General features: G+C 62.3%; 54 protein-coding genes and 1 pseudogene (1 of these 55 only partly in view). 25 read left to right on the top strand and 30 right to left on the bottom strand.

What is annotated here, in order from left to right; all coding sequences use genetic code 11:
• Window positions 1-95: 95 nt before the first annotated feature.
• On the bottom strand, window positions 96-1,280 hold the full coding sequence (locus ASE60_RS07560; protein WP_057249138.1) for a CaiB/BaiF CoA-transferase family protein: 1,185 nt from the start codon (window positions 1,278-1,280) through the stop codon (window positions 96-98).
• Between the two features lie 11 nt (window positions 1,281-1,291).
• Window positions 1,292-2,479 carry an acyl-CoA dehydrogenase gene (locus tag ASE60_RS07565; RefSeq protein ID WP_057249139.1) on the bottom strand — a complete coding sequence of 396 codons (1,188 nt, stop codon included), beginning with the start codon at window positions 2,477-2,479 and terminating at the stop codon, window positions 1,292-1,294.
• A 228-nt stretch (window positions 2,480-2,707) separates the two neighbouring features.
• Here ASE60_RS07565 and ASE60_RS07570 point away from each other — a divergent pair, with 228 nt between their 5' ends.
• Together ASE60_RS07570 and ASE60_RS07575 are read left to right on the top strand one after the other, a co-directional pair.
• Window positions 2,708-3,661, top strand: coding sequence for a LysR family transcriptional regulator (locus ASE60_RS07570; protein ID WP_057249140.1), 954 nt, complete (start codon window positions 2,708-2,710; stop codon window positions 3,659-3,661).
• Between the two features lie 95 nt (window positions 3,662-3,756).
• A complete protein-coding gene (locus ASE60_RS07575; protein WP_057249141.1) occupies window positions 3,757-4,884 on the top strand; it encodes an FAD-binding oxidoreductase in 1,128 nt (375 codons plus the stop codon).
• A 69-nt stretch (window positions 4,885-4,953) separates the two neighbouring features.
• Here ASE60_RS07575 and ASE60_RS07580 read toward each other — a convergent pair whose 3' ends face one another.
• Window positions 4,954-5,685: a GntR family transcriptional regulator gene (locus ASE60_RS07580; protein WP_057249142.1), complete on the bottom strand. Its 732-nt coding sequence runs from the start codon at window positions 5,683-5,685 to the stop codon at window positions 4,954-4,956.
• 239 nt (window positions 5,686-5,924) lie between these two features.
• Between ASE60_RS07580 and ASE60_RS07585 the strand changes: the two genes are divergently transcribed.
• Together ASE60_RS07585 and ASE60_RS07590 are read left to right on the top strand one after the other, a co-directional pair.
• The gene (locus tag ASE60_RS07585) at window positions 5,925-6,938 is read left to right on the top strand and encodes an SIS domain-containing protein (RefSeq protein WP_057249143.1); all 1,014 of its coding nucleotides are present in this window, start codon (window positions 5,925-5,927) and stop codon (window positions 6,936-6,938) included.
• 84 nt (window positions 6,939-7,022) lie between these two features.
• Window positions 7,023-7,835, top strand: a complete 813-nt coding sequence (locus ASE60_RS07590) for a PfkB family carbohydrate kinase (protein ID WP_057249144.1) — start codon at window positions 7,023-7,025, stop codon at window positions 7,833-7,835.
• Between the two features lie 101 nt (window positions 7,836-7,936).
• On the opposite strand, the gene ASE60_RS07595 is transcribed toward ASE60_RS07590, so the two are convergent.
• The 3 genes from ASE60_RS07595 to ASE60_RS07605 all read right to left on the bottom strand — a co-directional run bounded on the left by ASE60_RS07595 (window position 7,937) and on the right by ASE60_RS07605 (window position 11,106).
• Window positions 7,937-8,908: an amino acid ABC transporter permease gene (locus tag ASE60_RS07595; RefSeq protein WP_057249268.1), complete on the bottom strand. Its 972-nt coding sequence runs from the start codon at window positions 8,906-8,908 to the stop codon at window positions 7,937-7,939.
• Window positions 8,909-8,925: 17 nt separating this feature from the next.
• The gene (locus ASE60_RS07600) at window positions 8,926-10,206 is read right to left on the bottom strand and encodes an FAD-binding oxidoreductase (protein WP_057249145.1); all 1,281 of its coding nucleotides are present in this window, start codon (window positions 10,204-10,206) and stop codon (window positions 8,926-8,928) included.
• 72 nt (window positions 10,207-10,278) lie between these two features.
• A complete protein-coding gene (locus tag ASE60_RS07605) occupies window positions 10,279-11,106 on the bottom strand; it encodes a transporter substrate-binding domain-containing protein (protein WP_057249146.1) in 828 nt (275 codons plus the stop codon).
• Between the two features lie 423 nt (window positions 11,107-11,529).
• On the opposite strand from ASE60_RS07605, the gene ASE60_RS07610 reads away from it, so the two are divergent.
• From ASE60_RS07610 to ASE60_RS07670, 13 genes are all read left to right on the top strand, one after another.
• Window positions 11,530-11,907, top strand: coding sequence for a YciI family protein (locus ASE60_RS07610; protein ID WP_057249147.1), 378 nt, complete (start codon window positions 11,530-11,532; stop codon window positions 11,905-11,907).
• Between the two features lie 262 nt (window positions 11,908-12,169).
• Window positions 12,170-13,012, top strand: a complete 843-nt coding sequence (gene phnC / locus ASE60_RS07615) for a phosphonate ABC transporter ATP-binding protein (RefSeq protein WP_057249148.1) — start codon at window positions 12,170-12,172, stop codon at window positions 13,010-13,012.
• An 86-nt stretch (window positions 13,013-13,098) separates the two neighbouring features.
• Entirely contained in the window at window positions 13,099-14,004 is a 906-nt protein-coding gene (phnD, locus tag ASE60_RS07620) for a phosphonate ABC transporter substrate-binding protein (RefSeq protein ID WP_057249149.1), read from the top strand.
• 184 nt (window positions 14,005-14,188) lie between these two features.
• Window positions 14,189-15,151: a phosphonate ABC transporter, permease protein PhnE gene (phnE, locus tag ASE60_RS07625; protein WP_057249150.1), complete on the top strand. Its 963-nt coding sequence runs from the start codon at window positions 14,189-14,191 to the stop codon at window positions 15,149-15,151.
• A gap of 9 nt (window positions 15,152-15,160) precedes the next feature.
• The gene (phnE, locus tag ASE60_RS07630; RefSeq protein ID WP_057249151.1) at window positions 15,161-16,678 is read left to right on the top strand and encodes a phosphonate ABC transporter, permease protein PhnE; all 1,518 of its coding nucleotides are present in this window, start codon (window positions 15,161-15,163) and stop codon (window positions 16,676-16,678) included.
• Between the two features lie 127 nt (window positions 16,679-16,805).
• A complete protein-coding gene (locus tag ASE60_RS07635; RefSeq protein WP_057249269.1) occupies window positions 16,806-17,513 on the top strand; it encodes a DUF1045 domain-containing protein in 708 nt (235 codons plus the stop codon).
• 1 nt (window position 17,514) lies between these two features.
• Entirely contained in the window at window positions 17,515-18,654 is a 1,140-nt protein-coding gene (locus ASE60_RS07640; protein WP_057249152.1) for an alpha-D-ribose 1-methylphosphonate 5-triphosphate diphosphatase, read from the top strand.
• Complete coding sequence (gene phnN / locus ASE60_RS07645) at window positions 18,651-19,235, top strand: phosphonate metabolism protein/1,5-bisphosphokinase (PRPP-forming) PhnN (RefSeq protein WP_057249153.1); 585 nt, start codon at window positions 18,651-18,653, stop codon at window positions 19,233-19,235. Before ASE60_RS07640 ends, phnN begins: the two co-directional genes overlap by 4 nt.
• Before the next feature lie 319 nt (window positions 19,236-19,554).
• Window positions 19,555-20,799 carry an imidazolonepropionase gene (gene hutI / locus ASE60_RS07650; protein WP_057249154.1) on the top strand — a complete coding sequence of 415 codons (1,245 nt, stop codon included), beginning with the start codon at window positions 19,555-19,557 and terminating at the stop codon, window positions 20,797-20,799.
• The gene (gene hutH / locus ASE60_RS07655) at window positions 20,796-22,331 is read left to right on the top strand and encodes a histidine ammonia-lyase (RefSeq protein ID WP_057249155.1); all 1,536 of its coding nucleotides are present in this window, start codon (window positions 20,796-20,798) and stop codon (window positions 22,329-22,331) included. The genes hutI and hutH overlap by 4 nt, the downstream gene beginning before the upstream one ends.
• A gap of 1 nt (window position 22,332) precedes the next feature.
• On the top strand, window positions 22,333-23,151 hold the full coding sequence (hutG, locus tag ASE60_RS07660; protein WP_057249156.1) for an N-formylglutamate deformylase: 819 nt from the start codon (window positions 22,333-22,335) through the stop codon (window positions 23,149-23,151).
• A gap of 2 nt (window positions 23,152-23,153) precedes the next feature.
• Window positions 23,154-24,827, top strand: coding sequence for a urocanate hydratase (gene hutU, locus ASE60_RS07665; RefSeq protein ID WP_057249270.1), 1,674 nt, complete (start codon window positions 23,154-23,156; stop codon window positions 24,825-24,827).
• Between the two features lie 269 nt (window positions 24,828-25,096).
• On the top strand, window positions 25,097-25,735 hold the full coding sequence (locus tag ASE60_RS07670) for a hypothetical protein (RefSeq protein WP_057249157.1): 639 nt from the start codon (window positions 25,097-25,099) through the stop codon (window positions 25,733-25,735).
• On the opposite strand, the gene ASE60_RS07675 is transcribed toward ASE60_RS07670, so the two are convergent.
• From ASE60_RS07675 to ASE60_RS07700, 6 genes are all read right to left on the bottom strand, one after another.
• Window positions 25,732-26,958, bottom strand: a complete 1,227-nt coding sequence (locus ASE60_RS07675; RefSeq protein ID WP_057249158.1) for an MFS transporter — start codon at window positions 26,956-26,958, stop codon at window positions 25,732-25,734. The genes ASE60_RS07670 and ASE60_RS07675 overlap by 4 nt on opposite strands.
• Window positions 26,959-27,142: 184 nt before the next feature.
• Complete coding sequence (locus tag ASE60_RS07680) at window positions 27,143-28,585, bottom strand: M81 family metallopeptidase (RefSeq protein ID WP_057249159.1); 1,443 nt, start codon at window positions 28,583-28,585, stop codon at window positions 27,143-27,145.
• Window positions 28,586-28,596: 11 nt separating this feature from the next.
• The gene (locus tag ASE60_RS07685; RefSeq protein ID WP_057249160.1) at window positions 28,597-30,516 is read right to left on the bottom strand and encodes a beta-N-acetylhexosaminidase; all 1,920 of its coding nucleotides are present in this window, start codon (window positions 30,514-30,516) and stop codon (window positions 28,597-28,599) included.
• A 21-nt stretch (window positions 30,517-30,537) separates the two neighbouring features.
• Window positions 30,538-31,314, bottom strand: coding sequence for an SDR family oxidoreductase (locus ASE60_RS07690; protein ID WP_057249161.1), 777 nt, complete (start codon window positions 31,312-31,314; stop codon window positions 30,538-30,540).
• Window positions 31,315-31,335: 21 nt separating this feature from the next.
• Complete coding sequence (locus tag ASE60_RS07695) at window positions 31,336-32,199, bottom strand: MurR/RpiR family transcriptional regulator (protein WP_057249162.1); 864 nt, start codon at window positions 32,197-32,199, stop codon at window positions 31,336-31,338.
• An 87-nt stretch (window positions 32,200-32,286) separates the two neighbouring features.
• Window positions 32,287-32,676, bottom strand: coding sequence for a RidA family protein (locus tag ASE60_RS07700; protein WP_057249271.1), 390 nt, complete (start codon window positions 32,674-32,676; stop codon window positions 32,287-32,289).
• Between the two features lie 114 nt (window positions 32,677-32,790).
• Between ASE60_RS07700 and ASE60_RS07705 the strand changes: the two genes are divergently transcribed.
• Both ASE60_RS07705 and ASE60_RS07710 read left to right on the top strand, forming a co-directional pair.
• Window positions 32,791-33,282 carry a hypothetical protein gene (locus ASE60_RS07705; RefSeq protein ID WP_057249272.1) on the top strand — a complete coding sequence of 164 codons (492 nt, stop codon included), beginning with the start codon at window positions 32,791-32,793 and terminating at the stop codon, window positions 33,280-33,282.
• Between the two features lie 26 nt (window positions 33,283-33,308).
• Window positions 33,309-34,790 carry a M81 family metallopeptidase gene (locus ASE60_RS07710; RefSeq protein WP_057249163.1) on the top strand — a complete coding sequence of 494 codons (1,482 nt, stop codon included), beginning with the start codon at window positions 33,309-33,311 and terminating at the stop codon, window positions 34,788-34,790.
• 108 nt (window positions 34,791-34,898) lie between these two features.
• Here the strand turns inward: ASE60_RS07710 and ugpC are convergent, their stop codons facing one another.
• The 10 genes and pseudogenes from ugpC to ASE60_RS07760 form a co-directional block, all read right to left on the bottom strand.
• Entirely contained in the window at window positions 34,899-36,032 is a 1,134-nt protein-coding gene (ugpC, locus tag ASE60_RS07715; protein WP_057249164.1) for a sn-glycerol-3-phosphate ABC transporter ATP-binding protein UgpC, read from the bottom strand.
• 95 nt (window positions 36,033-36,127) lie between these two features.
• Window positions 36,128-37,357 carry an ABC transporter substrate-binding protein gene (locus ASE60_RS07720; protein ID WP_057249165.1) on the bottom strand — a complete coding sequence of 410 codons (1,230 nt, stop codon included), beginning with the start codon at window positions 37,355-37,357 and terminating at the stop codon, window positions 36,128-36,130.
• Between the two features lie 37 nt (window positions 37,358-37,394).
• The gene (locus ASE60_RS07725; protein ID WP_057249166.1) at window positions 37,395-38,252 is read right to left on the bottom strand and encodes a carbohydrate ABC transporter permease; all 858 of its coding nucleotides are present in this window, start codon (window positions 38,250-38,252) and stop codon (window positions 37,395-37,397) included.
• Window positions 38,249-39,133, bottom strand: a complete 885-nt coding sequence (locus tag ASE60_RS07730; protein WP_057249167.1) for a sugar ABC transporter permease — start codon at window positions 39,131-39,133, stop codon at window positions 38,249-38,251. The genes ASE60_RS07725 and ASE60_RS07730 overlap by 4 nt, the downstream gene beginning before the upstream one ends.
• 12 nt (window positions 39,134-39,145) lie before the next feature.
• Window positions 39,146-40,303: a Gfo/Idh/MocA family oxidoreductase gene (locus ASE60_RS07735; RefSeq protein WP_057249168.1), complete on the bottom strand. Its 1,158-nt coding sequence runs from the start codon at window positions 40,301-40,303 to the stop codon at window positions 39,146-39,148.
• 310 nt (window positions 40,304-40,613) lie between these two features.
• Window positions 40,614-41,272: pseudogene (locus ASE60_RS07740) on the bottom strand (pirin family protein); the annotation flags it as partial.
• A 78-nt stretch (window positions 41,273-41,350) separates the two neighbouring features.
• Complete coding sequence (locus ASE60_RS07745) at window positions 41,351-42,088, bottom strand: ABC transporter permease (protein WP_057249169.1); 738 nt, start codon at window positions 42,086-42,088, stop codon at window positions 41,351-41,353.
• On the bottom strand, window positions 42,088-43,026 hold the full coding sequence (locus tag ASE60_RS07750; protein WP_057249170.1) for an ABC transporter ATP-binding protein: 939 nt from the start codon (window positions 43,024-43,026) through the stop codon (window positions 42,088-42,090). The genes ASE60_RS07745 and ASE60_RS07750 overlap by 1 nt, the downstream gene beginning before the upstream one ends.
• Window positions 43,023-44,192, bottom strand: coding sequence for an ABC transporter permease (locus ASE60_RS07755; RefSeq protein WP_057249171.1), 1,170 nt, complete (start codon window positions 44,190-44,192; stop codon window positions 43,023-43,025). Before ASE60_RS07755 ends, ASE60_RS07750 begins: the two co-directional genes overlap by 4 nt.
• Window positions 44,193-44,289: 97 nt before the next feature.
• A complete protein-coding gene (locus ASE60_RS07760; RefSeq protein ID WP_057249172.1) occupies window positions 44,290-45,201 on the bottom strand; it encodes an ABC transporter substrate-binding protein in 912 nt (303 codons plus the stop codon).
• A 335-nt stretch (window positions 45,202-45,536) separates the two neighbouring features.
• Between ASE60_RS07760 and ASE60_RS07765 the strand changes: the two genes are divergently transcribed.
• Together ASE60_RS07765 and ASE60_RS07770 are read left to right on the top strand one after the other, a co-directional pair.
• Complete coding sequence (locus tag ASE60_RS07765) at window positions 45,537-46,004, top strand: hypothetical protein (RefSeq protein WP_057249173.1); 468 nt, start codon at window positions 45,537-45,539, stop codon at window positions 46,002-46,004.
• Window positions 46,001-47,377: an FAD-containing oxidoreductase gene (locus ASE60_RS07770; RefSeq protein WP_057249174.1), complete on the top strand. Its 1,377-nt coding sequence runs from the start codon at window positions 46,001-46,003 to the stop codon at window positions 47,375-47,377. Before ASE60_RS07765 ends, ASE60_RS07770 begins: the two co-directional genes overlap by 4 nt.
• 26 nt (window positions 47,378-47,403) lie before the next feature.
• Here the strand turns inward: ASE60_RS07770 and ASE60_RS07775 are convergent, their stop codons facing one another.
• The 8 genes from ASE60_RS07775 to ASE60_RS07810 form a co-directional block, all read right to left on the bottom strand.
• The gene (locus ASE60_RS07775; RefSeq protein WP_057249175.1) at window positions 47,404-48,555 is read right to left on the bottom strand and encodes a M20 aminoacylase family protein; all 1,152 of its coding nucleotides are present in this window, start codon (window positions 48,553-48,555) and stop codon (window positions 47,404-47,406) included.
• 10 nt (window positions 48,556-48,565) lie between these two features.
• Window positions 48,566-49,330, bottom strand: coding sequence for an ATP-binding cassette domain-containing protein (locus ASE60_RS07780; RefSeq protein ID WP_057249176.1), 765 nt, complete (start codon window positions 49,328-49,330; stop codon window positions 48,566-48,568).
• Window positions 49,331-49,367: 37 nt separating this feature from the next.
• The gene (locus tag ASE60_RS07785) at window positions 49,368-50,069 is read right to left on the bottom strand and encodes an ABC transporter permease subunit (protein WP_057249177.1); all 702 of its coding nucleotides are present in this window, start codon (window positions 50,067-50,069) and stop codon (window positions 49,368-49,370) included.
• Window positions 50,069-50,782 carry an ABC transporter permease subunit gene (locus ASE60_RS07790; protein ID WP_057249178.1) on the bottom strand — a complete coding sequence of 238 codons (714 nt, stop codon included), beginning with the start codon at window positions 50,780-50,782 and terminating at the stop codon, window positions 50,069-50,071. The genes ASE60_RS07785 and ASE60_RS07790 overlap by 1 nt, the downstream gene beginning before the upstream one ends.
• Before the next feature lie 160 nt (window positions 50,783-50,942).
• Window positions 50,943-51,743, bottom strand: coding sequence for a transporter substrate-binding domain-containing protein (locus tag ASE60_RS07795; RefSeq protein ID WP_057249179.1), 801 nt, complete (start codon window positions 51,741-51,743; stop codon window positions 50,943-50,945).
• 29 nt (window positions 51,744-51,772) lie between these two features.
• Window positions 51,773-52,576: an arginine deiminase family protein gene (locus tag ASE60_RS07800; RefSeq protein WP_057249180.1), complete on the bottom strand. Its 804-nt coding sequence runs from the start codon at window positions 52,574-52,576 to the stop codon at window positions 51,773-51,775.
• 31 nt (window positions 52,577-52,607) lie between these two features.
• Complete coding sequence (locus tag ASE60_RS07805; RefSeq protein ID WP_057249181.1) at window positions 52,608-53,579, bottom strand: arginine deiminase-related protein; 972 nt, start codon at window positions 53,577-53,579, stop codon at window positions 52,608-52,610.
• 1 nt (window position 53,580) lies between these two features.
• Window positions 53,581-54,663 carry an ornithine cyclodeaminase gene (locus ASE60_RS07810; RefSeq protein WP_057249182.1) on the bottom strand — a complete coding sequence of 361 codons (1,083 nt, stop codon included), beginning with the start codon at window positions 54,661-54,663 and terminating at the stop codon, window positions 53,581-53,583.
• A 92-nt stretch (window positions 54,664-54,755) separates the two neighbouring features.
• Between ASE60_RS07810 and ASE60_RS07815 the strand changes: the two genes are divergently transcribed.
• From ASE60_RS07815 to ASE60_RS07830, 4 genes are all read left to right on the top strand, one after another.
• Window positions 54,756-55,181 (top strand): Lrp/AsnC family transcriptional regulator, encoded by a 426-nt coding sequence (locus tag ASE60_RS07815; protein ID WP_057249183.1) that lies wholly within the window; start codon window positions 54,756-54,758, stop codon window positions 55,179-55,181.
• 54 nt (window positions 55,182-55,235) lie between these two features.
• Entirely contained in the window at window positions 55,236-55,757 is a 522-nt protein-coding gene (locus ASE60_RS07820; RefSeq protein WP_057249184.1) for a hypothetical protein, read from the top strand.
• Between the two features lie 99 nt (window positions 55,758-55,856).
• Window positions 55,857-56,252, top strand: coding sequence for a MarR family transcriptional regulator (locus ASE60_RS07825; protein WP_057249273.1), 396 nt, complete (start codon window positions 55,857-55,859; stop codon window positions 56,250-56,252).
• Window positions 56,253-56,377: 125 nt separating this feature from the next.
• Window positions 56,378-57,402: the 5' portion of an MFS transporter gene (locus ASE60_RS07830; RefSeq protein WP_057249274.1), read on the top strand. The gene runs 271 nt beyond the window's last position; the window shows 1,025 of its 1,296 coding nt (coding positions 1-1,025); the start codon lies at window positions 56,378-56,380; its stop codon lies beyond the right edge, outside the window.

Below are 57,402 nucleotides of genomic sequence, written 5' to 3' on the forward strand. Positions count from 1 at the left end.
ACATGATTGGCAAGCTCGTCCATCTCGTCGCGCCAAAAGAATGCAGAAACTACTTCAACTCATGCGGATACGATCCAGCATGAAAGGGAAATGCTCTAGCCCGCCTTCGGGACCTGCATCCCGATCTCTGCCAACACCTCCTCGGTGTGCTCTCCAAGCCGCGGTACGCCGCGGTCCAGCGCAAGCTCGGCCGCCGAAAAGCGGATCGGTGTCCTGACACCCGGCGAGGTGCCGGCGGCAGCGCCCGGATGCGGCGTGTCCACCCGCATCTGCCGATGCTCGATCTGCGGATCGGCGAAAACATCGGCAACGGTATTGATCGGCCCGCCGGGCACGCCGGCATCTTCCAGCAACTTCAAGAGCGTGTCGCGCTCGATTTTCGCGGTTTCGGCTGCCAGTTCAGACGTCAGCATGTCGCGGTTCTGCACCCGCAGCGCGTTGGTCCGATAACGTTCGTCGGTCGCGAGATCGGCGCGGTCGAGCAACGCGCAGAACTTCACGAACTGCCGATCATTGCCGACCGCAACGATCAGATGACCGTCGGAGGTCGGGAAGACCTGATAGGGCGCTATGTTCGGATGCGCATTGCCGAGCCGGCGCGGCGCCTTGCCGGAGACCAGGAAGTTCAGCGCCTGGTTGGCAAGAACGCCGGTCATGCAGTCGAGCAGCGCCATGTCGATCTGCTGCCCCTCGCCGGTGCGCTCGCGCTGGGCAAGCGCCGCCTGGACGGCGATGACGCCATAGAGACCGGTGAAGATATCGGCGAAGGCAACGCCGATCTTCTGCGGCTCGCGATCGGGCTCACCGGTCAGGTCCATGATGCCGCTCATGCCCTGTACGATGTAGTCGTAGCCGGCGCGGTGGGCATAGGGACCGTCCTGGCCAAAGCCCGTGACCGAGCAATAGATCAGCTTCGGATTGATCTTCTTCAGGCTCTCGTAGTCGAGACCATACTTGGTGAGCCCGCCGACCTTGAAGTTTTCGAGCAGGACATCCGACTGGGCGGCAAGGCGGCGCACGGCCTCCTGCCCCTCCTCCGTGGTGAAATCCAGCACCACGGAGCGCTTGCCGCGGTTGCAGGCGTGGAAGTAGGCGGCGTCGAGCGTCTCGCCATCTTCGCCCGCGACGAAGGGCGGGCCCCAGGTGCGGGTGTCGTCGCCGGCCGGGCTTTCCACCTTGATGACGTCGGCACCGAGATCGGCCAGCGTCTGGCCGATCCAGGGGCCCGCGAGAATGCGGGCCAGTTCCAGGACACGAATGCCCTTCAGCGGCGCTTCCATGATCGTGCCGCTCAGAAGAAGGCCTGGAGGCCGGTCTGGGCGCGGCCGAGGATCAGCGCATGGACGTCATGCGTACCCTCGTAGGTGTTGACGGTCTCGAGGTTCACCATGTGGCGCATGACCTGGTATTCCTCGGAGATGCCGTTGCCGCCATGCATGTCGCGGGCCATTCGGGCGATATCGAGCGCCTTGCCGCAATTGTTGCGCTTGACGATGGAGATCATTTCCGGGGCCATGCGGCCCTCGTCCATCAGGCGGCCGACACGCAGCGAGCCCTGCAGGCCGAGCGTGATCTCCGTCTGCATGTCGGCAAGCTTCTTCTGGAAGAGCTGCGTCTGTGCCAGCGGACGGTTGAACTGCTTGCGGTCGAGGCCATACTGGCGCGCGGCATGCCAGCAGAACTCGGCGGCACCGAGCGCACCCCAGGAAATGCCGTAGCGGGCGCGGTTGAGGCAGCCGAACGGACCCTTCAGGCCCTCGACGTTTGGCAGAAGCGCGTCTTCGCCGACCTCGACATTGTCCATGACGATTTCGCCGGTGATCGAGGCCCGCAGCGACAGCTTGCCGGCAATCTTCGGCGCCGAAAGACCCTTCATGCCCTTTTCGAGCACGAAGCCGCGGATAGCGCCGCCATGGGCTTCCGACTTCGCCCAGACGACGAAAACATCGGCGAGCGGCGCGTTGGAGATCCACATCTTCGAGCCGACGAGGCGGTAGCCGCTCTCGGTCTTGATGGCGCGGGTCTTCATGCCGGCCGGGTCCGAGCCGGCATCCGGCTCGGTCAGGCCGAAGCAGCCGATCCACTCGCCGCTGATGAGCTTCGGGAGATACTTCTGCTTCTGCTCTTCAGAGCCATAGGCATAGATCGGGTAGATCACCAGCGAAGACTGCACGCTCATCATCGAGCGGTAGCCGCTGTCGACGCGCTCGACTTCGCGGGCGACAAGGCCGTAGGCGACGTAAGAAGCGCCGACGCCGCCATAGGTATCGGAGACCGTCACGCCGAGCAGGCCGAGCTCGCCCATCTCGCGGAAGATCTCCGGATCGGTCGATTCTTCGCGATAGGCGTCAATGACGCGCGGCTGCAGCCGGTCTTGCGCATAGGCCCGCGCGGTGTCGCGGATCATACGTTCGTCCTCGGTCAACTGATCTTCGAGGAGGAACGGATCATCCCATTGAAATTGCGTCTTGCCGGCCATGTTTCTCTCCCATCGGATTATTCGGCTCATGTTATCGCAAGGGGTGCATGCCGTTTCAAACGAAATTGAGGCACCGCCTCATGCGTTCAGGGAATGGCCCCGCGTCCGACCGGGAGCACCCCGTGTTGCAAAATCGCTGAAATATGACGACAAGAACTCAAGTCCTTCGGGCCACCACCGTGGAGCGAATGGCCAGTGCAACGCCAGAGATCAAAGCAAGCCACGACCATGGCCAATGACCGCCTCGAACGCTTCGCCCACAATCTCGACTGGAATCTGCTGCGCACCTTCGTCGTGCTGGTCGAGGAAGGCAGCATCACGGCCGCCGCAAACCGTCTGCTCCTGCAGCAGCCGGCTGTCAGCATGGCGTTGAAGCGATTGGAGCAGACCGTTGGCCAGAAGCTCATCGACCGCCGCCCCGGGCGCTTCAACCTGACGGATGCCGGCGCCCGCCTGCATGCCCAATGCCGCGATATCTTCGCCGCCGTGATCCGGCTGCCGAACGTTCTGGAGATTGCCGGCGAAGAGATCACCGGCCACCTCAACATCCACTCCGTCAGCCACGCCCACAACCCTGCCTGGGACCGCAAGCTCGAAAGTTTCTTCCGTCTGCACCCAAAGGTGACGCTATCGGTCACCGTCGCGACGACGGTGGACGTTCTAAGCGCCGTCGAGCGAAACGTCGCGACCATCGGCCTTTGCGACGGCAACATACCCGACTGGCTCAACAAACGCTTCCATGTACGCGAACGCTACGCGCTCTACTGCGGCCGCGATCATCCGCTGTTCGGCGTTCAAGGCGTCGACTTCAACGATCTCAGGGGCAATCCCTATATCGCCTTCATCGCCGACGTGCTTGGCGGGCAGCACATGAACTCGGTGACCGCGGTGCGTGCCGTCGGGTCTTTCGGCCAGCAGGTCCGCGCCGTCTCCTGCAATGTCGAAGAGGTGATGCGGCTGATCGCCTCCAATGTCGGCATCGGCATGCTGCCCGACCACCTGGCGGCGCCAGCCGTTGCAGAGGGCGAACTCTGGCAGTTGCCGCCCTACACCGACCTGCCGACGACCGACGTCTTTCGCATTTCCAACCCGAACGCGATCCTCAATCCGGCGGAAGCTGCTTTTCTTTCCCATGTCGCCGATACCGAGCCCCTCGACCACTGTCTCGACGAGATAGCCTGACCATCATCAGAATTGATAGCCACCTTTCCGGTTATAAATTTGAACGCGGATGGCAGCTTGCCTATGGTCCCGCCAACAACCAATGGAGGCAGGACATGCGGGACTACGATGTGGCGATCATTGGCGGCGGGATCGCCGGCCTGTCACTCGCCTATTTCCTGGCACCACATCGCTCCGTGGTGGTGATCGAGCGGGAGGAAGGGCTCGGCTATCACAGCACCGGCCGCTCGGCCGCAGAATTCGTGCTGCGCTACAACACGCCGGAAGTCTGTGCGCTCGCGGCCATCTCCAAGTCCTTCTTCGACAAACCGCCTGAGGGGTTTTCCGAAGTGGCGCTGCTCAAGCAGCGCGGCGGCGTCATGATCGCCAACGCCGAGAAGGCTGATCGCTTCGAAGAGGTCTTCGCCGAGGAAAGTCGCGCCAATGCCGAGATCCAAAGGCTGACCGTCGACGAAGTTATCGCACGGGTGCCTATTCTCCGGCGGGACTACGTTGCCGCGGCCTATTACGATCCGCATTTCTGGGACATCGAAGTCGAGAACCTCGTTCAGGGTTACGTCAGGGGCGCCCGCCGGCATGGCGCCACGATCGTCGAACGCTCGGACGTACTGGCGCCACGTCGGGATGGCGATCGCTGGGTGCTCACGACCAGTGCCGGCGATGTCGGCGCAAAGACGATCGTCAATGCCGCCGGCGGTTGGGCCGATCCGGTTGCGGACCTGTTCGGCGTCGCCCCCGTCGGTATCGTGCCGCATCGCCGCACGGCGATCACCGTCGATCTCCCCGAAGGCATCGATGCGCTCACCTTGCCGGAGATCAACGAGATCGATGAAGACTTCTACATGAAGCCCGAGGGTGGGCGGCTGCTCGCCTCGCCCGCCGACGCCACCCCTTGCGAGCCGGCCGACGTCCAGCCCGAGGAAATCGACGTCGCCTGGGCGGCGCACTACATCGAAGAGGCAACGACCGTACCGGTTCGCCGCATCTTCAAGAGCTGGGCCGGCATGCGCAGCTTCTCGCCCGACAAGTTGCCGGTCATCGGCTTTGCCCGCGACCGACCGGATTTCTTCTGGCTCGCCGGCCAGGGCGGCTACGGCATTCTGACCTCACCGGCGCTCGGCGCACTCGCCGCGAACCTCGTCATCGGTACCACAACACCGGACGGCTTCGAGGCGGTCGGTCTCGATCCCTCGAAGTTCAGCCCGACACGCCTGGAGAAGTGACACGGCCGCTCGCCGCCGCCCGACACCGTTCACGGACCATTTGCCGACAAGTCTAGACCGTCGGCCGGATCACTTGCGCGCCAGGCTGAAGGAAAAATGGCTGCCGCGGTGATAGTCGAGCGCGTAGACCACCGGCAAGCCGGCCGCATTGAAACAGGTCTCGCGGATCAGCAGTGCCGGCCCGAAATCGCGCAGGTCGTTGCGCTCCACCACATCATCGGGAAGCATGACGGCGGAGACGATCGCGGCCGACATCCTGGGCCTGCTCCTGTGCTGGTCCAGCAGATCGAGCAGTGAACCGGTCCAATCGACATCATAAAGGCGCAACGGGATGATGCTGCGCGGGATGAAGTCGACGCAATAGAGGATCGGCTCGTCCTTGTGCAGCCGCAGCCGTTCGAGACGGATCACCCGCTCGCCCGGCTGCAGCCGCAACTGCTCAGCTGTGGTGGCGTCGGGTGCTTCCTCCGCCACCGAAAGAACCTTGTTGGCCGTGGCGTAGCCATAGTGCCGGGCCATGTCCGTGACGCTTTCGAAGACCGTGATCGGGCGATCGACCTGCACGGCGGACATCGCCGAGACGAACCGTCCCCGGCCGTGCTCGACATAGATGATGCTGTCCTGCTCGAGCAGCTTCAGCGCTTCGCGCAGCGCCGGACGCGAGATCTTGAAGCGCTGCGTCAACTGCGCCTCGGTTGGCAGTTTGTCGCCGGGATTGAGCCCTTCGTCGCGAATCAGATCCGCGATGCGGTCGCGGAGCTGAATGACCAGTGTGCGCGTATCACGAAGGGGTTCGTCCAATTCCTCTCACTCCGTTGAACAATCACAAGGATGTTCTTGTCTGACAAATTCTGGAAGGTCAAGTGCGCCTCCGGCCAACCGGATTTTCGCTGCTACTCGGCGTGCATCGCGAGGTGCAGCGGTGCTGGCGAGATATCTCTCTTGACACCGCTTCGCATTGTTGTCAGTTGTCTTACAACATTAAGGAGAACGGCGGACGCCATGACCGCCGACCGAGGCAATCACCGGGAAAGCGTGCCATGCTGAACTTCGACGAACAGAGATTTCTTCGCATCCAGTCGGGCGCTGGCGCACTGCGCCAGCAACTGGACACCACCATCGCGGCTTGTCTCGCCGCCGGCGCGGAGAACATCTTTTTCACGGGAACGGGAGGCGCCGCCATCCTGATGCAGCCGGCAGCCCAGCTTCTTCAGCGCCAGTCCCGCTTTACCACCTTTATCGACATGCCGGCAGAGCTCGTCCTTTCCGGATCGGCAAACCTGAATTCCAGGTCTATCGTGGTCATTCCCTCCCTCTCCGGCACCACGAAGGAAAGCGTGGCGCTGCTCGAGAAGGCAAAAGCGGTTGGCGCGACGGTATTGACGCTGGTCGGGCATCGGGACACGCCACTCGGCCATGGCGGAGACCACGTCTTCGTCAATTTCGCCGAAGACGACACCTCCTGCGAGTCCTTCTTTCTGCAATCGCTGTTCATTGCGCTTTCGATCATGCGCCACCGCGGGGAACTCGAAAATTACGAGCGGATTGTGGGTGAACTCGAAACCCTGCCGCAGGCGCTGCTGGAGGTGAAGCGAAGCTTCGAACCCCGAGCAGAGGATTTCGCGAAGGTTCTTGCCGGCTCCAACTACCACATCATCACCGGCGCCGGTAACGTGTGGCCGGAAGCCTTCTACTACGGCATGTGCATTCTCGAGGAGATGCAGTGGATCCGCACCCGTCCGGTGCATGCCTCAGACTTTTTCCACGGAACGCTCGAACTGGTGGAACAGGATGTCAGCGTCATCCTGTTCAAGGGCGAAGATGCGATGCGTCCGCTCGCCGAACGCGTTCAGAACTTCGTGCCCGGTTACACGAGCAAGCTCACCGTGCTCGACACGACGGAGTTCTCCCTCCCCGGCCTCTCTCCCGACGTGCGCGGTCTCGTCTCGCCGATCGTGCTTGCAACAGTGCTCGAGCGCATCAGTGCCCACCTCGAGGTCATGCGCAATCACCCGCTGACAACGCGGCGCTACTACAAGCGCGTTGCCTACTGAGCATTCGAGACGTAATCGTTCGCCCGACGGTCGCGGATGCGAAAACGCGTTCGCGACCTTTCCATGCGGCCGCCAGGAGACGCTATGACCACTTTCCGCCTTGCTGCCGTCGGCGACAATTGCATCGACCGTTTCCAGGCGCCGGTCGGGGAAACCTATGTCGGTGGTAACGCGATCAATGTCGCCGTGCAGTCGGCGCTTCTCGGACACCAATCTTTCTACTTCGGCGCCGTCGGTCGTGACCGCGACGGCGCACAGGTGCGGCAGCTTCTCGAGCAGAACGGCGTGCGGCTTGACGGCCTCAAGGAGCGTGACGTCAACACCGCCTATACCGACATCGGCATCACGCCGGATGGCGACCGTGTCTTCCTCTATGAGGATTTCGGCGCCTGTGCCGGTTACCGACCCGACGCGGACGACCTCGCTCTCCTGAAGACCATGGATCACGTGCATATCGGCTGGCTCGACGACGGCGGCGCGCTGCGCCGGGCACTTGCAGCCGCGGGTGTCAGCGTCTCGCAGGATGTCTCCGTCAACGCCGCCCCCGCCGACCTCGGCGTGGAGGGCCTCAACATCGCCTTCGGGTCCGGCGGCGACGGTGTTCAGGACGCAGAACGCTTGGCTGATGGCTTCCTCTCTCGCGGTGCTAAGCTGGCCGTCGTCACGCGAGGCGCCCTCGGCTCGCTCGCAAGCGACGGAACCGAACTGGTATCGACCGGCAGCCGTCCTGTGGATATCGTCGATACCACCGGCGCGGGCGACAGCTTTATCGCCGGGTTCATTCTGGCTCACCTTCAAGGCCGCCCGTTGATCAAGCGGCTGGAGGCCGGGCGCGACCTCGCTGCGCGCACCTGCACCCATGTCGGCGGGTTTCCGCAACAGCCGCACACTCTGTAACAAGACGAGCCCGCCTCACCCGACCCAGTTCAACAACGGGCCCGGTAAATGGCGGGCGTCTTCAGGCTTTCCACCCCAAGAAATTCGCGTGCGCACCGTACTCAGCGGACATCGAAGCGCCCGAAGCGGGCCTCGACACGAGACTGCAGGAACTCAAGACCGATCGACAGAATCCAGTAGATCATCGAGGCGGTGATCAGCATCTCGATGTGCCGGAACTCGGTCTGGCCTTGAGTGCGGGCGAGATACATGATCTCCCAGACGCCGACGACGGAGACGAGCGAAGAGTCCTTCAGCATGGCGATGAACTGGTTGCCAGTCGGCGGGACGATGACGCGCATCGCCTGCGGCATGATCACCAGCGCCATTGTCTGGCTCGGGCTAAGGCCGAGTGCGGTCGCCCCTTCCGTCTGGCCGCGCGGGATGCTCTCGATGCCGGCCCGGAAGATCTCTGTCATATAGGCGCCATAGCAGAGCGACAGCGCCAGGATGCCCGCCGGCACCGCGCCGATGACGTAGCCGACCTGCGGCAGGCCGAGGTAGATGATGTAGATCTGCATCAACAACGGCAGACCGCGGAAGAGCGAGGTGTAGAAGGTCGCGAGACCGTAGATCACGCCGTTCTTCGACAGCTTCGCAATTGCCCCGACCAGCGCGATGAGGGTGGCGATCGCGATCGAGATCACCGAGATATAGAGCGTCGTGACGACGCCCTGGGAGACCAGGTAGCCGATCTTCTTGGCGATGAAGGCGAAGGACAGATCGAACGAGTAGAAAAACAGCATCAGCAGGACGAAGAGCTCGACCCAGACGCCGATCACCTGTCCGCTACGCGGCAATTGCCGCAAAGCCTTCCAGTTCGCTACCGCGATCAGCGCGACCAGCAAGGCACTGACCAACCGTCCGAGCGCTGGATTGGCTTCCAGCCACCCTGCCGAAGTCGGCAGCAGATGCCCGATCCAGGCAGGGCTGATGCCGAGCCCGTAGATCGCCAGCGTGACGAGCGCCAGCATGAGAAACATGCCGGACCGTCGCGCGACATCCGGATAAGTCAGTATCAGACGACCAATCATCTCAAAATCTCCGGCGTTCAGGCCGCGCGCTCGCGCCACCAGTCCTGTGCCTGCAGTTTCCAGTAGGTGAGTTGAGCAACCGCCAGCCCGGCATAGCCGCCGGCCCAGACCAGACCGAACGGCCGGAAGAGCTTGTAGCGGTCGGACTGTTCGAGAATGCCTTCGGCCACCAGCTTGCCGCCGATCGCCGTGGTGTTGAGCCCGTGGCCGCCAAAGGCGGTGCAATGCCAGACTCCCGGCCGCATCTCGCCGATCTGGGGCATCAGGTGGCGTGCATAGGACATCAGCCCGGACCAGGCGAGCTCGGTCTTCAGTTCCTTGAGTTGCGGATAGGTGCCCGTCATCTCGCGCCGCAATTCGGCCGCAAGGGCCGCCGGCGAAGCTGCCCGCGTGGTGATCCGCCCGCCCCAAAGCAGTCGTTTGCCTCCATCCACCAGCCGGTAATAGTCTCCGGCGCGGCGGTTGTCGCCGATCGCGTCGCGGGTGGCGATGGCCGAACGGATCAGATCCGGCGCCTCTTCGCTCAGCATCACATAGGTGGCGATCGGCAGGAACGCCCGCTGCAGCCGGCCGTTGAGCGCGCCGGTGTAGCCACCGGTCGTGAAGACGACCTGGCGTGCCTTGACGCGGCCGCGGGCGGTCGACACCGTCTTCTCGGCCCCATCGAGCGTGCTCGCCGTTGCCGCCGAGCCCTCGTAGATCTGCCCACCCAGCCGCTCGATCTCTTCTGCCACCGCACGAAGGTAGTTGAGCGGGTGCATGTGGAAGGCCTTGGGGTCGCGCAGACCCTGGAAATAGCGCTTCGACTTCAGCACCGCGCGAATGTGCTCGGTGTCGAAGTATTCCAATTCGTACCCGTAGTTTTGGCGCATCGCGTCGGCATGTGCCTTCAAACTGCCGTCGTCGTCGTAGCGCAGCACGCTGGTGATGCCGGGCTGCGCTTGCGCGCTCTCGATCTTCAGCGCCGCGATCGTATCCCGAACGAAATCCACGCCTTCGATCGACAGGCGGTGGATCTGCCGTGCACCTTCGGCACCGGCCAGTCGAGCAATATTCTCGCCACCGGTCGCAAAACCGGGGCTGACGAAGCCGCCATTTCGACCGGAAGCCCCGAAGCCGACACTCTCGGCCTCGAGCACCACAACCGACTGCCCGGCGCGTGCAAGCTGAAGCGCCGTTGTCAGACCAGCAAGCCCACCGCCGACAACGACCGTGTCACATTCGATGGTTTCCGAAAGCACTGGTCTGACCTTCCGGTCGACCATCGTGTTTTTGTAGTAGGTATCGGGATAGGACATGTTCTCTCGCCCTGCAGACAGCGAATAAGGGTTGCGGGCGGCATGAACTGCCGCCGCACAGACTTGTCCAACTCAGTCGGCGCTGTAGTCCTTGCCGTACCACTTGGTGGTAAAGCTCGCGAGCGTGCCGTCTTTCTTCATCTCGTCGATGAGATCGCCGATCTTCTTCGTCCACTCGGGGTCGGTCTTTTCCGCGATCACGACGAGCGGCTCCTTGAACGCGTACTCCCCCTCAAGGACCTTGAGCGGATAACCGTTCTTGATGGCGTTCAGCGCGGTCTGTTCCGGCGCGATGACCGCATCAAGGCGCACGCCATTGCCGAGGCGCAGGTCGTCGAAGGGAAGCATGGAGTCGGCAAAGGTGCGGATTTCGCCCGGCTCCAGCTTGTATTCGATCGGCGGAAGCCCCGGCGCGTCGATTTCCAACTGCCGGCGAATGAAATCTTCCGATGTCGTGGCCGTTTCAACGCCGACGACCTTGCCGTTCAGGTCGGTGACAGACTTCGCCTCACTGTCCTTGTGCAACACATAGACATAGGGGCTGTAGTAATAGATGCCGGCAAAGTCGATGACCTGGGCGCGTGCCTTGGTGGGGGTGACGGAGCCGACGCCGACGTCATAACGTCCCTGCCAGCGGCCGCCGGTCAAGGTCGCCCAGTCCGGCGTCTCGAAGCTGACCTCGACGCCAAGGCGCTTGCCGATCTCGCGGGAGACATCGATGTCGAAGCCGACCAGCTGGTTACTGTCGTCGAGATAGCTCTGCGGTGGCCACCCGCTATTGGTGGCGACCACCATGGCCTTCTTGCTCATGACACGGTCGAGCGTCTCGCCTGCCTGCGCGGCGGTGGCAAGCGCCAGCGCGGCAGCGCCGACGGCGAGCTGTAGAACCAGTTTCCTCACGCATTCCTCCTGTTTGAACGTCAGCAATGGGTTCCCGTTTATGTAAGATGTCTGACAACATAAGTTAGAAAAGATCGATAAAGACGAGTCAAGGGCGGAAGCGCATCCGCTCCATGAAACGAAGTGATGGGACCATGTGTCTTCGTGATGAATGAGCCAATTAAGCACGCTCCTGCACCGAAGCGCCTTCATACCGGCAAGAGGCACCGGGGCATCCCCGGCTCCGACTTCGGACAAGTACAGGACAACGCGGCAGTCCGGCGCGCGAACTCAAAGGCGCAGTTCCCGGACTGACGCCCGGGCCTATCGTGGGTCGCAGCATCCTGAGGCTGATTTAGAGTGTAGCGTTGAACCCATGAACCTCGCCACACCGATTGAAGCCATCGGCGAAACCTGACAGGAATACGTCCGGGAGGACGGTTCATGTATTATGCGATCTTGGCTTATCACACGGCAGGCGTCGTCGAATCCTGGAGCGAGGAGGAGGATGCGGCCCTGATGTCCGATCTACTCCAGGTGCATGATCGCTTCGTTCAGCAGAAATCATTCGGACCGGCCGCGCGGCTCGGCCCCGCTGAGGCAGGGGTGACGCTGAGGGGCAAGGGCGAAGGCATCGTCACGGACGGCCCCTTCGCTGAAACCAAAGAGCATCTCCTTGGCCTCTACGTCGTGGACTTTCCGACGCTCGACGCAGCAATCGCAGCGGCACGCGACCTGCGGCGCAGCAATCCCACCGCGATCTACGAGATCCGACCGATCGCGCTCTATGTTCCGGGGGCGACCTTGGAGCCTGGACCGTAGAGCCAGGAATCGCACGGCGGTACTGTGCAAGGACGCGATCAGGCGACCGCCCTCGATCCAGCCGAATCTCAAGCTGCAATCGTGCGGGAGGTGGCCAATCGGGCACCCACCGGCGCGATGTCCTTCACTTTTGATTAACCCAGCCCGCGCGGGTGTGAACTGTAACAGAACTTACAACAAACTGACATTTCGCTTTCATGAAGCGCCGATATGGCAGGTGTCATACCGATGACCGGTCTCCCCGAAAGAGGACCTGCTAGAAATGTTTCAGTTGAAGAGTGTAACCCGCCAGTTCGGCAAGAAGACAGCCGTAAGTTCGGTTACCTTCGACATCCCCCAGGGTCAGATGGTCGGCGTGATCGGCCGCTCGGGTGCAGGCAAGTCGACGCTGCTGCGCATGATCAATCGCCTCGTCGACCTGTCTTCGGGCTCGATCGTCTATGACGGCGCGGAAGTGTCGTCACTTCGCGGCGCTGCACTGCGCAACTGGCAGCGCGACTGTGCCATGATCTTTCAGCAGTTCAACCTGGTGCCGCGCCTCGACGTACTCACCAACGTTTTGCTCGGTCGCCTCAATCACCGCTCGACGGTGCTCAGCATCCTCAACATGTTCACCCGCGAAGAACGCATCATGGCGATCGGCGCGCTCGAGCGCCTCGGCATCGAACAGACCGCACTTCAGCCCGCAGGCACGCTCTCCGGCGGCCAGCAGCAGCGCGTCGCGATCGCCCGCGCGCTGATGCAACAGCCGAAGGTTCTGCTCGCCGACGAGCCGATCGCCTCGCTCGACCCGCTGAACGCCAAAATCGTCATGGACGCACTGCGCGACATCAACGAACGCGACGGCATCACGGTCATCACCAATCTCCACACCCTCGATACCGCGCGCAACTATTGCGAACGCATCATCGGCATGGCGCATGGCCGCGTCGTCTTCGACGGCCAGCCCAAGGATCTGACGGCGGCAGCGGTTGCCGAGATCTACGGCGCCGACACGGGCATCGAGGAGTCGATGACCTCCACCAGCATCAACATTCCGGCGGCCGAACCGCAGGAAGAAACGGCATCGGCCGGCCTCAAGCCGCTGGCACTGGCCGGCATCTGACGCCCGCCAGGATCGAAAGCCCGCGTCAAGGGCACCTCTTTGAAACCGAATAGGATCCGGTCAAGCCGGACACACGGGAGAACCTTATGCTGAAGAAAGCTCTTCTGGGCGCCGTCGCGCTCCTCGCCCTCGTCGGCCACGCCCAGGCTGAAGACCTCAAGGAATTCCGCATCGGCATTCTCGGCGGCGAAAACGAAGCCGACCGCCTGCGCAACTTCCAGTGCCTCGTCGACAAGCTGCCGGCTGCCATCGGCGTCGAGAAGGTCTCGCTGTTCCCGGCCGCCGACTATGACGGCGTTATCCAGGGCCTGCTCGGTGGCACGCTCGACTACGCCGAGCTCGGCGCTTCCGGCTATGCCAAGATCTACCTCGCCAAGGCTGATGCCGTCGAGCCGATCCTGACGACCGTTCAGACCGACGGTTCGACCGGCTACCACTCGATCATGGTTGCCCGCAAGGATTCCGGCATCACCAAGCTCGAAGACCTGAAGGGCAAGAAGCTCGGCTTCGCCGATCCGGACTCGACCTCGGGCTACCTCGTCCCGCTCGTCACCCTGCCGGAAGCGATCGGCGCGCCGGTCAAGGAATTCTTCGGTGAAACCGGCTTCGGCGGCGGTCACGAAAACCTCGTTCTCGAAGTCGTCAAGGGCACCTTCGATGCCGGCACGACCTTCGGCTCGGGCGTCGGCGAATTCAAGGACGGCTACACCTCGGGCAACCTGAAGAAGATGGTCGACAAGGGCATCCTCGACATGAACGATCTCGTCGAGCTCTGGAAGTCGCCGCTGATCCCGAACGGCCCGATCGTCGTGCGCACCTCGATGAACGACGACATGAAGGTGAAGTTCAAGCAGTTCATGGTCGACCTGCCGAAGACCGACGCTGCCTGCTTCTCCGCCATCCAGGGCGGTGACTTCACCGGCTACACCGAAGTCAACTCCGATTTCTACAAGCCGATCATCGACGCCCGCAAGGCAACGATCGGCGGCTGATAGACCGCATCTTCCAGGAACGCTGGCCGCCCAAACGGCCAGCGTTTCACTGTTTGAAGGGGTGCTGCTCGACACCAGCCCTTCAACCATACCCTACCGCTTTGTTTTCACGCATTTCCTGACGGAAAGCCGCTTCGTGCTTTTCCTTGAAATGCCATAGAGGCCGGCGCGAGCCGGAACGGTCATGGCAACTTCCCTGCTCCCGCGGAATCTGAGCGACAACGGCGCCGTCATCGAGCGCCATTGGCAGGAACTGAGTTCCCGCCGCCGGCTTTACTCCTGGCTCGGCTTCGGAATCCTCTTCCTGGCGCTCTCGGGCTCGCTCTGGTTCGCCAACGATTCCAACGCCGGCAAGTTCTTTGATCGCCTGCCGCATTTCTTCGACTTCGTCGGCGATCTCGCACCACGTGATGGGCTGGAGATCTTCCGTGCCATGTTCGACCTGCCCTCGCCCTATGACGACGGCAGCTTCAAATACAACTACCCGGACGGCCGGCTGTACCTGACCGATGGCTTCTATATCCCCGAATACGTGCACAAGATGCTGGAGACCGTGAACATCGCGATCTTCTCGACGATCATCGGCACGGCACTCGGTTTCGTGCTCTGCTTCTTCGCAGCGCGCAACCTGATGCCCAATCCCTGGATCCGCGGTACCGTTCGCCGGATCATGGAGATCCTGCGCGCCTTTCCGGAAGTGGTGATTGCCGGCTTCTTCCTCGCCATCCTCTCGCTCGGCCCCATTCCCGCGATCGCCGCGGTCTCGATCCACACGGTCGGTGCGCTCGGCAAGCTTTTCTACGAAGTGGTCGAAAACGCGGACATGAAGCCGGATGAGGGCCTGCGTGCCGCGGGCGGCAACTGGATCGAGCGCGTCTGGTTCGGCATGGTGCCGCAGGTGCTGCCCAACTTCACCAGCTACTTCCTGCTGCGCCTCGAAATCAACGTGCGCGCCTCGACCATCATCGGCGCCGTTGGTGGCGGCGGCATCGGCGAGCTGCTGCGCCTTTCGATCGGCCAGGGCCACCAGGCGAAAACGCTTGCGATCGTCATCCTGCTGTTCGCGACCATTTTCGCCGTCGACCAGTTTTCCGCCTGGCTTCGCCGTCGCCTCGTCGGCGAACAGGCCTTCCAGCTTGCCCAGTAGGTGCGCGCTATGACCACGACCACACGACTGAGCCCGATGGAGATGGACGCGATCGCGGCCCGCCATCCCGAGCTCCTGAAATCCTCGACCTCCAAGCGTGTACGCACGGCAACGATCGCCGGCGGCATTGTCGCCTATCTCATCTTCAGCTGGTGGTTCTTCTCGATCGGTCAGGTGCTTGGCAACGCCAACTGGGGTATCGCCGGCACTTATCTCGCCGACTGGGTCTCCTACGAGGTGCGGCCCGAGATCCACATCGCCTCCGACCGGACAATGAGCCTCAACTATCAGCGCAATTCGCCGCTCGGACCCAATCCCGATCCGGATTGGGTGGAACTCGACAAGGAGACGGTGACGCGCCGCGTGGAAATTCCGGCATTGACAACGCAGGCGGCAAGGCCGAGGGCAAGCTCGTCCTTCAGCTTCATGGCGCCCGGTTCAGCACTCGGCGGCACGACCACGGCCGAAGCTCAGAACCGCGTCGAAACCCGCACGGAGGAAGTGCTTACCCGGGTCGTCGTCACCTATGACCGCTCGACCAGGATCGAGATCGCCGACAGCCTGGTCAAGGCGACCCATGGCGGCGAGACCCTGGTGATGGCCGTCGATGGCGCCGACAGGGTGATGCCGCAGGGCACGCTGCCCACCTGGGCGACGCAGAAGCGTCCAGGCGAGAAGATGGTGCTTGCGTTCGGCGCCACCGGCTGGGCCGAAGTCGAAGGTGACGAGGTCTCCGTCCGCAACCGCTTCTTCGGCTGGGCGAACTTCCTCTTCGACACCAACTCGCCCTTCTTCGGCAAGAGCTACGGCGAGGTCGCCTCGCTCATCATATCCGGCAAGCGCATCGATCCGGCCCGCTCGAACCTTTCGCTTGCCTGGAACAACATCCTCTACAACGCCGAGTGGCAGCATCTGGATGTCTGGACGAAGCTGCTGCAGACCGTCGTCATGGCCTTCGTCGGCACACTCTTTGCATCGCTGATCGCCTTCCCGCTCTGCTTCCTCGCGGCGCGCAACATTACGCCGAGCTTCATGACCAACCAATTGGTCAAGCGCTTCTTCGACTTCCTGCGATCGGTGGACATGTTTATCTGGGCGCTGTTTTTTACCCGCGCCTTCGGCCCCGGACCGCTTGCCGGTATCTCGGCGATCTTCTTCACCGACACCGGCACGCTCGGGAAGCTCTATTCCGAGGCGCTGGAAAACATCGACGACAAGCAGCGCGAAGGCGTCAAGTCGGTGGGTGCTGCGCCGCTTGCCGTACAGCGCTTCGGCGTGCTGCCGCAGGTGTTGCCGGTCTTTGCGAGCCAGGCGCTTTATTTCTGGGAATCGAACACCCGTTCGGCGACGATCATCGGCGCCGTCGGCGCGGGCGGTATCGGTCTCAAGCTCTGGGAAGCAATGCGCACCAATTCCGATTGGGAAAATGTCGCCTACATGGTGCTTCTGATCTTGCTGGTTGTCTTTATTTTCGACAGCATCTCGAACGCGTGCCGTTCACGCCTGATGGGTCGCAGGGCACATTGACGACAGCCAAGCATTTGCGCGTCCGCCATCATGATGTTGTCATGGAAATCGGCTAGCTGCGCATCGCATCCCGCAAACAATCGACCCGCCTCCCCGGCGGGCCGGTCGCTAGAAGAAAGTGAAGACCGTGCGTTATGCAATCTACTTCGCGCCGCCGGCGGACGACCGGCTGTCGCAGACCGCGTCCCGTTGGCTTGGCCGTGACGCCTTTACCGGCCAGGATCTTGCTCTTCCGACGATCGCCGGGATCGACGAAGCGACGCAACGCACACTGACAGCAGACCCGCGACGCTACGGTTTTCACGGAACGCTGAAGGCACCCTTCGAGCTTGCCGAGGGCCGCGACGAAGACGAACTTCTCAGCATCTTCGAATGCTTCGCCGCTGACCTCGATCCCTTCGAAATCCCTGAAATCGTCCTGCACCAGCTCGGTCCTTTTTTTGCCCTGGTGCCGTCCGCTCCCTCTGCCGAACTGCAGGATCTGGCCGAAGATGCCGTTCACCGCTTCGACCCGTTCCGCGCGCGCCTGTCGGAGGCGGACTTCGCCCGGCGCAAGCCGGACAGCTTGCCAGAACGCCAGAGGCGCTACCTGAGGGAATGGGGCTATCCCTATGTATTCGAAGAATTTCAGTTCCATCTGACTTTGACTGGACCGGTCCCTGCCGAGACCGGCGGCGTCATGCGCTCGGCGCTCGAAACCACCTTTGCCGATCATATCGGCAAACCGCTTCACGTCACGTCAGTCGCGCTCTTCGTCGAACCGGAGCGCGGCGCCCCCTTTATTGTCCGCTCCCTGCTGCCGCTCGGCAGCGACTCCCAACGAAAGATCGCATGAGATGAGCAAAGAACAGGTTTTGACCAACGCCCGCATCGTCCTTGAGGACAGTATCCTCGACGGTTCGGTGCTGATCCGCGACGGCAAGATTGCCGATATCTCCGCGGGGACGGTCGCCAGCGGCGAGGACTTCGAAGGCGATTATCTGATCCCGGGCCTCATCGAGCTGCACACCGACCATCTCGAAGCCCACTATTCGCCGCGCCCCGGCGTGCGCTGGCTGAAGATCGCAGCGATCCAGGCGCATGACGCGCAGGTCGTCACCTCCGGCATCACAACGGTCTTCGACTGCCTGCGTCTCGGTTCCGACGAAGACGGCGGCTTCCAGAAGGGCGAGATGCGCAGCATGGCTGATGCCCTGGCGCAGGCCAAGGAAGAAGGTCGGCTGCGCGCCGACCACCTGATCCACCTGCGCTGCGAAGTCTCGACCTCCGACGTGCTCGATCACTACGAGGACTTCCGGCACGACCCGCAGGTCAGGCTCGTTTCCCTGATGGACCATGCGCCAGGCCAGCGTCAGTTCCAGACGATGGACCAGTACACGCTCTACTACAAATCCAAGCGCGGACTTTCCGACGCGGAATTCGCCCGCTTCGTCGAGCGTCAGCAGGCGCTTTCGGCGAAATATGCCGGCCCGCACCGCACTGCGCTGGCTGAGGCCTGCGCGGCCCGCGGCATCACGATTGCCAGCCATGACGACGCGACGGTCGACCACGTCGAAGAATCGGTCGGCTTCGGCATCAAGCTTGCCGAATTCCCGACAAGCTTCGAAGCCGCCGAAGCGTCGCACCGCGCGGGCCTGAGCGTGCTCATGGGCGCGCCGAACATCGTTCGCGGCAAGTCGCACTCCGGCAACATCGCCGCCCGCGACCTGGCGGAACGTGGCGTGCTCGACGTGCTGTCGTCGGACTATGTGCCCTTCAGCCTGATCCACGCGCCTTTCGTTCTTTCCGACGAAGTCGAAGCCATTGACCTGCCGAAGGCGATCGCGATGGTGACCTCGACGCCAGCGCGCACCGTCGGCCTTGACGACCGCGGCCGCGTCGCAGTCGGTCTGCGCGCCGATATCGCCCGCGTCCACCGCAGGCAAGGCATTCCGGTCGTGCGCTCCGTCTGGCGCGAAGGACGGCGTGTCGCATGAGCGCGAACGAACAGGGCGGCGCGCTCGTCGTCGTCGTTGGCCCAAGCGGCGCCGGCAAGGACAGCGTCATGGGATTTGCCGCCCGGCACTTTGCCGACTGTCACGACGTGTATTTCGTCCGGCGTGTCATCACCCGTCCGTCGGATGCCGGCGGCGAGGTGCATGAAAGCGTCTCCGAAGACGAGTTCGTCGACATGCAAAAGGACGGCGCCTTCGCCGTCTTCTGGGACGCGCATGGCCTCAAATACGGCATCCCATCCGTGGTGCTCGATAATGTCCGGAACGGCATGACGGCGATCGTCAACGGCAGCCGCGGTGCCTTGCAGGCGTTCCGGGAAGCGTTCGGCGACATCGCCGTCGTCGTCATCACCGCCGAGGCACCGGTTCTGGCAAAGCGGCTTGCAGAACGCGGCCGCGAGAGCGAGGAAGAAGTCCTGCGACGACTGAGCCGCCAGGCCCCCGATGTCACGTCGGGGCCCGGCGTGAGCGTCATCGACAATAGCGGCAGGCTCGACATCGCCGGCACCCGCTTCGTCGACCTAGTGGAACGATTGCGCATCAAGGCGGACCACGCCGCCTGACGGGGGCGAGCGGTACCGTCGGCTTCGCCTCTCGAATCGACATGGCAGGGCTTTAGGCCGGATATCTTTTCTGACGATCGATTGACACGAGCCCCGAAATTCCGGTTTCGGGGCTTTTTTGCGTTCGCGCGCTTCGGAAGCACGTCGCACAGAAGTTGCTCACAGAATCAATTTGTTGACGCCGCTTGCTCATGTTTTTGAACAGCGCCGCGTCTCTTTTCTTCGCCTTTAGGCCCTGTCCTTTTCCTCCCGCCACACGATTTTCCTCTTGTGGAGCGAATTAATATGTATATACATTATATCCAGTGGAGGCGACCTCATGAACGATATCTCGACCCGCAAGCAGGCATCCGGCGTTTGGCGCAACACGCGCCTTGTGACGTTGAGCGAAGGCGCCGAAGGACTTGGGCTTGTCGAGAATGCGGCCGTTGCTGTCGTCGATGGGCGGATCGCTTTTGCGGGTCCCGATCGCGATCTGCCGGCCAACCTCGCAGGCCGCCTCGAAACGGTTGACTGCGAAGGCCGCGTGATGACGCCGGCTCTGATCGATTGCCATACGCATCTCGTGCACGGCGGCAACCGCGCCCGCGAGTTCCAGATGCGGCTCGAAGGCGCCACCTATGAAGAGATCGCACGGGCCGGCGGTGGCATCGTTTCCTCGGTGAAGGCGACCAATGCGCTGAGCGTCAACCAACTCGTGGAAAGCGCTCTGCCACGGCTCGACACGCTTCTTTCCGAAGGTGTTTCGACGGTCGAAATCAAGTCCGGTTACGGGCTCAATGTGACGGCTGAGCTCAACATGCTGCGCGCCGCGCGCAAGCTCGAAACGCTGCGGCCGGCCCGCGTCGTCACCAGCTACCTCGCCGCGCATGCGACGCCGGCAGACTACAAGGGCCGCAACGGCGACTACATCACCGACGTCGTGCTGCCCGGCCTCGATGCGGCGCACGCCGAAGGGCTGGTCGATGCGGTCGACGGTTTCTGCGAGGGCATTGCCTTCTCGACCGCAGAGATCGCCCGTGTCTTCGACCGCGCCAAGGCACTAGGCCTGCCGGTCAAGCTGCACGCAGAACAGCTTTCCAATCTCGGCGGTGCGAAGCTCGCGGCATCCTATGGTGCGCTCTCGGCCGACCATCTCGAATATCTCGACGCCGAAGGCGCCGCAGCCCTTGCCAAATCAGGCACGGTTGCCGTCCTGCTCCCCGGTGCGTTCTATGCACTCCGCGAAGAGCGCCTACCGCCGGTTCAGGCGCTGCGCGACGCCGGCGCACGGATCGCGATCGCCACCGATTGCAACCCCGGCACTTCGCCGCTGACGTCGCTGCTTCTCACCATGAACATGTCGGCGACGTTCTTCCGGCTGACGGTAGCCGAATGCCTGGCCGGCACAACGCGCGAAGCCGCGCGCGCCCTCGGCCTGCTCGCGGACACCGGAACCATCGAGGTCGGCAAGTCGGCCGATCTCGCGCTCTGGAACATCGAGGATCCCGCCGAGCTCGTCTACCGCATCGGCTTCAACCCACTTCATGAACGCATCTTCAGAGGGCAAAGGATCGGTCAATGACCATCATTCTACATCCGGGCTCCGTGCCCCTTCGCGACCTCGAAACCATCTACTGGACCGGAGAGCCGGCTCGTCTTGACCCGTCCTTTGACGCTGGCATCAAGAAGGCGGCCGGCCGCATCGCCGAAATCGTCGCCGGCAATGCCCCGGTCTACGGCATCAACACCGGCTTCGGCAAACTCGCCTCGATCAAGATCGACAGCGCCGACGTCGCGACGCTGCAGCGCAATCTGATCCTGTCGCATTGCTGCGGCGTCGGCGAGCCGCTTGCCGAAAACGTCGTGCGTCTGATCCTGTCGCTGAAGCTCGTTTCGCTCGGTCGCGGCGCCTCCGGCGTCCGTCTCGAACTCGTGCGTCTGATCGAAGCCATGCTCGAAAAGGGCGTAGTCCCGGTCATTCCCGAGAAGGGCTCGGTTGGTGCTTCCGGCGACCTCGCACCGCTCGCCCATATGGCAGCCGTGATGATGGGCCATGGCGAAGCGTTCTTCGAAGGGCGCCGCATGTCCGGCGCCGAGGCGCTTTCCGCCGCTGGCCTGACGCCCGTCGTGCTGGCCGCCAAGGAAGGCTTGGCGCTGATCAACGGCACCCAGACCTCGACGGCGCTGGCGCTTGCCGGTCTCTTCCGCGCCCACCGCGCCGCGCAGGCAGCACTGATCACCGGCGCTATGTCGACCGACGCCGCCATGGGTTCGTCCGCCCCCTTCCACCCCGACATCCACAAGCTGCGTGGTCATCGCGGCCAGATCGATACGGCCGCCACATTGCGCACTTTGCTTGCCGGCTCCGCGATCCGCGAAAGCCACATCGAAGGCGACGAGCGGGTGCAGGATCCATATTGCATCCGCTGCCAACCGCAGGTCGATGGCGCCTGCCTCGATCTCCTGCGCTCGGTCGCGCGCGTGCTCGAGACCGAAGCCAACGCCGTCACCGATAACCCGCTGGTCCTTTCGGACAATTCCGTCGTCTCTGGCGGCAACTTCCACGCCGAGCCGGTTGCTTTCGCCGCCGACCAGATCGCGCTTGCCGTCTGCGAGATCGGCGCCATCTCGCAGCGCCGCATCGCGCTGCTCGTCGATCCGGCACTCTCCTACGGCCTGCCGGCCTTCCTCGCGAAAAAGCCGGGCCTCAACTCCGGCTTGATGATCGCCGAAGTCACCTCCGCTGCGCTGATGTCGGAGAACAAGCAGCTCTCGCACCCGGCCTCGGTCGACTCGACACCGACTTCGGCCAACCAGGAAGACCACGTCTCGATGGCCTGCCACGGCGCCCGCCGCCTGCTGCAGATGACCGAAAACCTGTTCTCGATCGTCGGCATCGAAGCCCTGACCGCAGTCCAGGGCGTCGAGTTCCGCGCGCCGCTCAAGACGAGCCCCGAGTTGCAGAAGGCAGCCGCGGCACTTCGCGCCGTCTCTCTGACGATCGAGGAAGATCGCTACATGGCCAACGACCTCAAGGCTGCCGGCGATCTCGTCGCCTCCGGCCGCCTGAACGCCGCGATCTCCGCCGGCATCCTGCCTGGCCTGGAGAGCTGAGATGGCGGTCTTCGAAGTCAAAAGGGGGAACTCCCCGGTCATTCTCGGATTTCCGCATACCGGCACTGACGTGCCGGCTGCGATCTGGGATCGGCTCAACGACAACGGCCGGATATTGGCCGATACCGATTGGCATATCCACCAGCTCTATGACGGCCTGCTGCCGGAGGTGACCGTCGTTCGCGCCACCTTCCACCGCTACGTGATCGACGCCAACCGCGATCCCGCGGGCGTCAGCCTCTACCCCGGCCAGAACACGACCGGCCTGATCCCGGAAACGGATTTCGACGGTAAGCCGATCTGGAAGGATGGAGAGGCACCAACCGAAGCCGATATCGCCGAACGCCTCCGGACGTTCCACGCGCCCTATCACGCGGCGCTTGCCGCCGAGATCGAGCGCGTCAAGGCGATCCATGGCGTCGTCGTGCTCTATGACTGCCATTCGATCCGTTCGCACATCCCGTTCCTCTTCGAAGGAAAGCTGCCGGATCTGAACATCGGCACCGACATGGGCAAGACCTGCGCGCCTGAGATTGAAAGGGCGACTACCGATATCGCAGCTGTAGCAGAAGGTTACAGCAGTATTCTCAATGGCCGCTTCAAGGGTGGATGGACGACCCGTCACTATGGGCGCCCCGAGACTGGCGTGCACGCGATCCAGATGGAACTCGCGCAATCGACCCATCTGGCAGCGGAAGAACCACCCTTCGCGCTCGACGCCGCCCGTTCAGCACTGCTGCGGGAACCGCTGAAAGCCATTCTGAACCGCATCGAAACCATCGCATTAGACCTCAAGACACAGACAGGGAGCGAGGCATGACCATGAACAATCCGCGCCACAACATTCGCGACGTGCGCGCCCCCCAGGGCACGACGCTCAACGCCAAAAGCTGGCTGACCGAAGCGCCGCTGCGCATGCTGATGAACAACCTCGATCCGAACGTGGCGGAAAACCCGCACGAACTGGTCGTCTATGGCGGCATCGGCCGCGCGGCGCGCACCTGGGCCGATTTCGACAAGATCGTCGAGACGCTCAAGGACCTCAACGACGACGAAACGCTGATGGTCCAGTCCGGCAAGCCGGTCGGCGTCTTCCGCACCCATAAGGATGCGCCGCGCGTTCTCATCGCCAACTCCAACCTCGTGCCGCATTGGGCGACCTGGGATCATTTCAACGAGCTGGATAAGAAGGGTCTCGCCATGTACGGCCAGATGACCGCTGGCTCGTGGATCTACATCGGCACTCAAGGAATTGTTCAGGGCACCTACGAGACCTTCGTGGAAGCCGGCCGCCAGCACTATGGCGGCAACCTCAAGGGCAAATGGGTGCTGACCGGCGGCCTCGGCGGCATGGGCGGCGCCCAGCCGCTCGCAGCGGTCATGGCGGGCGCATCGTGCCTTGCCGTGGAATGCAACCCGGATTCGATCGATTTCCGCCTGCGCACCCGCTACCTCGACGAGAAGGCCGAGACGCTGGACGAGGCGATGGAGATCATCGCCCGCTGGACGAAAAACGGCGAAGCGAAGTCCGTCGGCCTCCTCGGCAACACCGCTGAAATCCTGCCGGAAATGGTTCGCCGCGGCATCCGCCCCGACATGGTCACCGACCAGACCTCGGCACACGACCCGGTCAACGGCTACCTGCCGAAGGGCTGGACCATGGCCGAGTGGAAGGCCAAGCGCGAGAGCGACCCGAAGGCTGTCGAAAAGGCAGCACGTGCCTCGATGCGCGAACATGTCGAAGCGATGATCGCCTTCCAGGACATGGGCATCCCCACCTTCGACTATGGCAACAACATCCGCCAGGTCGCCAAGGAAGAGGGCCTCGAAAACGCCTTTGCCTTCCCGGGCTTCGTACCGGCCTATATCCGCCCGCTATTTTGCCGCGGCATCGGCCCGTTCCGCTGGGCGGCTCTCTCCGGCGATCCGGAAGACATCTACAAGACCGACGCCAAGGTCAAGGAACTGCTGCCCGACAACAAGCACCTGCACAACTGGCTGGACATGGCGCGCGAGCGCATCTCGTTCCAGGGCCTGCCGGCACGCATTTGCTGGGTCGGCCTCGGTGACCGCCATCGCCTCGGCCTCGCCTTCAACGAGATGGTCAGGAACGGTGAGCTGAAGGCGCCTGTCGTCATCGGCCGCGATCACCTCGACTCGGGCTCGGTCGCCTCGCCGAACCGCGAAACCGAAGCGATGAAGGATGGCTCGGACGCCGTTTCCGACTGGCCGCTGCTCAACGCGCTACTCAACACCGCCTCGGGTGCGACCTGGGTGTCGCTGCACCACGGCGGCGGCGTCGGCATGGGCTTCTCGCAGCACTCGGGCGTCGTCATTTGCGCCGATGGCACGGATGATGCAGCCAAGCGACTGGAGCGCGTGCTCTGGAACGACCCGGCGACCGGCGTCATGCGCCACGCCGATGCGGGCTACGACATCGCTCTTGATTGCGCCAAGGACAAGGGCCTGCGCCTGCCGGGTATCCTCGGCAACTGATACGCTTTCGACTGACATACTCAACGGAAATGCTGATAGGGGCGCCGAAAGGCGCCCCTATCACTTTTTGATGAGACAAGTACCGGGACTGCGTCTTCCTTGCTTCGGCGCCTTGCAACTGTTGATCGCAATGCTAGAAAAATAATGATGCCATCGCATTTCTGACGATGCGTTGCAGAAGATCTCTTTTCGCTCAAGCGAGCGCTGATTGTTTATGAGAAGGCTTCATGTGTAAGGGCAGAAACAAGAGAAGAACCATTAGACATCCTATGTTTGCCGTGGGGCTTCTTACGAGCGCCTTTATTGCTTCGTCTTCGGTCGCCCAGAACGTGAGTTTCTTCGGCCCTGTTCGCAACGGAGAGCGGCATTTTACCGCCTTCCCGGAGTATATCGGCGTCGGAATGAGCCAAGGGGAGACCAAGAAGAGGGACGTGGTCTTCTCAACAATTCAAATGCTCGCCATCACTGCCGGAATTGAGGTGCGAGCCCAACCGGGCCTCGGAAGAAACACCATCGGCGTGATATTTAGAAAAGATGTCGTCCAGAATGGCCGGGTCGACGTTCGCAAAATTGAAGATTTCGGCTTCGACCCCTACTACAGCAAATTGCTCAACGACACGGCAGGAAGCGGCCCAGGAAACTGCGCCTCTGCCGTGAACTATTCTGCGGAAGGGCGGTTTGACCGAGCCGTCGTCGTTGCAAACAACGATGTCCCCGATCAGGAATTGGCGACCTGCGTGGCTCAGGCCCAGGCGCATGCGCTGGGGATAGCCACCTTTAACTCCAGCAAGGCCGACTTCTCGCGCTTCTTCGCGAGAATTATGATCCTTGTCGATCAAAAGAAGAGATGTCTCCAGGACAACCAAACCACATTGACCTGCAAATTTGTCGATGAGCCCTGGGACTAACCCGGTTCGCGGCTGACCGTCCTCTTTCCTTTTCTATCGCCATCGAGCACCAGCAGCAGCAACAACCCGGCAGATCCTGCAACACCACCGAGCAGCGCCGTTCCGGAATAGTTGCTGATCCGGGTGCCGAGCGCAAAAAGCCCGGCGCAAAGCCCGCCGCTCAGGAAAAGGTTCACGGCGATCAGTGAGCTTCCCAGGCCCGGCCGGTCGGCAATCAGGTCCTGAAGGTAGCTGATCGGGATGGTGATCAGCGCCGCTGCACCGAAGGCGCCGATGAGGGTGAGCGCGTAGATCTGCCAGGTGGCCGTCGAAAAGCCGAGCAACGCCATGTAGCCGATGTAGATGGCCGTCCCCAGTGCCAGCGCCTTGAACGGAACCAGGCTCAACTGGATGCGTGCCCAGACGAAGATGAAGACGACTTCGAGGAAGGCGACGATGCCGACGATGATGCCGATATCGGTAACGCTGCCGCCGATCTCGTCGGTCATAATCAGGGGCAGAACAGCAGCGTTGACGTGGAGCGTCGAGGTGATGGTTGCGACGGCAATCACCCGCAGGAAGATGCGCGGTGCCAGGATCTCCCGAAACGACGTCCAATAGGAAAGCCGCTTGCCGAGCGCAGCGTCGGCCCCGCCTTCGTTGGGCAATCTGAAATAGACGATCAGCAGGTTGGCGAGGCAACCAAGGCAGGCGAGCAGATAGGCCGGCAGCATGCTTTCGCCGCCCGCCAGAGCGAAGCCGACCAGCCCGGGCACCAGAACCCAGGACACCGATATCGCCGCGCGCGCGCCGGTCGTCAGCGACGCGGCGTCATGCCCACTCATCCGCCGGGCGATGCTGCGCACATTCGCAAAGAGCAGCGTGTAGAGCGCGCCATAAATCGGCAGCAGCAAAAGGACGCTGACGACGAAACTCGTCTGGTACGGCAGCACATAGACGATGCCGTAGCCCACAACGCCGAACAGGATCGCCGTCGACATCAGTACGCGATAATTACCGACGCGGTCCGCCAGGATGCCGATCGAGACGCTGACGATGACATTCACGGTCGAAGCAAGAAGGATCAGCAGCGAATAGATGGCGTCGCTGAGACCCAGTTCGTTGATGCCGACAACGGACTGATAGGGCGAGGTGGCAGCGCCGGCGAAGCCGAACAGGAAGATTGCCAGCATGCTGATCCGCATGGCCGGGTTGCGCATGGCGCTAAGTATGGTGGAAGTCATGCTAGAACGTGTCCGCGAAGCGGGTGAAGGGCACCTGATGGCTCCTTAAATCGGGACCGAGTTAAGGACAAACATGCAGTAACTTAGAGCGTTACAGCGACCTGACGCGTCTTGAACGACGTGCGGCGCCGCAGAGGAGGGCCTACCCGAAAATTCGGGTAGGAAAAATACAGATAGTAAAGCCTCAGCCACCGCTCGACCAACGGGACGAGAAGCGGGCGACAGGCTCGAAGACAAAGTCCTGGTCGAACGGATAAGCAGGCCGCTGACGGCGCAAGCTCGCAAGGCCGGCGATGCCCTGATTGACGACGCCTTCGGTCAAAGCCATCAGATTGGGATTGGCGATCGGCGCGAGTTCGGGCGACAGATAACCCGACTTGACGACGAGCAGCCGCACGGCCTGGGGATCGAGACCGAGCCGACGGAAATCCTCGATATCGTGATAGGGCCTGCGGCGCGCGGCAATGACGATATCGATGGCGCCGACGCGCACCACCGCCTGCCGCTCCCTCTCCGCCCCAGGATCATCGAGCCTGACGACCTCCACCAACATTTCGGCGCAGGGGCTTGCCGGGTCGAGGCTACCGCCGATCTTGAGCATCAGCGTTTCGCCTGCACCGGCAGCAAAGCAGGCTTCCACCGCCGGGCGATCGGTGATGCCGGCGATCAGGGCGCCGCGCCAGCCGCGTGCCAGCAGTGCCTTCAGCACATCGGCTCGGTCACCGACACCGCCACCGGTCGGATTGTCGCCGGAGTCCGCGAGGATGATCGGCGTCGTCGTCGCCCGTTCGGCGATATCCAGCATCTCGTTGAGCGGTCCGGTCACCGGGCCAAAGCGGAAGTTGCTACGCTCAGCCCAGTAGCCCGCGGCAATCTCTTCTGCCGCCTCCTTGGCTGCGGCCTTATCGGTGGCGGTCACGACCGCGCAGGCAGTCGCCCGAGGCTCGTCGGCCCAGACGTAGCCGACCATCAGGTTGGCGTCGAGGATGCCCGGCCGCTTATCAATCTCCGGCAGATGAGCGTAGAGCGATTTCGCCGGCTCGTCTTCGGTCGAGGTGCATTCGCCGGGCAGAAGCACCGGAACCGGCGTCCAGGCAATACCCGGACGCGTTCCGTCTCTGAGCGCCGAGACTAGCATCGACCAGGCGCGGGTCATGGTTTCCGGCGTGTCGATATGCGGCGCAGTGCGATAGGCTGCAAAGATGTCGAGCTGATCGATGATCCTCTGGCTGACATTGCCGTGCAGGTCGTAGCTTGCGGCAATCGGGCAATCGGGACCGACAACGGCGCGGGCCGCCGAAATCCAATCTCCCTCGGCATCATCCATGCCATCGACCTTGATGGCGCCATGCATGGCGAGATAGAGCCCGTCGATCGGCAGGGCCGCACGGAGTCCCTCGAGAAACTCTGCCTTGAATGCGTCGTAGATCCCTCGCGATACGGGACCACCGGGGACGGCGCGCGCATGCAGCAGCGGCAGGTGCTCGACGCCCTCGGCTTTCATGAAGCTGAAGTATTCGGCCTCCAGCAACGCCTGCCCGCGCAGCACGCGAAAGTCTTCCTCCGTCATCAGGACTGGCGAATAGGTGCTGCATTCAGTGTGGATGCCACCGACGGCGATGCGCATGGGCTTTCCTCTTAGAGATTGGGGCTGAGCGGAGCGATGGCCGCGAAGCGCAGCCAGTCCTTCGCCGCCTTCGGTGTCCAGGCCGCCTCGGCAATCGCCGGAAGCCGCGGGAAGACGAGGCGGTTGAAGTAGCTGCGCGAAAGAAAGTGCTCGCACCAGATGCAGGCCTGGACGCCCTTGAGGCGCGGCTTCAGCTCCTCGGGGAATTCACCCTCGGCCTCATAACCATAGGTGTGGGCGGGCGTTGCCGTCCCGGCCCAGCTCGCGCCGGGCTCCTGCCAGGCATCGGCCTGCGCCATGTCGAGATAATAGGCCTGTCCGGGGGTCATCACCACGTCATAGCCTTCGCGTGCCAGTTCGATGCCGACCTCCGGCCGCTCCCAGGCCATCAGCAGCGTCTCTTCGGTCGAGACACCGCCGCCATGCGCCACCTCGTTCCAGCCGGCGAGCTTGCGGCCGCGCGCCGTCAGCATTTGTTTCACCCGCTTCAGGAAATAGGACTGCAGCGCGAAGGTGCCGGAAATCCCCTCCTGCTCCATCAGCGTCTTGGCAAGCGGAGAAGCGAGCCACGAGCCGTTCGCCACTTCGTCGCCGCCGATATGGAGGTACTTGCTCGGGAAGAGCTCGACCATCTCATCGAAGACTTTCTCGAGGAACTCATAGGTGAAGGCGACGGCGGGGTTGAGCGCATTGTTCGGATAACCTTGCACCGAGTGGTAACTCTCCGGCGCCTCCTGGCCATCGGAGAGATCCGGCAGAGCGACGAGCGTCGCCGCACTGTGTCCTGGAATGTCGATCTCCGGCACGACATCGATGTGAAGTGCCGATGCCTGCGCGACGATCGCCTTGACGTCAGCCTGGCTGTAGAAGCCGCCGACGGGTTCTGCACCATTGCCGAGCTGCGGCAGCAGCGCCTCATCGGGGCCGCGCAGCACACCAAGCGTCGTCAGCTCCGGAAACGCCTTGATCTCCAGGCGCCACGCCTCGTCGTCCGTCAGGTGCCAGTGGAAGATGTTGAGCTTGAACCAGGCGAGGATATCGATCAGCCGCGCCACATCGGTGGCCGGATAAAACTGGCGGGAGACATCGAGATGGCAGCCGCGCCAGCCGTAGCGAGGCTTGTCCGAGATTGTACCGCTCGCCGGGAAGCGGAATTTGCCGGGATGATTGCGCGCTCCGTCCAGAAGCTGGGCAAGGCTGGTCAAGCCGTATTGCCGGCCGGCACTGCCGCCGTAGTTCAGGCGAATTTCGGTTTCGGAGAATTCAAGGCGATAGGCTTCCGCCGCCAACCCGGGATCCGCCGTGAAGACGACCAGCCGCCCCTGCTTCGATGCAGCGAGGCTGAAAGGGGCATGGCCCTCAGGGAACAATCGATGGAACATCGACAGGACCGTATCGACCGCTGCAAGGTCGTCTTGTCCAGCGCCAGCGGCCGGATAGAGAACGACCGGGAAACCAGTTCCAGCCCGAAGCTCGAGCTTCGCCGGCCAGGGCTGCAGCGCATAGGGCTGGTCGAGCTTGCCTTCCGGCAGCCGCACCGGCGGCGGTTCACTGACGGCGTTCTCAAGCAGCAGATCCGATACGGCGACCGGGACGTGTCGGCCATCGGCAAGCGTCAGATAGGTGGACTTGGCACCGTCGGTGCAGTGGCGCGCATTGCGATGCAGGCCGCTGACGGTGAAGGTCCAGCTTCCGCCGTTGTCGATCGTCAGCCCCTCGGGTGGGGCGAATTCGTGAAAATTGGCGTTGCGGCGCAGGAACACCGCATTGTCGCAAGCCTTGGGATCAATGACCCGCGTCAGCGACGTATAGGCGATCCTGAAACCGGACAGCGGCGCGCCAGAGAAATTGAACAGCGCGAAGGTGAACCGACCAAAGGGCCCGCCATCCGGCTGCCAAGACGCCTCGAGACGATAGGAAACCGGCTGCATGCTCTTCCTCCAAATGCAGTGTCAGTAGTGGCTTGATTGTGAAAACGTGCGGGCCAGTTCCGCCTGACCGGCAGTAAGCCCGCAATCGACGGGCAGGCAGACGCCCGAAATGGCCGCAGCGAGCGGTCCCGCCAGGAAATGCACCGCATTGGCGACATCATCGGGGTTGACGATCCGCTGCAGCGGATACCAGCGCCGCGCTTCTTCGAAGACATCCGGGTTTGACGCCGCCCTCGCCTCCCAGGCCTGGGTGCGCACAGTACCGGGTGCAACGGCATTCGAGCGGATGCCGAACTTGCCGTATTCGACCGCGATCAGTCGGGTGAGATGCAGCAGGCCGGCCTTGGCAGCGCTGTAGGCCGGATGGCCGAAGACGTTCATGCCATTGACCGATGCGATGTTGACCACCGATCCGCCCGTCTCTTTCAGCATGTCCTCGACGGCGCGGAAGCAGAGGAATGCTGCTTCGAGATTCAACGCGTTGTCCATGCGCCAGATTTCCGGTGTCGTATCGTGCAGGCTGACGGCACGGGCCGCGCCGGCATTGTTGACGAGCGTGCGCACCGTCCCCCGGCTTGCCGCCGTCGCGGCCATCGCCGCAACGCTTGTCGTATCGGTTACGTCGCAGGCAACGGCCACGAAGCGCTTGTCATCGCCGAGCGTGCGCGCCGCCCGTTCAGCGGCGTCCGCGTCGATGTCGACGAGCAGGATCACATCGTGATCGTCGGAAAGCTTGCGCGCGATAGCGCGGCCGATATCGCCGGCTGCACCGGTTACGATCGCGAGGGATTGCGTCATGCGCTGACCTTTCGCGGCACGTCAGTCTCCGAGAAGCTGGCGATCGTCACCGTCGCGGTGCGTGACCAGCTGCTGCTTGATGCGCCGAAGTGTGGTCGTCGCCTGGGGCTGCACCCGGTAGGCGACGAGGCTGGAGAGGATATCGAGCAGCGCCAGATAGGCGATGCGGGTGGAAGTGGGGCGGTAGATGTTGTTGCCCTCGGGCAGATCGACCGGCACGGTGATGCTGGCGGCGGCCGCCACCGGACTACCGCTCTGTGTCAGCGCGATGGTCGGCACCTTCAGTTCGCGGGCGAGCGTAAAAGCGCGCACGAGCTCGGCGTTGCGGCCGGAGAAGGACGAGCCAATGAGCACGTCGGTCGGCCGCGCCGCCGCCGTCATCATCAGCTGCATGCTGTGATCGGAGCTGGAGGTGATGCGAAGACCATAGCGGAACAGCCGGTTCTGCAACTCGCCGGCAATCATTGAGGAATTACCACCGGAACCAAAGGCGTAGATCATTTCCGCTGCGGCGATGCGCTCGACGGCCTGCTCGATCGCCGCCAGGTCAAGCGAGCGATGCAGAAGGAACAGCGCGTTCTGCGACTTGGTGATGATGTCCTGCGCGACATCGCCGGTCTCGCGGCTCTTCGGCTCCGGTTTCAGATAGCGCATGCCGATATAGGCGGTGCGGGCAAGTTGCACCTTGAAATCGGAGAAGCTGTCGCAGCCGAGCCGGCGACAGAAGCGGGTGACGGTGGGCGGCGACACGTCCGCCTTGCTCGCCAATTCGATGATGGAGGCGTTCACCGCAAACTCGAAATCATTCAGGAGAATGTCGGCAATGCGGTTTTCCGATTGGGAGAGCCGCCCTTTTTCTTCCTGTAGTGTCGCGAAGATGTCCATCGCCCGCTTGCGCCTTGCTTCAGATCATGAATGGGAGCGGGATGCGGGCGGAAAACCGCATACACTTTTCCTCATCCCGCTCTAAGATCAGCCTTCCTTCGGCCTGTAGGCGACGCAGTCGATCTCGACCTTGCAATCGACCATCATCGACGACTGGACGCAGGCCCGCGCCGGCGGATGAGCACCGAAATACTCCTGGTAGATCTTGTTGAATGTCCAGAAATCACGCGGATCGTCGAGCCAGACACCGCAACGAACCACGTGTTCCGGACCGTAGCCGGCTTCAGTCAGGATGGCCAGTACGTTGGCGATCGTCTTGTGGGTTTGCGGAATTATCCCACCCTCGATGATCTCGCCATTTTCCATGGCAACCTGGCCGGAAACATAAAGCCAGCCGTCCGCTTCCACCGCACGTGCGAAAGGCAAGGGTTTGCCGCCAGCGCCGACCTGTTCCGCACCATAGCGCTTGATCGTCATCATGAGCCTTCTTGCAAATTATTTTCTTTGATCGTTGACAAGTGACCATAGAAAGCTGAATTTGGCTAGTGAAAAACACCATTCATGAAAAGAATTTCAATCCAGGGCGCGAATATGCGGGATCCTTTCCTCAATCCATTCCCCTCCTCCGACATGGCACGCCACTCGATCTGGGAGATGCTCGTCTCTCGCGATATTACCGCCTTCCTGGCCGCAGACTGGTCGATGGTCGCAGGTGATTTCGTCGAGGACGGCTTCATCGGCATCGACGGCCGCCGCGAAACCAATCCGGACAATTGGCGGCTGACCTTCCCGTCGCTTGCGGCCTATCGCGAGGAGTGGCTGCGCCAGGCAAACGACTTTGCGACGCAGAGCTTCGCCGAAGATCCGCGCAATGCGATCTTCACGACGACGACTCTCGAAGACATCGAGATCAACGGCGACCAGGCGCTGGCGCGCAAGAAATTCGATGGCAGCCTCAAGAAGTCGGACGGCAGCGTCGACATCCTGAAATGGCAGACCGTCTACTATTGCCGCCTGCACGAGGGACGCTGGAAGATTGCCGGCTTTACCGGCTACTTGCCGAACCCGATGGGCCCGGCCTGAAAGACGCGATAGAAAAGGCAAAGGCATTGCGGATCTTCACAGCGGCGCTTGCGACCGAAACCAACACCTTCTCCCCGATCTGCATCGACCGCCGGGCCTTCGAAGCGTCGCTCTACGCGCCGCCCGGAGAACACCCGGAAACACCGACGCTTTGCACCGCGCCGATCACAGTCGGCCGCCGCATCGCCGTGGAGAAGGGCTGGAAACTGGTCGAGGGCACCGCCACCTGGGCGGATCCAGCCGGCCTCGTCAACCGGGAGACCTATGAAGGCCTGCGCGACGAAATCCTCGACCAGCTACGCGCTGCCATGCCCGTCGACGCTGTAGTGCTCGGCCTGCACGGCGCCATGGTCGCGGACGGCTACGAAGATCCGGAGGGTGACCTGCTGACGCGCGTCCGGGAGATCGTTGGCCCCGACATCCTCGTCTGCGCCGAACTCGACCCCCATAGCCACCTGACGGCCAAGCGCGCTGCCGCGTCGAACTTCTTCGTCTACTTCAAGGAGTTTCCGCACACCGACTTCGTCGACCGTGCCGGAGATCTCTGGCGTATCGTCGTCGATACGCTCGAAGGGCGCGTCACGCCTGTCATGTCGATCTTCGACTGTCGGATGATCGACGTTTACCCGACCTCGCGCGATCCGATGCGCTCCTTCGTCGACAAGCTTATGCGCATCGAGAAAGAAGATGCGGACGTGCTCTCGCTCTCCGTGATCCACGGCTTCATGGCCGGCGACGTATCGGAAATGGGAACGAAGCTGCTTGCCGTCACCAACGGCAAACCGGAGAAGGGCGCGAGCCTCGCGCAGGAACTGGGTCTCGAACTCTTCTCCCACCGCGGAACCTTTATCATGCCGCAGATCGACGAGAAGCAGGCCGTTTCCGAGGCACTCGCCGCATCGAAGGGTCCTGTCGTGATTGCCGATGTCTGGGACAATCCAGGCGGAGGCACCGCCGGCGACGCAACGGTGCTGCTCGAAGAGCTCCTGGCGCGCGGCGCAACCGACGTTGCGGTCGGGACGATCTGGGACCCGATGGCGGTGCAGATCTGCATGGCGGCCGGCGAAGGCGCCGAGATCCCGCTGCGCTTCGGCGCCAAGTCGGCTCCCGGAACCGGTCATCCGGTCGATGGCACCGTCAGGGTGGTCAAGCTGGTGCGCGACGCCGAGATGCGGTTCGGGGAGAGTTTTGCCCCGTTCGGCGATGCCGCCCACATCGTCTTCAACGGCATCGACATCATCCTCAATTCGACGCGAGCGCAGAGCTTCGATCCGAGCCTGTTCTCGGTGATGGGCATCGACCCAACGGCGAAGAAGGTCCTGGTCATCAAGTCGACCAATCACTTCTATGCCTCGTTCTCGAAGATCGCGTCCGAAATCCTCTATTGTTCGGCCGGCACTCCCTATCCGAACAACCCTGCGAAGACCGACTACAAGCGGGCACCGAAGAACATCTGGCCGAAGGTCGCCGATCCGCACGCAGAAGGGCGCGGCCCGAACCGCGCCTAGAGTGCGGCCATCGCGTCTCGCCGACACCGGTACGACGGGCTTAGTACGCAGACAAAAAAGACCGCTGTCTTTCGCTAGACAGCGGTCTTTTTCCTTAGTTCTGAACGATCAGGCAGCCGCCGGATCGAGCACGCCCATGTCGATGTCGGTCAGTTCGACGCGACGTTCGAGCGCAAGGCCCGCCTCGTCGAACAGGTGGCAATCCGCAACCTTGATACCGGTCTGGATCGTCTCTTCCGGCCGGATCGCGGCCGTTCCCGGCAACATGGCGCAGAAGTTTTCGCCCTCGCCGCCGATCGCCGCATAGGCGACCGTATGGGCGCCGAGGCGTTCGATAACCGTTGGCGTGACCTTGAGGGTCAGGTCTCCGGAGCCCAGCGTGATATGCTCCGGCCGAACACCAAGCGTCAGTGTCCGCCCGGCAAGGCCGCTCTGCGGGTTGACGGGAATGACCACCGTCTGCCCCTTGTAGTCGACCTCGACACCGGCGTCGCTGATACCTTTGCAGGTGACCGGCAGGAAGTTCATCTTCGGATTGCCGATGAAGCCGGCAACGAAGGTATTGGCTGGCTTATGATAGAGCTCGAGCGGGGCGCCCGTCTGGGCGATCTGCCCGGCATTGAGGACGACGATCCGGTCCGCCATCGTCATCGCCTCGACTTGGTCGTGCGTGACGTAGATCATCGTTGCCTGCAATTGCCGGTGCAGTTTCGCCAGTTCGATGCGCATGTCCGCCCGAAGCGCCGCGTCGAGGTTCGAAAGCGGCTCGTCGAAGAGGAAGATCTTCGGCTCGCGCACGATCGCTCGCCCGATCGCGACACGCTGACGCTGGCCTCCGGAAAGCATCCCGGGCTTCTGCTGCAGGCGCTGATCAAGGTGCAGGATGCGTGCTGCATGCTCCACCTTCGCCTTCAGCTTCTCCTCGGCCATCTTTTCCACGCGAAGCGGAAAGGCGATATTCTCGAAGACGGTCATGTGCGGATAGAGCGCGTAGGACTGGAAGACCATGGCGATACCACGCTTGACAGGCGGCAGGTCGTTGACGCGTTTGCCCTCGATCAGGATGTCCCCCGAGCTGGCCTCATCGAGACCGGCTATCATCCTGAGCAAGGTCGACTTGCCGCAACCGGAGGGTCCGACGAAAACGACGAACTCACCGTTCCTGACTTCGAGATCGATGCCTTTCAGCACCTCGAAAGTCCCGTAGAATTTCTGAATCCGATTGAGATTGAGCTGTCCCAAGAAACTGTCTCCGGCCACCGGCGAGAAGCGGCTCATTTATAGCAGAGTTAGGTGGGGCCGCGAACCGATCCCATCGGCGCGCGGCCCCGGTGGCCTTACTTGTACTCTTCGAGGTCCGCGGCCGCCTTCTTCAAGGCGTCGGCCGGCTCGGCCTTGCCGGTCACGACCGACTGGACCATCTCGATGATGACGTTCTGGAAGCCCTTGTAATCGGTGAAGAGCGGTTCCGGACCACCGTAGGTGATGCCGTCGATGAACGGCTTCCAGTAGGGATCCTTCTTGACGAACTCGTCGACCATCGGCGACGGACGCAGCGGCGTCAGGCCGGCGCCGCCCTGCAGCTCATACTCACCCTGCGGCCCCGGCGAGGTGATGAACTTCGCGAATTCGATCGCCTTCTCCTCGACGCCAGAGCCCTTGAAGATCGCCAGGCTGTCGGTGATGAGCAGCGTGCCCTCGCCCTTCGCTTCAGGACCGAGCGGCAGCGGCGCGACGCCCCAGTTGACCTTGGTTTCCTTCAGGCGCGTAGCCGCACCGGAGCCGGCCTGGATCATGCCGACCTTGCCGTCCAGGAAGATGGCGCGAACCTCGTTCTGCTCGTAGGCGGTGGCGCCTTCAACAGAATAGGGGGTGATGTCCTTGTAAGCCTGGAGTGCTGCCAGCACCTGCGGGCTGTCGATGACGACCTTGTCGCCGTCGATCACCTTGCCGTTGTTTGTGTACACCCAATGCATGAACTGGTGCATGGTGTTGTCGAAGGTCTTGGCCGGAAGGCCGTAGCCGGCGATGCCGGTCTTCTCCTTGATCGCCTTGGCGTATTCGATCTCTTCAGCCCAGGTCTTCGGCGGCTTCTCCGGATCGAGACCGGCCTGCTTGAACAGGTCCTTGTTCCAGTAGAGCGCCTTGGTCGAGAACGCGATCGGAACGCCCCACTGGTTGTCGTCGAAGGTTACGGTATCGACGATATTCGGGTAGTAGCTCTTCTTTTCCTCGTCCGTCATCGGGACGGGAACGATGAGCTCGTTCTGCGCGAACTCCTTCAGCGTGCGCGAGCCGACATAGGCCATGGCAACGGGCGTGCCGGCGGCGGCGAGCGTCGTGGCCTTGTCCTGGCACTGGGCCCAGCCGACGACTTCAGGCGTGACCTTCCAGCCCGGGTTCTTCTCTTCCCACTGCTTGATGTATTTCGCGTGGACCGCGTCCATGGTGTCGCCGCAGTAGATCCAGCTGATCTCCTGGTCGGCAGCCTTCGCGGTGACAGCGCCGAGCGCTGTCGACCCGAGCAGGGCCAGGGCGAGTACCCCTGTCTTGAAATGAATAGACACGTTTTATGCTCCCGTTCTCTGGTGGTTGACTTAAGTCTTATTGTTTCACCGCGCCCGCGGTCAGGCCGCTGACGAGATACCGTTGTAGGAGGAAGATCACGACGACAGCCGGCGCGATGCCGACGAAGCTCGCGGCCATGAGCTCGTTCCAGACCACTTCCTGGCGACCGAAATAGGCGAAGAGGCCGACCGGCAGCGGCATGTATTCGCTCTTGGAATTGAAGGTCAGGGCATAGATGAACTGTTGGGCATAGGCGCCGATGAAGGTGGTGATCGCCACCACGGTGATACCGGGCATGGCAATCGGAAGGATCACCCGTCGCAGCGTGTAGAAATGGCTGGCGCCATCGACGAAAGCGGCCTCGTCCAGTTCACGCGGAATGCGCATCATGTAGGTGCGCAAGAGCCAGATCGCCGAGGGGATCAGGAAGGCGACGCCCGGCACGATCATCGCGAGATAGGTGTTGAGCACGCCAAAAGTGCGCATTAGACGGAACAGCGGGATGAGCAGCACTGCGCCCGAGAACATGTTGACGGCGAGGAAGGCACCAAGCAGCAGCCCGGCGCCGCGAAAATTGAAGCGCGCAAAGGCATAGGCCGCGGGGATCACAAGTATCAGCACGATGGCGGTCACGATGGTGGAGATGAAGAAGGAGTTGAAGATGTAGCGGGCAAAGCCGGGCACGCTGACCCACATGGTCGAGTAGGCGGCAAACGAGCCGTTTTGCGGCCAGAAGCGATAGGGCGAGGAGAACAGCAGCCCGAGCGGCTTCAACGACACCAGGAACCCTTCGACGAAGGGCGCCAGAATGAAGCACAGGAAGACGAAGATACCGGCATAGATGCCAAGGAGCTCGTACCAGCGATAGCGGTTGATCATGGCAGGCTGGCTCATTTCTGTTCCCCCGCGGCAAGACGGCTGGTGACCCGGAAATAGGCAAAGCAGAAGATCGACAGGAAGATGCAGATCAGCACGGCGCGCGCGGCGCCTTCACCGTATTTCTTCGACCCGATGGCGGTACGGTAGGTATCGATGATCATCGTGGTGGTCTCACCGTTGGGGCCACCCTGGGTGAGAATCCAGATGATATCGAAGGAATTGAAGGTCGCGATCAGCGACAGCATCGACATCGTGATCAGCGACGGAATCAAGAGCGGCAGGGTGATTCGGCGGAAACGATAGAGGCGCCCTGCTCCGTCGGTCCAGGCAGCTTCATAGAGATCCTGCGGAATCGCCTGCATGGCCGCCAGCATATAGAGCGTCACCAGCGGCACGCCGATCCAAACGTCGGTGATGATCGTCGCCCAGAAGGCGGTGGACCCGTGGGCGAGGAAAGCGATGGGACCATTGGACAGTCCCAAATTCTGCAGCACGCCGGAGATCATGCCGAACTGGCCGTTGTACATCCAGCCCCACATGAAGATGCCGATCGCCATCGGTACGATCCATGGCGGCATGGTGAGCAAGCGGAAGAGCGCACGGCCGGGCACGGCGGCGTTCAGCATCGTCGCGCCGAAGACGCCGATGATCATCTTGATCGAGACCGAGAAGAACGTCCAGATGAAGGTCCGGAAGATGACCTCGGCGAAGGTCTCGTTGAAGATCTTGTCGTAGTTCGCCCAGCCGACCCAGTTGGTCGTCTTCTTCAGCGACGCATCCGTAAACGACAGGATGAAGGTATCGACCAGTGGATAGGCGACGATCACCGTGACGTAGAGGACGGCGGGAAGAAGCAGGATCCAGGCGAAGATGACCGTGCTGCGTTGAACACTCATCCCCACCTCCCCTTACGCAGCGCGCGAATGCAGTGCTTCGTCGAAACGGTCCCAGATGGGCCGGAGATCTATGACGCTCTTCTTGCGCCGCGCCTCGTCCATCGAAAGCGCCAGGATACCCGCTTCAAGCGCATCGAGCGTCGAAACCGGTAGCGGCCGGCCGTCACGAACATGGCCGATGATATCGGTCGCCATCTGCTCGTCGGCACCGTAGTGCTGCGACAGTTCCGTGGCGGCGTATTTGTTTTCGATGACCTTCTTGCCGGTCAGCATCTCGTGAACGTCGAAATAGCCACGGATGAAATCGCCCTCGGCCATGCCGCGCGAGCCCATGATGCAGAAGCGGCGGAATTGGTCCGGCACGTTGAGATTGGTGTGGAAGTTCATGCCGACGCCGTTGGCGTATTCGACGATCGCCACCTGGTAGTCGATTATGTCGCCGTCGCTGTCGAAGACCTTGTCGGAGCCCATCCAGCCGCTCGGCTTGCGATGGAAGAGTTCCAGATCGTTGATGCCTTCGCGGGCCGGATCGTTGGCGGGAATGAAGCTCTTGCGGCCGCCGAAGCTCGCGACCCGTTCCGGCCGCGCGCCGACGACGCCATTGTAGAGATCAAGGTCGTGGCAGCATTTTTCCAGCATGAAACTGCCGGAATAACGCTCGTAGCGGCGCCAGTCGCGCATGAAGAAGGCGCCGTGATAGGGCTCGATATGCTCGGACGCTTCAATCGAGACGACTTGGCCGAGCTTGCCTTCCGCAAGGGCTGCGCGCAGGTCGCGATACATGGGCGCGTAGCGCAGCACCAGACCGACCATCAGGCGCTCATGGCCGAACTTCGCCATCAGCCCCGCGAGTTCCAGGCTCTCCTGGACCGTCGTGACGATCGGCTTCTCGCTGAACACCTTGAGACCGGCTTCGAGACCAATCCGGATATGATCGAGGTGCATGTGGTTTGGCGAGCCGATCATCAAGAGATCGAGCTTCTCGTTGGCGATCAGCTCTTCGGGGGTCGCGTAAGCCTTGCCGGCCGAGATGCCTTTTTCGGTGAGCGTGGACAAACCAGCCGGGTTCGGATCGACGTAGCCGGCGATCTCGAAGTTCTCGTCCATGGCCTTGAAGACATAGCCCAGATAACCCAAACGGAATCCGAGTCCGATGATGCCGACTTTCATGCTCGTCCTGTTCCCCTGCCTTTTGGCGTAATTTATTTTCGCAGACTGGGACAGTTTTTTCAGGCCGTCAACTCAAATCCGCATATTTTGTAAAATTGTGAAATTCATTTTCATACGACAGGCAAATGCCGAGAATGCAGGCATTTCATGGACAACTAAAAAGGGTGCGTGCCCCGCAACTCTACGGCAGGAAGAAAGCGGTCCAGACCACTGCACGTTGCGTGGTTGACTTCTGATCAGTTCAGACGCTTCCGACCAGGCGGTTTCGCCAGTGAAGCAGCCGCAGCAAAGGTCGAGCCAGATAAGGTCGCGGTATCTTGGGATGGTCGCCAACCGTCCCCTGCCGTGCGGTGCGCGCGCTCGGCTCGATCAGGAACGCAACGATCAGCGAACTGCGAGTGGCGCGAAGCTCCAGGGCGTCGTCCGACAGGAATATCCCCTGATCCCCCTCACCGAAGTCGATATCTCCGACCTTTATCGAGCCCGCAAAGAGATAGAAATAGAGGTGCCGCCCCTCCGGCCGCGGAAACGTAGCCTTTGTCTCAGCCTCAAGCCGGATATCGAAAAAGTCGACGCTGTTGCGCACGAAAAATGGTGCTGTGCCACCTTCCGGCCCGACAAGGTGCCTCCATTGATTGACCGGTGCCACTGCAACGGGGCCGTGCTGGATGGCCGGTGGGAGATCGAGACCGTGAGGGCGCACGAGGATCTGGAGCATCCGCAACGGTGGATCACTCGGCAGGGTCTCCTCCGAATGCCAGAAGCTCTTTCCTGCGTTGGGATTTCATCGTTCCGGTGCTCGTGCATGGCGATAAGCCTGCCCGGCTCCAGGATCGACTCGACAACCATTGCCAGAGGGCCGTAGCCGTGATCACGCGGCCGTGGCAGCAGCCAACCGGGCATGTTGAGCCTGGCCTTGAACCCGCCCATATCCCTGACAAGAGGACTTTTGGCGCCGCGGTAGAGCATGGGTCACTCTATCACGCGCCATCGGCATTTGGCACGGCCGGTGAACACTTTCCGGGCTTCCCGCCTTCCGACGGGACCTCACCGGCCCATTCGGGCAGCGAGTTTCCTTTCGGCCGCCTGCAATCCGTCGTGCAGCAGCACCGCAAGCGTCGCGACGATCAGGCCACCCTGAACGACGAAAGCCAGATTGTTCGATTGCAGACCGGCAATGATCACTTCGCCGAGGGTTTTCGCCGCGACCGTTGATCCGATCGTGGCCGTTGCCAGGCTGATGACCACCGAAAGTCGGATGCCGGCAAGGATCACCGGCATCGCCAGCGGCAGCTCTACCTTGAGCAGCCGCTGGCCGCCTGTCATGCCGGCACCGCGCGCCGCCTCCATGACAGATGGCGGCAATGTCGTCAGCCCCGTCAGCGCGTTCTCGAAGATCGGCAGCAGGCCATAGAGAAATAACGCGATCAATGTCGGCTTTTCCCCGAAACCGAAGATGGGAACGGCGAGCGCCAGAACGGCCACCGGCGGAAAGGTTTGGCCGATGTTGACCAGGCTGCGCGACAGCGGCAGGAACTCGGCCCCGGATTCGCGCGTCACCAATATTGCCAAAGCAAGCGCAACCATTGCCGCAGCAGACACCGCGATGGCGACGGTGCGCAGGTGCAATAGAGTAAGCTGCAACAGGCTGCCCTGATTGTAGATCACCGGCGCATTCGCTTGAACCAGCGGTCGCAGCAACGGTTCGAACCATTGCGGTTGCAGCAGGAAGGCGAGCAAAACCAGGAAAACTCCCAAGCGAAAAAGCGTCGATAGTTTCGGCATCAGACTGGCCCGGCTGCCCGTTTCGCCAGCCCTTCGAGACTGACCTTGCCGATGATTGCCCCCGCGGGGTCAGCCACCGGCAGCGCGCTCCGTCCGGACCAGAGGAGTTCGGCAAGCGCCTCCCTTTGGCTAAGCGTGCTCGATATGGCTGTGCCGTCTGCTGACCCTGGTTCGACGGCACTCAAGACCGGCTCGATCGCGAGCAACCGATAAGGCCGTTCGCTGACCCCGATCAGGCTTTCGACGAACGGGGTCGCGGGCTTGATCAGCATTTCGGCGGGCGTCGCATATTGCACCACCTTGCCTTTGTCCATGACGGCGATGCGATCTGCGAGCTGGAAGGCCTCCTCCATGTCATGGGTGACGAGAATGACCGTCGTCTCGAAGTGCTTCTGAATGGCGAGCAGATCATCCTGAGCCTTGGCGCGAATGATCGGATCGAGTGCGCCGAAGGGCTCGTCCATCAGCAGGACTTTCGGTTCGGCAGCCAACGCCCGGGCGACGCCGACACGCTGTTGCTGACCGCCGGAAAGCTCATGCGGAAAGCGTGGACCGAAGTCGGCCGGATCGAGCTGGAACAGTTGGAGAAGCTCGTCCACCTTGGCATCGATGCGCGCGCGTTCCCAACCGAGCAGCGTCGGCACGGTGGCGATGTTCTGCGCGACGGTACGGTGCGGGAACAGGCCGTGGCCCTGGATCGCGTAACCGATACGGCGGCGCAGTTCATAGCCTGGCAGCGAACGGTTGTCCTCACCGTCGAGGCGGATCGTGCCCGAAGTCGGCTCCACCAGCCGGTTGATCATGCGCAGGAGCGTCGTCTTGCCGGAACCCGAGGTGCCGACCACGACGGTGACGGTGCGCGGCGCGATCGTCAGGCTGACGTCGTCGACGACGGCGGTTTCACCATAGCGCTTGGTGATGTTCTTGATCTCGATCATGCAGCCTCTGCCTGCCTGGTGTTGGGTGTGGCCATCTCGATCACCGCGTCGAGCACGATCGCTGCTGCAAAGGCGAGAACCACGGTCGGAACGGCGCCGAGCAGCACGAGATCCATCGCGGTCTGGCCAACGCCCTGAAAGACGAAGACGCCGAAGCCGCCGCCGCCGATGAGGGCAGCGATGGTCGCCAAGCCGATGTTCTGCACGAGCACGATGCGGATGCCGGTGAGGATCACCGGAAAGGCCAGTGGAAATTCGATGCCGACCAGCCGTTGCCAATCGGTCATGCCGATGCCGCGGGCTGCGTCATTCGCATCCCTCGGAACGCCGGCCAGACCGACGACGGTATTGGCAACCACCGGCAGCAGCGAATAGAGGAACAGCGCGACAAAGGCGGGTGCGACACCGATGCCACGGATGCCGATCGTGGCAGCGCCCGGAACGTTCGCGGCGATCCAGCCGAGCGGTGCGATGAGAATGCCGAACAGCGCGATCGACGGGATCGTCTGGATCGCATTCAGGACGCCCAGCAAACCGTCGCGCAATCGGGCGACGCGGTGACACAGTATACCGAGCGGAATGCCGACGATCGTCGCGGCCACAAGCGAGCCGAGCGCCAAGGTCACATGCTTTCGGGCTTCCGCCCAGAAAGTGTCCACCCGGCTCGCATATTCCCTAAGGATCGAGAGACCGTCCCAGGTACCGGAGAGCAAAAGCATCCCGACAAAGGCGAGCACGGCGACAAGCACCACGATGCGCATGAAGGGGGCTGGGCGCAATCGCGTCAGGGCATCGGCTGCCAGCAGCCCGAAAGCAAAGAGCATGACCCAGAAGCCGGAGGCAGGCGATACGCGGGCATAGGTGTTGCCCTCAGGCGTCAGGTGGCTGGCGGCGACGCCAATGCCGAGCGCCAGCACGGCCAGCGCTGCGAAGGCAGCGACAAGGCGCAGAATCGCCGGCGAGCGCATGGCCGCGACGAGCACGCCCACCAAAATCACCAGCAGCACTGCCGCGCTCCAGGGCTGCGGCAGGGACTCGACGATCGTCTTCGCCTCGCCGGCGACGATGCGATTGGCACGAAACGTTGCAAAAGGCGCGATGAAGGCGCCGCCAAGCGCCAAGGCCGCGATGATCGCTCCGAGCTTGTCAAAGCGGAGTTGTCTCAAACCACATTCCCTCCCCGCCTGTGCCGGCGCGACTTCGGCACCTGCAGGCACACCCCGGAACGCCAGCCATCGGACCAGCGTTCCGGTTATCCGTCAACTACTTCAGGAAGCCGTTCTTCTTCAGAAAATCCTCGGCAACCGCCTTGGCCGGTTCGCCGCCGACCTGCACGCGGCCGTTCAGGTCCTGAAGCGTCACCAGATCGAGCTTCTCGAACACCGGCTTCAACAGTTCCTCGATTTGCGGGTTTTCCTTGAGCACAGCCTCGCGAATAATCGGGGTCGGCTGGTAGACTGGCTGGACCGCCTTGTCATCTTCGAGCACGACGAGGCCAGAAGGTGCGATGCCGCCGTCGGTGCCATAAACCATCGCCGCATTGGCGCCGTTCGTCTGGTTGGCAGCAGCCGCAATGGTCGCCGCGGTGTCACCGCCGGAAAGCGTGATCAGCTGATCCTGCTTCAAGGTGAAACCATAGGTCGTCTGGAAGGCCGGGAGAGCGGCGGCCGAATTCACGAACTCAGACGAAGCGGCCAGCACGACCTTGCCGCCACCGGCGACATATTTGCCGAAGTCGCTGAGCGTCTTCAGCTTGTTTTCGTCAGCCACTTCCTTGCGAAGACCGATCGCCCAGGTGTTGTTGGCCGGCGACGGCGTCAGCCAGACGATCTTGTTGGCGTCGTAGTCGAGCTTCTTGGCGGTTTCGTAGCCCTTGGCGGCATCCTTCCACACGGGGTCGTCGGCCTTTTCGAAGAAGAAGGCGGCGTTGCCGGTGTATTCCGGGTAGATGTCGATCTCGCCGGCGGTGATCGCCTTGCGCACGACCGGCGTCGCACCGAGCTGGACGCGGTCTACCGTCTTGATGTTGTTGGCATTGAGCACGGCAAGGATGATGTTGCCGAGCACGCCGCCTTCCGTGTCGATCTTCGAGGAGACGACCACGTCGGCATTCGCCGTGGCAGCGGTCAAAGTGAAAGCAAGGGCAGTTCCGATAAGTAGTGTGGTCAAGCGCATGAGTTTCTCCCTCGAAATTCGCTCCGCAAGTTTGATCACGGAAAGTCCGCCGCGTCGGGGCAAGCCATTCCATATATGTCAGCCCCCGGCAAAAAATAGGGTTGCACGCAGAGACTGTGGCGGACAAAAAATTTCGTCCGCGACTAACGCGATCGAAAGACTAGACTACCGTGGAAGGCGGTGCGTGATTGGCCGTTGCAATCAGGGGCGTTGTCGGCCACTCTGACAGAGGCCCGCCAGAAACATCCGTTTTCACTCTTGGTTGCGATGCCGCTCGACCCGAACCGCTTGGGGGCTGGTGGATTGGGTTCGCCCGGCGAACGTTCGGGGAATTCATGTCGATCTATCTTCTCGCGCTACTCATCGGCGTGGTCGCCGGCCTTCGCACCATGACCGCGCCTGCCGCCGTCAGCATTGGCGCGGCAGCCGGCTGGCTGCCGCTCAACGGCACTTGGGCAGCCTTCATGGGCTTTCGCTTCACGCCCTATATCTTTGGCCTGCTGGCCCTGGTTGAGTTTGTGACCGACCAACTGCCGAGCACGCCGAGCCGGAAGGTTCCGCAGCAATTCGGCGCCCGCATCGTCTCGGGCGGTTTCTGCGGCGCCGTGCTCGGAACGGCCGCAGGTGCTATGCTGGGCGGACTGGTCGCCGGCGTGATCGGTGCCGTCATCGGCACGCTCGGCGGCTACGAAGCCCGCAAGCGCCTCGTCGCGGCCATCGGCGGCAAAGATCTGCCGATCGCGCTTCTTGAGGATGTCGTTGCCGTTCTCCTCGCACTCTGGGTGGTGTCCTCGGTGTCATGACGAAACATTTCGACGCAATCATCATCGGCGCCGGCCAGGCCGGCCCTTCGCTGGCCAGCCGGCTGACATCAGCGAGAAAGACCGTCGCCTTCGTCGAGCGCAAGCACTTCGGCGGCACCTGCGTCAACACCGGCTGCATGCCGACCAAGGCGATGGTTGCGAGCGCCTATGCGGCGCACCTGGCGCGCCGGGGCGCCGACTATGGCGTCACGACCGGGCCGATCACGATCGACTTCGCCCGCGTCATGGCGCGCAAGGACACGGTGCGGTTCAATTCGCGCAAGGGGGTCGAAGGCTGGCTGAAGGGCATGCCGAACATCACCGTCATCGAAGGCCATGCGCGCTTCGAAGGCCCGCACGAAGTGCGCGTCGGCGGTGAGTTGCTGTCGGCCGACCAGATCTTCCTGAACGTTGGCGGACGTGCGGCGACGCCGGACTTCCCTGGCGTCGAGGACGTGCCCTATTTGACCAACGTCTCGATCATGGATCTCGACACCCTGCCCCGCCACCTGATCGTCATCGGCGGCAGCTATATCGGGCTTGAGTTCGCACAGATGTTCCGCCGCTTCGGCTCCGAGGTCACGGTGATCGAGAAGGGCCCACGCCTGATCGGTCGCGAGGATGCGGACGTTTCCGACGCCATTCTCGCGATTCTGGAGAAAGAGGGCATAAACTTCCGCTTGAACGCCGAATGCATCCGCTTCGCCAGGCGCGGCGACGAAGTCGTCGCCGGCGTCGACTGCACCGCCGGCGCACCCGAGATCGTCGGCTCCCACCTGTTGCTTGCCACCGGGCGACGGCCGAATACGGATGATCTCGACCTCGATCGAGCCGGCGTGAAGACCGACGCGCGCGGCTATGTCGAAGTCGACGAAACGCTCAGGACCAATGTCCCGCACATTTTCGCCATGGGCGACTGCAACGGCCGCGGCGCCTTCACCCACACTGCCTATAACGACTTCGAGATCATCGCCGCGAATCTCATCGATGGCGAGGCACGAAAGGTCAGCGACCGGATTGCGACTTACGGCCTCTTCATCGATCCGCCGCTTGGCCGCGCCGGGATGACGGAAACCGAAGCGCGCAAATCAGGACGCAAGTTGCTCATCGGCACGCGACCGATGACCCGCGTCGGCCGCGCCGTCGAGAAGGGCGAGACCGAGGGCTTCATGAAAGTGATCGTGGACGCCGACAGCAAGGAAATCCTCGGCGCCTCGATCCTCGGCACGGGCGGCGACGAAGCGGTGCAGAGCATCCTCGACGTCATGTATGCCGGCAAACCCTACACGACGATCACCCACGCGGTGCACATTCACCCGACGGTGTCGGAGCTTATCCCGACGGTGTTTGGTGACCTGCACCCGGCCACCTGAGCGACCGGACGTTAGCGACCGCCCGGTTAGACGAGCGCTGCCCGCGCGAGATGGTAAAAATACGTAGCGCCGCGTTCGAGGATGTCGTCGTTGAAATCGTAGCGGGTGGTGTGCAATCCACTGCTGTCGCCGTTGCCGATCAGCACATAGGCGCCCGGCACCTTCTCCAGCAGGAAGGAGAAGTCTTCACTGCCCATCAGCGGCTCGGGCAATTCGACATAGGCGTCGGTGCCAAAAGTCTCCGCGATCACCGCACGCGCATCTTCGACGGCATCGGCATCGTTGATCGTCGCGGGATAACCGACCTGCCAGTCGAAAGTCGCCTCAGCGTTGTAGCTCTGCGCCTGAAAGCGGGCAATCTGCTCGACACGTTCCTGGAGTTGCTTGCGCACGGCCGGATCCATCGCACGCATGCTGATTTCCAGCACTGCTGTATCCGGGATGATGTTGGAGGCGGAGCCGGACCAGAACGAACCGACCGTCAGCACCGACGGCTGGTGCGGCGATACATTGCGCGAGACCAGCGTCTGCAGCGCCATCACCACGCTGGAACCGACGACGACCGGGTCAACCGTCAGTTCCGGCTGGGCGCCGTGACCGCCCTTGCCCCTGATCGTTAGCGTCAGTACGTCGATCGATGCAGCCATCGCACCGGCGCGGCTGGAGAACTGGCCGACCGGCAGGCCCGGCCAGTTGTGGAGCGCATAGACCCGCTCACAGGGGAAGCGTTCGAACAGGCCGTCCTCGATCATCAGCTTGCCGCCGCCGAAATTTTCTTCGGCCGGCTGGAAGATCAGGTGCACGGTGCCGTTGAAGCTCTCGTCCTTCGACAGAGCCCAGGCAGCGCCGAGCAGCATGCTGGTGTGACCGTCGTGGCCGCAGGCATGCATCGCGCCCGGATGTTTGCTCTGATAGGCAAGACCGGTTTCCTCCTGCATCGGCAGCGCGTCCATATCGGCACGAAAGCCGACGGCGCGGTTGCTGTTGCCGCGCTTCAGCGTCGCAACGATGCCTGTCGTCGCCAGACCGCGCGTCACTTCGAAGCCCCAGGATTGCAGCAATCCGGCGACGAATTCGGAGGTCTTCACCTCGGATAGGCCGATCTCGGGCATCTCGTGGAGCTTGTGACGGATCCCGACGAGTTCGGGCAGGAACTCAGAAAAATTGGCGTCGCGCATTGGGGCCTCCTCAAGCCATCTGCAAGAACTGGCGCAGCCGCGCCGATTGCGGGTCGCGCATCACCTGCGACGGCGCGCCGCGTTCTTCGACCAGGCCCTTGTGCAGGAAGATCACCTCACTGGAGATATCACGGGCGAGTGACATTTCGTGCGTGACCATGACCATGGTGCGCCCTTCTTCGGCGAGCTTCTTGATGACGAGCAGGACTTCGTTGACGAGTTCCGGGTCGAGCGCCGACGTAGGCTCGTCGAAGAGCATGACTTCCGGCTTCATCGCGAGAGCACGGGCGATCGCCGCGCGCTGCTGCTGGCCGCCCGAAAGCTGGTTGGGATAGTGGTCGCGCTTTGGGGTGATGCCGACCTTTTCCATCAGCAATTCGGCCTCGCCGATCGCATCCTTGCGCGTCATGCCGAGCACATGTATCGGGCCCTCGATGATGTTTTCGAGGATGGTCTTGTGGGACCACAGATTGAAGCTCTGGAACACCATGCCAAGGCGCGTACGGATATGTTCGAGCTGCCGCTTGTCGGTGGCATGGAACTTGCCGTCCTTGCCCTTGACGGTGCGGATCACCTCGCCCGAGACCGCGATCTCGCCCTCATCGGGCGTCTCCAGATAGTTGATGCAGCGCAGCAAAGTGCTCTTGCCCGAACCACTGCTGCCGATCAGCGAGATGACGTCGCCGGACTTCGCCTCGAAGGAGACGCCTTTCAGCACCTCGACGGACCCGAAGCTCTTGTGAATGTTCTTCACCGATAGCGCTGTTGCGACCATGATCGTTCCTCTCGTCGCGCCCAGGCGCGCCTCCTCGTTATGCTTTCGCCGTGCGGTAGCGGGTGAGCCGCTTCTCGACGACGCCCATGACGCGCGTCAGGATGAAGACGACGGTGAAATAGATGATGCCGGCGGCAATCAGCGGTTCGAAGATCAACAGCGACTGGCGCTGCAACATACGGGCGGTGCCCATGACCTCGAGGATGGTGATGGTCGAGGCAAGCGACGTCGTCTTCAACAGGATGATCAGGTCGCCCGTCAGCACCGGCAGGCAGGATCGGAACGCCTGCGGCAGGGTGATGCGGCGAAGGATCATCGACGAGCGCATGCCGATCGACTTTGCCGCTTCGATCTGGCCTCGCGGGATCGCCTTGATCGCGCCGCGGATAACCTCGGCATTGTAGGAGGCCTGGTTGAGGCTGAGCGCAAAGATCGCGTACCACAGGCCGTCACGAAGATAGGGCCAGAGGAAGCTGTGGCGTACCCAGGTGCCGGGCAGGATTTGCCCGAGGCCATAGTAGATCAGGTAGATCTGTACCAGGAGCGGCGTGCCGCGGAATGCGAAGGTGAAGACATAGGCCGGGACCGAGAGCACGCGCCTGCCGGAAAGCCGGGCAAGCGCCACGAGAGTGCCGATGACCAGACCGAAGACGCCCGCCACCGCCGTCAAAAGCAGCGTCAGGGGGGTGGCCTTGATCAGCGCCGGCAGGAAGCCGATGACGTTGGAGATTGTTTCCATCAGTGGTGCCCCCGGTTGAGGCGGCGCTCGATCTGAGCAATCACCAGGACGGAAACGAGCGTGATCGCCAGAAACAGGATGGCCGTGAGGCCGTAGAAGAAGATGTACTGTTTGGTGCCGGCCGCAGCGCGGTAGCCGGTGTAGAGCAATTCGCTGAATGAGCCGAGCACGCTGATGATGGCGCTTTCCTTGGTGATCGACAGCCAGAGATTGCCCATGCCTGGAACCGCGTGGCGCATCATCTGCGGGAGGATAATGCGGGTGAAGACCTTGCGTCTCGGCATGCCGATCGAAACCGCCGCCTCGACCTGGCCGGGGGGCACGGAAAGGAAGGCGGAGCGCAGCACTTCAGTCATGAAGGCGCCGGAGACGAAAGCGAGTGCGATGATTGCTGCCCAGAACGAGCTGAACTGGAAGGTCTCGGCCACAAGGCCAAAGTGCTTCAACAGCCGCTCGGCACCGCTCGCGACGGAGAAATAGAGGAGCAGGATGACGAGCAGTTCGGGAAGCGAGCGAACGACGGTCGTATAGATCTCGGCAAGGAAGCGCGGGACGCGGTGCTTCGACAGTTTGCCGGCCGCACCGAGGAAGCCGAAGAGAACCGCAACCGCATAGGCGACCACGGACACCTGCAAGGTCATCACCAGGCCCCAGGCGAAATCGTCGCCCCAGCCCTCGCCGCCCCAGGCAAGCAATTGCCAGTAATAGTCCATCCGTCGTTACCTGTTCCCGATTGTCTCGTCAGCCCTCACGCCGCCCTCTGTCGGGCTGGATCGCTGTAGCGGTCGCTGCGAAGATGCCCCGGCGCTGCGGCCGGTTTGGCGATCGAGGGCGGCGCGAAACATAGGCCGCACGCCGCCCTTGAAAAGCGATTTACTTCTTGCCGAAGATCCACTTGTCGACGAGCTTCTGGGTCGTGCCGTCCTTCTCCAGAGCGGCAAGGCCGGCATTGACCTTTTCAAGCGTCGCCGCATCACCCTTGCGAACGGCATAGGCGACACCCTCACCGAGAACGGCATTCTTCGGGACCTCGACCTTGACCTCGTAGTCGGCGCCCTCAGGCGACTTCAGGAAGGTCTGGATGTAGAGGTCGGGGATCAACACGTAGTCGACGCGGCCGGCAATGAGGTCAGCGACCGAGTTGTCTGCCGTGTCATAACTCTTGGCTTCAGCACCAGTCAGGTACTTGGCAACATAGGCCGACTGTACGCTGGACGTCTGCACACCGATGATCTTGCCCTCGACGCTTGCCGGATCGATGATCTTGCCGGAACCGTCTGCCGCATCGATCGTCTTGATCTCGCTCGTGTCAGCCTTGGCGCCGACGAAGGAGGTGCCTTCGGTGTAATAGGGCGTCGAGAAGTCGACGACCTGGCGACGCTCGTCGGTGATCGAGAAGGCGCCGATGATGAAATCGACCTTGTTTTCCTTCATCGACGGGATCAAGCCGTCCCAGGCCATCTGGTTGATGTCGCACTTGACGGCCATCTTTTCGCAGAGTGCGCGGGAGAGATCGGCTTCAAGACCCTCCCATTGGCCGCCGGCGTTCACTTGGGTGAAAGGCATGTAGGGCTCCGGCGTCATGCCGAGCCGCAGCGTGTCCTCGGCCAATGCGCTGCCAACAGCCATGGAAAGGGCGATCCCTGCGAACAGGGCGGTCTTCAACGTCTTCATTTTGTTTCCTCCTCGGGGATTGCGACGGATCAGAGCGTGTTGCTGAACCAGCGCAGCGACATGCAGGACAGGCCCGCGTCGATCTTGCCGATCTCCGTCGTCTTCATGGGCACGACCTTGTAGCCGAGCTTGTCGAGCATCTCGATCGTGCGCGGGAAATCGGAGCCGACCATCACGACGTCATTGACGCGCAGCGCATTGGCCGCCGGCTCTTCACCTTCGGGAATGATCACCTGCTTGAAGCGCTGGAAGGCGCCGGATTTGGCAAGACGCGCAGTTGAAAGCACGGTCTCGTCGTCGAGCAGCGAGCAATCGGTCTTGAAGTGCAAAACACCTTCTGGGGTCGCGACGATCTCGCTCTTGCGGCCGAGCTTGGCAAGGCAGGCCTGCAACGCTTCGGCGCCGACCTTGTTGGTGCGGGCCGAAAGGCCGATCATCACGCTTTCGCGGGTCGTCAGCACGTCGCCGCCATCGGCAAAGCCGTTGCCCGGCAGGTCAAGCACGGTCTCGAACATGGCGCGGAGCGTCGGCTCGATCTCGGGCGTTTCCTTGACGCGGGTCTCGGCGCCCGGGCGCAGGAGGATCGCGCCTTCGGTGAAGACCAGCGCCGGATCCTCGACGAAGATCGAATCCGGGAAGGCTTCGAGCGCCGGCAGCACCGTCACTTTGACGCCCGCGTCCTTCATCGCCGCGATATAGGCGTCGTGCTCGGCCTTCACACCTTCGAAGGTGGGGTTGCCGCGATCGTCGGCGCGCAGGCCATTGACGACCGATTTGGACGGCGTGCGGACGATGATGTTGTTGAACTGGTAGACGGGGCGTGACTGCGACATTTGTAGGACCTTTGGCTTGGATGAGGTGCTTCTATCGATCGGATGTAGCGGCGTAAAGCTTTTGCGTACCGGCCGGTTCTCTTCGTGACAAATGAACGCCGGCGAGCATGCAGCGCACGGAACCGCCGGCAAGCTCGATCGTCGGCACGTCGAAGGCGAGCACGCGGGCGGAGACTTCGAGCGCCTTGATCTGATCGGGGCGGAGCGAGGCGAGCGCGCGGGCCGACATGACCACGACGCGACCGTCCGCACCGTCGAGCTCGATGGCGTTGCCGGCGAAGTTTTCAATCTGCTCAAGCGTCAGGTCGATCACCTGGCGTCCGGTTTCCTCCAGCCGGGCGCAGATTTCCTGGCGGCGCGCAACATCGGGGATCATGCTCGCACCAATGAGGGCGAATTCGGTGCCGATGCACATCAAAACGTTGGTGTGATAGATCGAGTTGCCCAGGCGGTCGACGGCGCCAAAGATCATCGGCTCGAAGTTGAAGTGGGTGCAGAAACGCTCCAGCGCCACTTCATTGGTGCGGTTGGAGCGCGCGGCATAGGCGACGCGACCAATATGGTCGAGCACCATGGCGCCGGTGCCTTCGAGATAGACGCCGTCCTTTTCGAGACCGGAATAGTCGATCACGTCCTGGACGCGATACTCGTTCTTCAGCATCTCGATGATGTCGGAGCGGCGTTCGCTCTGGCGGCTTTCCGAATACATCGGATAGATCGCCACATGGCCGCCGGAATGGGTCGAGAACCAGTTGTTCGGGAAGACGGAGTCGGGACGCGTCGTCGTTTCATCCTCAAAGAGGTGCACGGCAACGCCGGCACCGGCGAGCCCGTCAGCCATGCGGCTGACTTCATCGTAAGCGGCCTTGGCGATCGCCGACGGCTGGCGTGCCGCGTCGGTCGCCTGGAAGGCGTTGTCCTCGGCCGTCATCGGGTTCGGGCCGAAATGGTGCGGACGGATCATCACGACGCCCTTCGGCGCCTGTACGGACAGTCTCTTCATTTCAGGCAGCGCTCCGCTCGGACGGGGCCGCCGGCTGCTGCCGGAAAAGGCCGTAGAGATCGCGCGGGTGCTCCGGCTGCGTCGTCAGGTCGAGTTCGGTGTAGAACGCCGTGCCCTGGATCTTGTCGCGCAGGAAGCGCAGTGCCGAGAAGTCTTCGGTGGCAAAACCGACGGAATCGAAGATGGTGATCTGACCGTTGCTGCGGCGGCCTTCGGCCTCGCCGGCAATCACCTGCCAGAGTTCGGTCACTGGGAAATCCGGCGCCATCTGCTGGATCTCGCCTTCGATGCGGGTCTGCTCCGGATATTCGACGAAGACGTCGGCGCGGCGCAGGATATCGCCCTGCAGTTCGGTCTTGCCGGGGCAATCGCCGCCGACCGCATTGATGTGCACGCCGGCGCCGACCATATTGTCGGAGAGGATCGTGGCGTTGCGCTTGTCGGCCGTGACCGTCGTGATGATGTCAGCGCCGGCAACGGCCTCTTCCGCCGTCGCGGCCACGACGATGTCGAAATCCATGTCGGCGAGGTTGTTGCAGAACTTCTCGGCGGCTTCGGCGTCGATGTCGAAGACCTGCAGCCGCTTGACGCCGAGCAGGGCACGGAAGGCAAGCGCCTGGAATTCAGACTGGGCGCCGAGGCCGATGATTGCCATCGAGCGGGCGTCGGGGCGAGCGAGGTACTTTGCGGCGAGCGCCGAGGTGGCCGCCGTGCGCAGACCGGTCATGATCGTCATTTCGGAGACGAGGCAGGGATAGCCGGTGCTGACATCGGAGAGAACACCGAAGGCTGTCACCGTCTGCAGGCCGACATTGGGATTCTTCGGGTGGCCGTTGACATATTTGAAGCCGTAATGCTCGCCGTCCGAGGTCGGCATCAGCTCGATGACGCCGGTCTTCGAGTGGCTCGCGAGCCGCGGCGTTTTCTCGAATGCGTTCCACCGGCGGAAATCATCCTCGATGTATTCCGCAAGACCCACAAGGAACGTCTCAATGCCGATCGATTTGACCAGCTCGATTACGTTGCCGACACCGACATACTGAACCACGTTTAAAACTCCATCGGAGAAATTCGATGAAGTCAGCCTAGGCTTGCAAGAAGTGAGTTGAAATTTTAAACTTGCGCAAAATTGGCGGACATATTGAGCAATTTGCGTAATCGTAATATACAGTTTTCATGCATATCTTTGATGACCTCGATCACCAGCTCATCTCGCTATTGCGAGAAGACGGGCGCGCCCCCTACTCCAAGATCGCGACGGTGCTCGGCATCTCCCGGGCGACGGTGCAGACACGCATCGACCGATTGCTGGAAAGCGGTGCGGTACTCGGCTTCACGCTGCGCGTGCGGCAGGATTACGACGATCGCGCCATCCGTGCGATTATGATGATCGAGGTCAGCGGCCGCAACACCACCAAGGTGATCAAATACCTGCGCGGCCTGCCCGAGCTTTACGCGCTGCATACGACCAATGGCGGCTGGGATCTGGTCGCCGAAATCCGCGCCAACAGCCTCAGCGATTTCGACCGCATCCTGCGCGAAGTGCGCGACGTCGATGGCGTATCGAACAGCGAAACGAGCATTCTGCTCAGCACCGTCTGATCCCCCACCATCACAAGCGCGCCGCCCGCGCGCCATTCAAGACCGGTAAGACCCATGAGCCATATTCCCCAGATCGACTACGACAGCGCTTCCGACGAAATCCGCGCCGCCCATGACGAAGAGGTGCGCGTGCGCGGACGCATGACCAACATGAAACGCACGCTTTTGCATTCTCCGGTAGCGCACCGGATCTACGCCGAATGGTTCACGCTGCGCGAGGAATTGCGCCCGGCGTTGAACGACAGTGAGATCTGGTTTCTGTCGCACGCGATTTCCGAGGCCATGCGATCGCCGATCGCCATGGGCTTCTTTCGCCGCGCCTTCGCAAATGCCGGCATCGACTTCCATACCGTTACGCCCACCGAAGACGAGCAGCGGCTGATCGCCTTCGGCCGCGCCATCGTCGCCGATAGCAATGCCGTTCCGGACGCGATCTGGACAGGCCTCAAGGCGCGCTACGATGCCAAGGCGCTGGTCGATCTCGTCGCCTTCTCGGGCATCATGGTGGCGACTGCGCTTTTCAACAACGTCGTCGAGGTCGAATTCGACAAGGAACTGGAACCGTTCGTCGACTGAGATCCAGGACCTGAACGGCGCCGCGATCGCTCACTGCCTGGCACGAGATAGCTCGCCGTGACGCTTGACTTGACCAGTTTGCGTGTATATACACGTATCATGTCTCGTTGCTACTGTGCCCTTTTACGCAAAGCCACCCGGAGAGTGACGTCGGTCTACGACGACGCGCTGCAACCGATCGGTCTCAACCTCGCCCAGTTCAGTTTGCTTCGGCACATCGCGCGCGATGAGCCGATCTCGATGACCGAGCTTGGCCGCAAGATCGAACTCGAACGCTCGACGGTCAGCCGCAACGTCAAGGTGCTGGAGGGCATGGGGCTGGCGGCAACCGGAAGCGGGAAGGATCAGAGGGAGGCCATTGTTGAACTTACGGAAAACGGCCACCGGATTCTCGTTGACGGCGCGCCGCTCTGGCAGGCCGCACAGGACAAGATCGAGGTACGATTGGGGACGGACGCGGCCGCCCAGCTAGAGGAATTGCTGCTGGCGCTCTAGGCAAACTGGCTTGCCAATGAACCGGTAACAAACTGCCAAACAACCATTCAACCTGCGAAATGCGCTCCGAAAGCCCGCGCAGCGCCTTCGCACACCCCGAAAACACGGACGAAAGGAAGTCGACGATGCTCGGTCCGGCGCTTGCGCGTTATCTAGCCAAACGCAATATCCATTACGGCTGGGCTGTGGCCGCCGTCACCTTCCTGGTCATGCTGTCGACCGCCGGCGCCATGGGCTCGGCCGGCGTGCTGATCAAGCCGCTTGAAACCGAGTTCGGCTGGTCGAATGCCCAGATCTCGCTGGCGCTGGCGATCCGCCTTTGCCTGTTCGGTCTGCTTGGCCCCTTCGCAGCATCGTTCATGAACCACTTCGGCGTGCGCCAGGTCGTCTCCGCGGCGCTGGTCCTGATCATCGCCGGCATCGCCGCCTCCTTCTACATGACGGAGCTCTGGCACTTGGTCGCGATCTGGGGCGTGGTGCTGGGCGTCGGCACCGGCATGACGGCGCTGGTTCTCGGCGCGACAGTCGCGACACGCTGGTTCGACAAGCGACGCGGGCTCGTCGTGGGGCTGATGACTGCCAGCAACGCCACGGGGCAGCTGGTGTTCCTGCCGCTGCTCGCGTCTCTCACGGAAACGATCGGCTGGCGCTCGGCACTGACGCTGATCATCGTCATCCTCATGGCAGCCTTCACACTGGTCCTGTTGCTGATGCAGGATCGCCCTGGTGATCTCGGCCTCGCGCCCTTCGGCTCGAAACAGATGGTGCCGGCACCACCGAAGGCAAAGAGCTTCGGGGCTCTGCTGATGGCACCGATCAGGGCGCTTTCCGATGCCGCGAAGACCAACACCTTCTGGGTGTTGTTCGCCACCTTCTTCGTCTGCGGTTTCAGCACCAACGGCCTGATCCAGACCCATTGGGTTTCGATCTGCGGTGATGTGGGTATTGCCGCCGTCGCCGCGGCCAGCCTCCTGGCGCTGATCGGCGTGTTCGATCTCATCGGGACCGTCGGCTCCGGCTGGCTGTCGGATCGCTACGACAACCGCTGGCTGCTCTTCTGGTTCTACGGTCTGCGCGGCCTTTCGCTGATGTTCCTGCCGCTCAGCGGCTTCAACATCTACACGCTGTCAATCTTCGCGATCTTCTACGG

Source organism: Ensifer sp. Root278, assembly GCF_001429285.1.
In the GTDB taxonomy this organism is placed as follows: Bacteria; Pseudomonadota; Alphaproteobacteria; order Rhizobiales; family Rhizobiaceae; genus Ensifer.

Coding starts and splice junctions, on each gene's coding strand:
- ASE60_RS07560 (WP_057249138.1), bottom strand. CDS start 1,280: ATGGAAGCGCCGCTGAAGGGCATTCGTGTCCTGGAACTGGCCCGCATT.
- ASE60_RS07565 (WP_057249139.1), bottom strand. CDS start 2,479: ATGGCCGGCAAGACGCAATTTCAATGGGATGATCCGTTCCTCCTCGAA.
- ASE60_RS07570 (WP_057249140.1), top strand. CDS start 2,708: ATGGCCAATGACCGCCTCGAACGCTTCGCCCACAATCTCGACTGGAAT.
- ASE60_RS07575 (WP_057249141.1), top strand. CDS start 3,757: ATGCGGGACTACGATGTGGCGATCATTGGCGGCGGGATCGCCGGCCTG.
- ASE60_RS07585 (WP_057249143.1), top strand. CDS start 5,925: ATGCTGAACTTCGACGAACAGAGATTTCTTCGCATCCAGTCGGGCGCT.
- ASE60_RS07590 (WP_057249144.1), top strand. CDS start 7,023: ATGACCACTTTCCGCCTTGCTGCCGTCGGCGACAATTGCATCGACCGT.
- ASE60_RS07595 (WP_057249268.1), bottom strand. CDS start 8,908: ATGATTGGTCGTCTGATACTGACTTATCCGGATGTCGCGCGACGGTCC.
- ASE60_RS07600 (WP_057249145.1), bottom strand. CDS start 10,206: ATGTCCTATCCCGATACCTACTACAAAAACACGATGGTCGACCGGAAG.
- ASE60_RS07610 (WP_057249147.1), top strand. CDS start 11,530: ATGTATTATGCGATCTTGGCTTATCACACGGCAGGCGTCGTCGAATCC.
- phnC (WP_057249148.1), top strand. CDS start 12,170: ATGTTTCAGTTGAAGAGTGTAACCCGCCAGTTCGGCAAGAAGACAGCC.
- phnD (WP_057249149.1), top strand. CDS start 13,099: ATGCTGAAGAAAGCTCTTCTGGGCGCCGTCGCGCTCCTCGCCCTCGTC.
- phnE (WP_057249150.1), top strand. CDS start 14,189: ATGGCAACTTCCCTGCTCCCGCGGAATCTGAGCGACAACGGCGCCGTC.
- phnE (WP_057249151.1), top strand. CDS start 15,161: ATGACCACGACCACACGACTGAGCCCGATGGAGATGGACGCGATCGCG.
- ASE60_RS07640 (WP_057249152.1), top strand. CDS start 17,515: ATGAGCAAAGAACAGGTTTTGACCAACGCCCGCATCGTCCTTGAGGAC.
- phnN (WP_057249153.1), top strand. CDS start 18,651: ATGAGCGCGAACGAACAGGGCGGCGCGCTCGTCGTCGTCGTTGGCCCA.
- hutI (WP_057249154.1), top strand. CDS start 19,555: ATGAACGATATCTCGACCCGCAAGCAGGCATCCGGCGTTTGGCGCAAC.
- hutH (WP_057249155.1), top strand. CDS start 20,796: ATGACCATCATTCTACATCCGGGCTCCGTGCCCCTTCGCGACCTCGAA.
- hutG (WP_057249156.1), top strand. CDS start 22,333: ATGGCGGTCTTCGAAGTCAAAAGGGGGAACTCCCCGGTCATTCTCGGA.
- hutU (WP_057249270.1), top strand. CDS start 23,154: ATGAACAATCCGCGCCACAACATTCGCGACGTGCGCGCCCCCCAGGGC.
- ASE60_RS07670 (WP_057249157.1), top strand. CDS start 25,097: ATGTTTGCCGTGGGGCTTCTTACGAGCGCCTTTATTGCTTCGTCTTCG.
- ASE60_RS07675 (WP_057249158.1), bottom strand. CDS start 26,958: ATGACTTCCACCATACTTAGCGCCATGCGCAACCCGGCCATGCGGATC.
- ASE60_RS07680 (WP_057249159.1), bottom strand. CDS start 28,585: ATGCGCATCGCCGTCGGTGGCATCCACACTGAATGCAGCACCTATTCG.
- ASE60_RS07685 (WP_057249160.1), bottom strand. CDS start 30,516: ATGCAGCCGGTTTCCTATCGTCTCGAGGCGTCTTGGCAGCCGGATGGC.
- ASE60_RS07690 (WP_057249161.1), bottom strand. CDS start 31,314: ATGACGCAATCCCTCGCGATCGTAACCGGTGCAGCCGGCGATATCGGC.
- ASE60_RS07695 (WP_057249162.1), bottom strand. CDS start 32,199: ATGGACATCTTCGCGACACTACAGGAAGAAAAAGGGCGGCTCTCCCAA.
- ASE60_RS07700 (WP_057249271.1), bottom strand. CDS start 32,676: ATGACGATCAAGCGCTATGGTGCGGAACAGGTCGGCGCTGGCGGCAAA.
- ASE60_RS07705 (WP_057249272.1), top strand. CDS start 32,791: ATGCGGGATCCTTTCCTCAATCCATTCCCCTCCTCCGACATGGCACGC.
- ASE60_RS07725 (WP_057249166.1), bottom strand. CDS start 38,252: ATGAGCCAGCCTGCCATGATCAACCGCTATCGCTGGTACGAGCTCCTT.
- ASE60_RS07730 (WP_057249167.1), bottom strand. CDS start 39,133: ATGAGTGTTCAACGCAGCACGGTCATCTTCGCCTGGATCCTGCTTCTT.
- ASE60_RS07735 (WP_057249168.1), bottom strand. CDS start 40,303: ATGAAAGTCGGCATCATCGGACTCGGATTCCGTTTGGGTTATCTGGGC.
- ASE60_RS07745 (WP_057249169.1), bottom strand. CDS start 42,088: ATGCCGAAACTATCGACGCTTTTTCGCTTGGGAGTTTTCCTGGTTTTG.
- ASE60_RS07750 (WP_057249170.1), bottom strand. CDS start 43,026: ATGATCGAGATCAAGAACATCACCAAGCGCTATGGTGAAACCGCCGTC.
- ASE60_RS07760 (WP_057249172.1), bottom strand. CDS start 45,201: ATGCGCTTGACCACACTACTTATCGGAACTGCCCTTGCTTTCACTTTG.
- ASE60_RS07765 (WP_057249173.1), top strand. CDS start 45,537: ATGTCGATCTATCTTCTCGCGCTACTCATCGGCGTGGTCGCCGGCCTT.
- ASE60_RS07770 (WP_057249174.1), top strand. CDS start 46,001: ATGACGAAACATTTCGACGCAATCATCATCGGCGCCGGCCAGGCCGGC.
- ASE60_RS07775 (WP_057249175.1), bottom strand. CDS start 48,555: ATGCGCGACGCCAATTTTTCTGAGTTCCTGCCCGAACTCGTCGGGATC.
- ASE60_RS07780 (WP_057249176.1), bottom strand. CDS start 49,330: ATGGTCGCAACAGCGCTATCGGTGAAGAACATTCACAAGAGCTTCGGG.
- ASE60_RS07785 (WP_057249177.1), bottom strand. CDS start 50,069: ATGGAAACAATCTCCAACGTCATCGGCTTCCTGCCGGCGCTGATCAAG.
- ASE60_RS07790 (WP_057249178.1), bottom strand. CDS start 50,782: ATGGACTATTACTGGCAATTGCTTGCCTGGGGCGGCGAGGGCTGGGGC.
- ASE60_RS07795 (WP_057249179.1), bottom strand. CDS start 51,743: ATGAAGACGTTGAAGACCGCCCTGTTCGCAGGGATCGCCCTTTCCATG.
- ASE60_RS07800 (WP_057249180.1), bottom strand. CDS start 52,576: ATGTCGCAGTCACGCCCCGTCTACCAGTTCAACAACATCATCGTCCGC.
- ASE60_RS07805 (WP_057249181.1), bottom strand. CDS start 53,579: ATGAAGAGACTGTCCGTACAGGCGCCGAAGGGCGTCGTGATGATCCGT.
- ASE60_RS07815 (WP_057249183.1), top strand. CDS start 54,756: ATGCATATCTTTGATGACCTCGATCACCAGCTCATCTCGCTATTGCGA.
- ASE60_RS07820 (WP_057249184.1), top strand. CDS start 55,236: ATGAGCCATATTCCCCAGATCGACTACGACAGCGCTTCCGACGAAATC.
- ASE60_RS07825 (WP_057249273.1), top strand. CDS start 55,857: ATGTCTCGTTGCTACTGTGCCCTTTTACGCAAAGCCACCCGGAGAGTG.